The sequence below is a fragment of the Campylobacter gracilis genome (genome assembly GCF_018374135.1).
GTDB lineage: Bacteria > Campylobacterota > Campylobacteria > Campylobacterales > Campylobacteraceae > Campylobacter_B > Campylobacter_B gracilis_A.
Window position 1 is genome coordinate 1 of record NZ_JAHAFS010000017.1, and the last position, 54360, is coordinate 54360.

The window sequence follows — 54360 nt, forward strand, 5'->3', positions numbered from 1 at the left end:
TTTCGGCGTCATAGAATTTATCATCGCTTTGATATGAAGTATCTCTTTGGAGTTTTCCAAATCGATATCTTTTATCTTATTCGCCATGCCGGAAAGCCCCGGGATCATGCCGATTAAATTTTTCATATTGCCGAGCTTTTTCACGCTTTCGAGTTGATTTACGAAATCGTTGAAATTAAACTCGCCCTTTTTGATCTTTTTGTTTAAGGCCTTAGCTTCTCTTTCGTCGAAAACGGCGCTTGTTTTCTCGGCTAACGTCGCTAAATCGCCCTCGCCCATAATGCGACCGGTGATTCTATCGGGTATGAAGCCTTCCAGATCGGCCACCTTCTCGCCGGTTCCGATAAAGCGAAGCGGGATGCCCAGCTGCTGCGCGATACCAAGAGCTACGCCGCCTTTGGTATCTGCGTCAAATTTGCTTAAAATCACGCCCGTTAGGCCTAAAATTTCATCAAATTTAGCGGCCGTTTTAATGCCGTCTTGACCGCTCATAGCGTCCGCTACGTAAAAAATTTCATGCGGATTTAGAGCTTTTTTCATCTCCGCAAGCTGTGCCATAAGAGCCTCGTCTATCGCAAGACGTCCCGCCGTATCTACGAGCAGCGCGTCATAAAGCCCGCTTTTGGCCTTGCTTAGCGCCTTCTGCGCAACCTTTAGCGGATCGCTCTCACCCTCGATGAAAAATAGCTCGATCTCGTTTGCTTCGCAAAGCTGGCGGAGCTGCTCGACCGCGGCTAGGCGCTGCAAGTCGCACGCTGCGACCAAGACCTTTTTTTTACGAAGTTTCAGATAGTTCGCGAGTTTTATCGTGCTTGTGGATTTTCCGCTTCCTTGAAGTCCCGTCATCAAAGCTACCGTAGGAGGCGTGCTAGCGAATACAAACCCCTGACTGCTGCCTCTAGGCGCCGTTAAAATTTTAGTCAAATTTGCCTTGATGGACTGTAAAAACGGCTTCTGTCCTATCGTACCGATGCGAAGATCGGCTTCGACAAGCGCCAAAAAATCCTTTACGACTTTGTGGTGCACGTCGGCCTTTAAAAGCGCCTTTTTTAGCGTTTCCAAGGCGTTTTTTAAAGCTTTTTCGTCATCGATTGTTTTTAATTTATTGACCGCGTTTTTAAACGACTCGCTTATGATCTCAAACACTTTGATCCCTTATAAAATTTTTAAACTTGCGATGTTACCTAAAATTAACTTAAAAGCCATTGAATATCAGAGTTCTTTAGGAATTTCAAAGCCGAATTCGTTGAAGCTTTTATCTAGCGGAGCTTTAAATTTAAGCCCTAAAATTTCGGTCTCGTACGAGTGCAGAAACATCCGCTTCGCGCGGCTTTTAGCGTATTTTTCATCGCCTATTACGCCAAATCCCGCATTCGCCAGATGCACGCGGATCTGATGCGTCCTGCCCGTCTCGATCCGTACTTTCACGAGCGATTTTTTGCCGCTTACCATCAACGGATAAACCTCGCTAAATGCGCTCTTGCCGTTTGGCGAAATTTTAGAAAACGCGCCGCTTTTGGTTTTTATCGTCAAAATCGGCTCGTCAAATTTCATCTCTTCGCTCACGATCCCTTTTACGATCGCGATATAGCTTTTTTTCACGCGCAAATTTTTAAATTCCGTAATCGCCGCTTCGCGGAATTCTTCGTTTTTGTACAGCAGCACGACGCCGCTAGTCTCCTTATCTAAGCGGTTTAGAAGCCCGAATTTATAGATTTTTTCCAAATTTTCGCTGCTCATAAAGGGCGGCTTATTGACCGCCAAAACGTTCTCATCCTCGTAAATGATCGCGGGTTTTGCGGGCTTCATCACGCTAAATTTAGTATTTTCGCCGAGCATCTCGCGCGCTAGAGCGATCTTTGCGCCGCGCGCGCTCACAAGCCCCGCGTCGATGAGGGCTTTGGCTTCGTTGTGCGAGATGTTTTCCTGCGCCGCCAGCAGTTTGTAGGCTTTTTCTTGCATCAAATTCTTTCCTTGATTAAATTTTCTATCTCTTGCAAATCGCAAATTTTATCTATCCGCGTGCCCTTTAGCGGCTCTTTTAAAGCGTTTGAAATTTCGTTCGCCTCGCACAGAGCGATGTTTTGTACGAGCGCGTACAGCGCCTTTTGATTATGAAAAAATCGCCCGCTGATGATCGGCACGCCGAAGCTCGCCGCCTCGATCGGGCTATGTCCGCCGATATTGCGCAAAAAGCTGCCGCCCAAGATCACGACGTTTGAAATTTTATAAAAGTTCGCTAGCTCCCCAAAGGCATCGAGCAAGATAAAATCGCTCCCAAGTCCCGCGCCGTCGCTAAACCGCTCAAAGCTAAGCCCATGCTCGCGTGCCCAAATCTCACAAATTTCACGTACCTTTTCAAAGCGCTCCGGATGTCTCGGCGCCAGGATGATTTTTAGCTTTTGCGGCGCGGCAGTCGAAGACGCCGTATTCGGTGCAGTAGAATTTAAAGACGCGCCGTTTAAAGGCGCCGTATTCGGCATGGCGGACGAAGCATCGCTTGAGCTCGCCGCATCCAAAGAAGCAGCGTTTAAATTTACCGGCTCAAGCGAGCCCGTCTCGCTGCGAAGCTCAGCCGCAGGCAAGCTCCTATCGCTGCGGGCACCCGCTGCGTATGGGTCTTTTTCGGGCGCACTCTTCGAGCTGCGAAATTTTATAAAATCATTTAAATTTGATAAAATGAGCTCCTCTTCGCCCTCGTGAGTGTTTGAGATCGTAAGCACAAAGCTATTTGCGGACGCGGCGGAATAGTCCTTCGTCGCAACGGCGATATTCGCGCTTTTTATGTTGCCCGCGACCCTTATATTTTTTGCGCCGAGCTCCCGCAGCCGCGCCGCATCAAGCTCGCTTTGCGCAAGCACCAGATCGATATTTTTAAACGCTTTGCGATAATAAAGCTTAAAACGCAGATAACTCGCGTACGAGCGGTCGCTTATGCGCGCATTTAGCAGGATCACGTAGCTTCCGCGCGATTTAGCGGAACGGATCAAATTTAGCCACAGCTCCGCTTCAAAAATCACCAGCACGCGGCTGCCCGTAAGCCAAAACGGTAGCCAGTTTTCAAACGGTAGGTAGCGAGAGTTCGGCGTAAGCGCGCGCGCAGCACCAAAGCCCGTCTGCGTGGTCGTGCTAAGCGCGACGCTGTCAAATTTAGAAATTAGCGGCGAAAGAGCGTTTACCTCGCCCAGGCTGCAGGCGTGAAAATGTACCGCAGCGGGGCTAAATTTAGGGTTTTTGTATAGAAAAAACCGCGCCTTCAGGCTAGTGCGGTATTTTTTTTTAAAGCTTAGGATAAAAATAAAAGGCGCAGCTACAAGCCACGCCAAAAACGCCAAGGCGGTGTAGATCACTCGGCTTCTTTATATAAAATTCTGCCGCAATACGGGCAGGTTACGATGTCGTCGCTTTTGATGACCGCAGAATAGGTCTTGTCGCTTATGCGCATAAAGCAGCCGTAGCAGGCCTGCTTGCGCACCGGCGAGACCGCCGTATTGCCCGCCCACTTGCGGATCTTTTCGTAGAATGAGACGGTTTTTGGGTTCATCGTCTGCATTAGCTTATCGCGCTTGGCGTAGATCGCGCCGCGTGCGACCTCGACCTCGCCCATCTCGGCACTTACCTGCTCCTGCAAGCTTTTTAGCTCGGCTTCAAACGCCTCTTGCTTCTCGCTCTGCTCTTTTACGAGCGCTTCCTTTGCGGCTACGATCTTTTCTAGCCTTTCGATCTCCTCGTTTGTGGCCTCGAGCTGCTCTTTTGCGATGTCCTCTTCGACGCTAAGGGCTTTTATCTCTTTTTCGGTTTTTGCCGCGCCGCTTTTTTTGCCCGTGCTTTTTAGCTTAGACGAAAAGGCGCTAAGCTGCGCGTTTGCTTGTAAAATTTGAGATTTTAGCTCAGCGATCTCCGCATTTAGAGTTTCGATCTGCTCTTTTGCGCCTGAAATTTCGCCGCTTTTTTTGCTTAGTTTCTCCTGCGCGGCTTCGATTTTAGGCTTAAATCCGTCCAGCTGCTTATCGAATTCGCAAAGCTGCACCAATTGGCTTAAATATTTGTTCATCTTTTTCCTTTAATAATACGTAAATGGATTTTTTTGCTCGCTTATTATAACTTCAATTTCGCTTTTTTGCAAGAAAGGTGCGAGCGCGCGCCCAAAATAGCGCTCACTTTCAAAATGATTTATGTCGATCAAACTCACGCCGTTTTCTAAATTTTGAAGCGCCGTGTGATATTTTATATCGCCCGTGATGAAACAATCCACGCCCAAGTTTTGATTTAGTTCGCTTCCGCTTCCGGTGCAAAGCGCGATATTTTGGATGAAATTTTTCGTCTTTACGGCGCGCAGATGCTCGATGCCAAGCTTGCGTTTTATATCCGCGCACAGAGCCTCAAAGCTCAAATCCGCGCGCATGAAAACCAAAAATTCCCGCTCATCCGTAATTTCAAATTTTAAAATTTCACGCGCTACGAACCCATTTAAAACATGCTTGTCAAAGTTCGTATGCATCGCGATGAGAGAGATGTTTTTGCGGATCATCTCATAGATCAAATTTGCAGGATAGAGCCGCGGATCAAGCGATTTTAGCGGACTGAAAATCAGAGGGTGATGCACCACCAAAAGCGAGCCCGCCTCCGCCTCGCGCACCAGCTCGCTAGTAACGTCGAGGCTTAGATAGATTTTTGAAATTTCATCATCCAAGTTTCCAAGCATTAGCCTGCTATTATCCCACGCCTCCGCGTCGCAAAAGGGCGCGGCGGCGTTTAAAATTTCATAAATCTCGCTCGTTTTCATAAATCCTACTTTGCGCTTTTATCCGCTTTATCTGCGGCGTTTTACTTGCCGCAAGCGTTTTTTAAATTTACGCTTGCGGAATTTGCGTCCGCCGCATCGCCGTCTTTGTCGCCTTTTTTATTGCCGCACGTCGCGGCGTCCAGTTCGGCGACATATTTTTGTGGATCTGCATAGCAAAGCGCGCAGTTTTTGGCAAGATCGCGGATCTTTAAAATATAATCCTGCCTCTGCGTGACCGAGATCGCTCCGCGCGCATCAAGGACGTTGAACGTGTGCGCCGCGAGCATGCAGTAATCATACGCGGGAAGCGCCAGGCCGTGCTTTAGGATGCTTTTGCACTCGCCGAAGCAGTTTTCAAACTGATTAAAAAGCATCGCGGTGTCCGCAAGCTCGAAGTTGTATTTGCTAAACTCAAACTCGCCCCTTTTATGCACATCGCCGTAGGTTACTAGCTCCGCCTTGTCGTCCCAGACGATATCGTAAACGTCGTCTTTGTTTTGCAAATACATCGCGAGCCGCTCAAGTCCGTAGGTGATCTCGCCGCTTATTAGCTCGCACGTGATGCCGCCCACCTGCTGAAAATATGTAAACTGCGTCACCTCCATGCCGTCTAGCCAAACCTCCCAGCCAAGCCCCCATGCCCCGAGCGTCGGACTCTCCCAGTTGTCTTCTACGAAGCGGATATCGTGGCTTTTAAGATCTAGCCCCAGCTTTTCTAAGCTTTTTAGATAGAGCTCTTGGATATTATCAGGGCTCGGTTTTAAGATCACCTGAAACTGATAATACGCGCCCAAGCGGTTTGGGTTTTCGCCGTAGCGTCCGTCTGTAGGGCGACGCGAGGGTGCTACGTATGCCGCGCGCCAAGGTTTGCTTCCTAGGCTGCGCAAAAAGGTGGCCTGATGATAGGTGCCCGCGCCCGCTGGCATATCGTAAGGCTGAACGAGCAAGCAGCCCTGCTCGTGCCAGTAGTTTTGAAGCGTCAAAATAATCTGTGAAAACGTCATTTTTATCCTTTTATCGATATGTAAATTTAAATTTTATCTTCCAAAGAGCCTTTCAAGGCCTGTCTCAAAGGCTCTTTGCAGCTTCGAGCTTTCAAAAAATTTCCAAATTCCGGTCCAGTATTCGCCCACTCTAGTAGCCTCGTTCGCAAAATCAAAAACCGCGTAATCGCCCGCTTCGATACGTAATTTATCGCCGGTTTCATCGCGCTCATTTTTGCAGCACTGATTTGCGGATTTGCAAGCTTCGTCGTGGCTTTCTTTATGGTGTCCCTCCTTCGAGCAAGTGCCTATTAGCACGGAGTATTCGCCCTGTGCGCCGTTTTCATAGTCGTAATATACGGCGTAAATTTCATTTTTCTCGGCGCTGCTTCTGCTAGCGTTAAATTTTAAAAACTCGCCCCACAAATTTGCGATCACCCCTCGCCCGCTCATCTCATCCGCGTTATTCGTGCGAGTCTTTAGGCCGCAAATTTCAAAGCTCTCGCGCAATTTTAAAATTTTCAAAGCCTAGCCCTCAAGCAGCACTTCGATCTGCTCGGAGTCCTTTTTCAGAGCCTCCGCTTTTGCGGCACGATCCGCCTTTAGCTTCGAACTTAGCACCTCGTCGCTTAGAGCTAAAATTTGCACCGCCAGATACGCCGCGTTTTTCGCGCCCGCCTTTCCGATCGCAAGCGTCGCGACGGGGATGCCCGCAGGCATCTGCACGGTCGAATACAGCGCATCTACGCCGCTAAGCGCGCTGCCGCCGAGCGGGACGCCGAGCACCGGCTTGGTCGTATTCGCAGCGACCGCCCCAGCAAGATGCGCCGCCATGCCCGCCGCGCAGATGAAAACCTGCGCGCCCTTTTTCTCGGCATCCGCGACGTATTTAGCCGTACGGGCGGGACTTCGGTGCGCCGAAGATACGATCATCTCGTACGCTACGCCGAATTCGTTTAAAATTTTAGCCGCCTCGTAAACGACCTCGTAATCGCTCTTTGAGCCCATTATTATAGAAACAAATTTCATTCTATCTCCTTTCTTAAAAAGCAAAACTTCGCGAGCTTCGCGGGCAGCTTAATCTCATTTAGATTGCCGCTGTGAATCTCGCTAAATTCCTTACCGCTGCGGCTTTGCAGTTTCTTAAATTTTAAATATGGCTTGCCGTCAAGCTCAAAAATTTCGCCGATTTCATTATCGCAAGGGCAAATTTCAAAGCCGCGCGGAGCAAAAATTTCATACGAAACGCCGGGTAAAATTTTATCCTTGACGCTTATAAACTCGCCGTCCTGCGAGATCGCGCAAACCTGATGCGTACCAAGCTCGATGCTGCGGTCTAAATTTTGCGTATCCTCTCGCTCGTACGGACGCTTTATCAAATATCCGTCGCTAAAGCCGCGGTTTTTGAGCGTCGCAATTTCGCGCTCGTAAACACGGGCCTCAAATTTATCGCTCGCGGCATCGTCTATCGCCGCGCGGTAGGCATTCGTGGCGCATGCGACGTAGTATTCGCTCTTGGTGCGCCCTTCGATTTTGAAGCTGTCGATCGCGCCCGTTTGCATGATCTTTTGCACGTGCGAAATGAGGCTAAGATCCTTCGCGTTCATTACGAAAGTGCCCTCCCCTTCACGCTCTTGCAAGCGAAAAAGCGCGCTGGTTTCGGGATTTTTAGCGTAAAGCTCGTAGTTAAATCTACAGTCGTTCGCGCAGCTTCCGCGGTTGCTGAAGCGCCCACTTTGCACCGCGCTTATGAGACAGCGCCCGCTGTATGCGAAACACATCGAGCCGTGCACGAAAATTTCAATCTCTAAGTTTGGAATTTTATTTTTGATTTCTACGGCGTCTTTGAGCGTCATCTCCCGCGCTGCGACGATGCGGACGGCGCCCAGCTCCGCCCAAACCTGAGCATCGAGATAATTTAGCACGTTAGCTTGAGTAGATACGTGAATCGGAATCTCAGGCGCTACTGCTCGCGCGAGGCTTGCGACGCCTAAAGTGGCGATTAAAATTCCATCCACGCGCAGATCGCGAAGAAATTCCAAATGCCTTTTGATGTTTCCTAGCTGGCCGTTGGTCGCAAAGCCGTTTACGGTCGCGTAGAGCTTCTTACCGCGCTCGTGCGCGTATGCGACGCCCTGCGCGAAGCTTTCCTTGCTAAATTCCTTCGCGCTTCGCTGGCGCAGCGAAAATGAGCCCGTGCTTGCATACACGGCGTCCGCGCCGTAAGCCAGGGCGATTTTTAGTTTCGTTAAATTTCCGGCAGGAGCTAAGAGTTCGGGTTTTTTCAAATACATTCCTAGTGATTTTTTAAGCGCGATTTTACTACAATTTAGCCAAAATTTTATTTAAGGAGCAGTTGATGCGAGCCGATCTACACAACCACACCTATCTTTGCAACCACGCTAACGGAGAGCCGCGACAGTATTTGGAAGCGGCAATCGCACGAGGCATAGAAATTTTCGGCTTTGCAGATCACGCGCCGATGAACTTCGATCAAAAATACCGAATGAGCTTCGAGCAGATGGAGCTTTACGAGGGGATGATTAGGGATTTGCGAGATGAGTTTAGCGGGCGGATCGACGTGCGGCTGGGATATGAGGTCGATTTTATGACGAAAAAAGAGCTAATGGATGAGCGGATTTTTGCGCGCAAGCTCGATTATCTCATCGGTTCGGTGCATTTTTTAAACAACTGGGGCTTTGATAACGAGGAATTTTTAGATCAGTGGAGCGGACGCGAAATAGACGACGTTTATCGCGAATACTTTGCGCTGATCTGCGCGCTATGTAAAAGCGGCAAATTTGACATTTTAGGGCATATGGATCTGATTAAAATTTTTAAATTTACTCCGAAAAAAGATATCAGAGTTTTGGCAGGCGGCGCGATAAACGCGATCAAAAAAAGCGGCATCGTCGTGGAGCTAAACTCTGCTGGGCTTTGCAAGCCCGCAAATGAAATTTATCCAAGCGACGCGCTTTTAGAGGTGCTTGCGGATGCGGACGTGCCGATAACGCTTGGCTCGGATGCGCACTCGGTAGCTCAAGTAGCGCTAAACTACGATAAAATTTACGCCAAAGCGCGCGAGTTCGGCTACGATAAGATCGCCATTTTCAAAAATCGCGAGCGTGAATTTGTAAAGCTGGCGTAAATTTTAACGGCAGCCGCTCTCTGCTAAATTTAAAAGGCACGGACGGCGAGAAATTTTAAAATTTCAAAAGCTTCGGCGACGCAAAATTTTAAAAATAGCGGCGCGCAAAACGGCGCAGATAAAGTCGAATTTCAACTAAATAATGTTAAAATCTGTCGTTAAATTTAGCCCGAATACGGGCGGAAAAAGGAAAAAATATGGGAAAATTTGTTAATGACGTGAAGGAATTTTTTAAATTTTGCGATGAAAACGAGGTCGAGTTTGTGGATTTTAGATTTACCGATCTAAAAGGCACCTGGCACCACGTCGCTTACAACTACAAGCGCCTGCCGAAGGACTTCGCCGATGGAATTCCGTTCGACGCGAGCTCGGTAGCGGCGTGGCAGCCGATCGATAAATCCGATATGATGCTAAAGCCCGATGTGCAAACGGCGTTTTTGGATCCGTTCACCGCGGACGTTACGATCATCGTCATCTGCGACGTTTACGACATATACAAAAACGAGCTTTACGAAAAATGCCCGCGCTCTATCGCTAAAAAAGCCGAGCAGTTTCTGCAAACCACAGGTCTTGGAGATACCTGCTATTTCGGGCCGGAGAATGAGTTTTTCGTTTTCGACGACGTAAAGATCATCGACGATATGAACTGCGCGATGTTTAAGGTGGATACCGAAGAGGGGCATTGGAACAGCGGCAAAAACTACAAAGACGGCTTTAATAGCGGTCACCGCCCGGGCGTAAAGGGCGGCTACTTCCCCGTCCAGCCGGTCGATTCGATGGTCGATCTACGCGCCGAAATGCTAAAAGTACTCGAGCAGATCGGGCTTGAGACCTTCATCTGCCACCACGAAGTAGCGCAAGGACAGGGCGAGATCGGCGTTAAATACGGCACTCTCGTAGAGGCCGCCGACAACGTGCAAAAATATAAATACGTAGTAAAGATGGTCGCGCACCTAAATGGCAAGACCGCAACCTTTATGCCAAAGCCGCTCTACGGCGATAACGGCAGCGGAATGCACGTGCACCAATCGATCTGGAAAAAGGGCAAAAACACCTTTTACAAAAAGGGCAACTACGCAAATTTAAGCGACGCGGCGAGGTGGTATATCGGCGGCGTACTAAAGCATGCGCGCAGCGTCGCGGCGTTTACGAACCCGAGCACCAACAGCTACAAGCGTCTGATTCCCGGCTTTGAGGCACCGTCCATTCTAACTTATTCGAGCCAAAACCGCTCCGCTTCGATCCGCATCCCTTACGGCAGCGGCGAGCACTCGGTGCGCGCGGAGATGCGCTTCCCCGATAGCACCGCGTGCCCGTATTTGGCATTTGCGGCGATGCTTATGGCGGGCATCGACGGTATCAAAAACAAAACCGAGCCGGTCGGGCCGATGGATGAGAATTTATTCAAGCTGCACCTGGATGAGATCCGCGAGCGCGGCATCGAGCAGCTTCCGCACACGCTTCGCGGCAGCCTAGAGGCGGTGATCCGCGATAATGAGTATCTGCGCCCGATAATGAGCGAGCTTTTTATCGAGACCTATCAGCATTTTAAATTTGAAACTCAGGTTTGGCCTTACGAGGCGCGCCCTACGCCGTTTGAGTTTGCGACGAATTATTCGTGCTAAGGCTAAATTTTATGCCGCGCCGCCCGGTTTTTACGAGACGGTGCGGCATAGAGCCTTGGGATTTTAAAATTTCGCCGCACGCGAACTTTTAAAATTCTACCGCATGCGCGAACTTAAACACAGCCCGTGAAGCTTCAACTCTTTTACCGCAAACGTGAAATTTTATACTTTCTGCTCATTTTGCTTGGAATTTTATCGATAAACTTAGGCGTGAAATTTTATGAATTCAAAGAATTTCGCGCGAAAAACTACGCTTTTTACGACGCGCAAATTTTAAACGCCTACGCCAAAACGAACGAGCGCGGCCGCACCTACACGGTGCTAAAGCTCAAAACGGCGGATTTCACCCTCTACACGACTGCCGGGCTCGGGCGGGAATTTCACCGCTTCGCGCGCGTAAATATCGGCATCGTAACCAAAAACGTAAAATTTTTAGATTTTTTAAAGCAGCGCTTTTACGCGCCAAATTTTAAAATCGGAGACGAGCTTGCGCCCTCCGGAGCAAAATGGCGCGCGATAGAATTCGTTCGCGCCCAACACGAAGATGAGATGACGGCGGATCTTTACTCCGCGCTGTATTTTGCGACCGAAATTTCAAAACCGCTGCGCGTCAGCGTGACGAACTGGGGCATAGCGCACATCATCTCGATCAGCGGCTTTCATCTGGGCATTATCTTTAGCACTGTCTTTCTACTCGCAATGCCGATATATCGATATTTTCAGGATCGCTACTTTCCGTACCGCAGCGCTAAGCGCGATCTTAGCGTCTTTGTGATCGTGCTGATGAGCGGATATCTCTTTGTACTTGATTTTACGCCGAGCTTTCTGCGCTCGCTTGCGATGTGCTGCGTGGGCTTTTACCTCGCGATGCGAAATTTCTATGTCGTGAAATTTACAAACCTCTTCCTAACGATCGCGCTTCTGCTTGCGTTTTTCCCGCACTTAGCCTTTTCGATCGGATTTTATTTCTCCTGTCTGGGCGTACTGTATATTTTCCTCTACCTGCACCACTTCGCGCCTAAATTTAAGCTCTGGCAAAACGTCATACTTTTCAATCTCTACGTTTGGCTCAGCATGAACGCGGCGGTCTATTATTTCTTCCCGACCGCTTCGCTGCAGCAGCTTAGCGTAATGCCGCTGGGATACGTTTTCGTGATCTTTTATCCGCTAAGCATATTTTTGCATCTATTCGGGCTCGGCGGCGCGCTCGATACGCCGCTGCTTGCGTTTTTAAATTTCGCACTTCCGAGCTTTCAGGCGCAAATTCCGCCGCTTCTTTTCGCGCTCGCAAACATCTGCGCGCTCGCTGCGATAAAGCTTCGCTACGCAGCGCTTGGCTGCGCGATAATCGGAATTTCGCCGATATTTTTTATAACGTAGCGCGCGAAAATTCCAATGGGAATTTTATCCGTTGGAATTTTATGCTAAAATCGCGCTTCAAATCTCACAAAGGATCAAAATGTTTATTGCAAACCTCACTTACGTTAAAGAAATTAGCGAAATCGATCGCTTCATCAACGAACACAACGCATTTTTGGATAAATTTTTCGCGGCAGATAAATTTATCTGCTCGGGGCGCAAAGTCCCTCGCACCGGCGGCATCATCTTAATCAACGCCAAAGACCGCGCGGAGCTTGATGAGATCATCGCGCAAGATCCGTTCTTTCAAAACGGCGTCGCAAAATACGAGATCATAGAATTTGCGCCGACGAAATTTGCGCCCGAATTTTGGCGACTTTTCGGCGAATAGACGGCGCGGGTTAAATTTTAAAATTTACGCGCTCAAATACGCCTCTGAAATTTAGCCGTTTTGCGTGCGAGATGAAATTTTAACCCGAATTAAAAACCGAAACGCGGCGGTAAATTTAGATAAGCTTAAAAAAACCTAAATTATGCAAAAACGGCTAAATTTAAAGGAGATCGGGTGCTGATAAAACTGCGGCTCGCAACGCCGCAAGATGCGGATGCGCTGCTTAAAATTTACGCGCCTTACGCAAAGCAAACGGCGATCAGCTTTGAATACGACGTGCCCAGCGCTGCGGAATTTGCGGGGCGCATCGAGCAAACGCTACACAGATCCACCTATCTGCTCGCTTACGTAAGCAATGAGGCGGCATGCGCGAACGACGAACGGAATGAAAATTTTAAAATTTCTGCGAGCGCGGCGGGCGCAGGGAGTGAAATTTTGCCCGCAAACGAGGCGCAAAATTGCGCAAGCAGTGCGGCGAAGCAAAAGCCTCGGCAAAACAAAGCGGCGTAAATTTAAAACTCGGACAAATCCTCGGCTACGCTTACGCTTCGGCTTTCAAAGAGCGCGCGGCATACGATTGGTCGGCGGAGAGCTCGGTTTATGTATCGCAAAACACGCGCGCTTTTGGTATCGGCAGGCTACTCTACGAAGCGCTACAGCGCGCGCTCAAGGCTCAAAATATCGCAAACATGAACGCTTGCATCGCTTGCGGAGATGACGAATATCTAAACGACGCGAGCGCGCGGTTTCACGAGCGCATGGGCTTTCGCTTCGTCGGTAAATTCGAGCGCTGCGCCTATAAATTCGGCCGCTGGTACGATATGGCGTGGATGCAAAAGCCGATCGGCGAGCATCTGCAAAATCAGCCTGCGATGAGGCCTTTCGCGCGCTTTAGAGATGAAATTTGCGCGAGCGCGGGCATTGAAATTTAATTTAAAGGAAAAACTTTGACCCATTTTATCATTGACGACGAAAATATCGACGTAGATAATATCTTCGACGTCGTAAATCTCAAAGAGGGCGACGAGCTAAATATCGTCTCCAACACCGCCAAAAAGATCGGCGCCTTGACCCTTGCGCGCCTATCGAAGATGGGCGTTAGCATAGGCGAGGTCTTTACAATCGGCAAGCAAAGAAAGGACTTCGCCGATAAGATCATCGTGTTTTTGATGGGCAAGCTCTGCGGGCAGGAGGGCAAGATCGGCATCGTCAGCAACGACAAATTTTACGACGACGTGATAGAATTCTTTAACAATCTAAACTACCGCAAAAATCCGAAATTTGAAAAGATCAGTCTAACCTCGCATGCCGCAGGAGCGGGCACAAAACAAAGCAAAACAAGCGGCGCGGCGGAGAAAAAAGCCCAAAAAGCGGAGCCGAAAGCTACAAAGCAGGAGTCAAAACCTCAAAAGCAATGGGTAAAACCCGCAAAACAAGAATCTAAAACCGCGAAGCAGGAGCCGAAGGCTGCACAACAGGAACAAAAGGCTGCAAATTCTAAAATCGCCAAAGCGGACATTGCCGCGGCGAAGGCGCTGATCCCGCAGTGCGTGAGCCTGCAAGCCCTCTATGCCGCGTGCGTCGCAAAGCTCGGCAGAGCCAAGGGCTGCGAGGTCTACCGCGAGATCAAGGATGGCGCGCGGACGCGATACGCGAGCATCGCCTACGATAGCGACCTAAAAGACGGCGCCGTAAGGCGAAACGCGATCAAGCTCTACCGTGAAAGCGGCGGCGATATGGCGGAATTTCACAATAAGCTGACGAGCGAATACAAACACGCGGGGCCTGAAATTTATAAAGAATTTAAAGAAAAACTCGTCGGAAAGATGATCTAAACGCTTTGGACGAGTGGCTGGATACGATAGACAGTCGCTATGCAATAGCCGGCACAATCGTATGTCGCGTTATGATAAATATGAGGCGTGTCACATGTAGCATAAAATAGCGAATTAAGCGGTAGTTTTATATAGAAAACGGCAGATTTGACATAAAAATTGTTTATTCGAAGCGCAGCAGGTTAGCCTAGTAGCTAAAGTCCCTACCCGATGCGTGCAGTGAGCTGAAAACGAGTAACGCGAGTGTGACGAAAAATCAACAATCAAAAAAGTACTCGGATAGTTTATGGCTACGCGGCAATATACTAGCGAAATGTAATGTTTGTAAACGAAGCGCAAATTTAGAGGCATACTATTTATATAGTACTCGCTGTTTGCGAAACACACGAGATACAGCGCGCACGTGCTATCGATAGAATACGCCTTGAGCTTGCCGCTGCCCTCAAATTTTTAATTTCTTAACCTGCGTCGCGGTTAAAATTTTAGCTATTTTATACCCTTATTATACAAAAAGTTATACATTTTTTACGTAAATTATTATAAATCAGAATGAATTAATATAAATTGAAAATAGCTTCAAAGCGCCTTAGTATCGGTAGCTAGTAAATGATTTTATATTGATATAAAAATAAGTGGTGGTGTCCTGCGTTGGATTCGAACCAACGACCCCCTCATTAAAAGTGAGATGCTCTACCTACTGAGCTAGCAAGACATCGTAAGAAGTGGCGCGACGAATGGGGCTCGAACCCACGACCTCCGCCGTGACAGGGCGGCATTCTAACCAGCTGAACTACCGTCGCACCAAAAATTACACTCGCAACGCAAGTGCCAAAGAAGTATGAAATCCAAGGATTTCAAAATGGTGGTCGCTGTAGGGATCGAACCTGCGACATCCACCTTGTAAGGGTGGCGCTCTACCAGCTGAGCTAAGCGACCGTTTGGGCTCAAAAAAGAAATGTGATTATATATACAATATGATTAATTTTCACTTAAACAATGGCTAAAAAACCCAAATTGTGCTATACTTGCGACATAAAATTTTATCAAAGGCTCGGTAAATTTAGATGAAAAAGTTGGTTTTCGCCCTGTTTTTAGCGCTTCAAGCCCCCGCTTACTCGCCGAACGAGATCGTAAACGCCATCACAGCAGTAGCGCAAAACGAAGGAGTAAAGCCCGAAATTTTATACACCATCGTCAAAATCGAAAGCGACTTCGAGCCCTACACGATCTCCTTTTTGACGAACAAAGCAAATGCCGATTATTTCGCCGGCCTGCGCAATCAAAATATCCGTATCAAAACGAGCAACTACAGCCTAAATTCCAGCAAATGGGTCGTTACGATAATACCGGCAAACGAAATTTACGCCGTGCAGATCGCCAAGTACTTGTATGAGGACGGCTTTAGCATCGACGTAGGACTCGGGCAGCTAAACGCTGTAAATTTCAGCCAAAATGAGATCGATTATATATTCAACCCGATGTATAATCTCACCAAATGCGCCAAGATCCTGCGCAAATGCTGGAACGCCAAAAATAAAAATATAAAAGACACGATCGAGTGCTACAACTACGGCATGCGAAAACGCTACTCAAACCCTTACTACAAACGCTTTTACGAGCATTACGAGAAATTTTTCGGCAAGCCCTATTAAGAGTTAGTAAAATTTCGCTAAAATCGCGCAAATTTTAAAAAAGGATATTTCATGATACTGATCGCAGGACCCTGCGTGATCGAAAGTCGCGAGCTAATAATGAAAGTCGCGGAAAGTTTGCGCAAATTTAACGAAATGAGCGGGGTGGAATTTTACTTCAAAAGCAGCTTCGATAAAGCCAACCGCACCAGCATCTCAAGCTTCCGCGGCCCGGGGCTTGAGCGCGGCTGCGAAATTTTAGCCGAGGTAAAGGAAAAATTCGGCTATAAAATTTTAACCGACATCCACGAAAGCTACCAGGCAGAGCCCGCCGCGCGCGTCGCCGATGTGCTACAAATACCCGCGTTTTTGTGCCGCCAAACCGACCTGCTCGTCGCCGCAGCCAATACACAGGCGGTAATAAATATCAAAAAAGGTCAGTTTCTATCACCGCAGGCGATGAAACATAGCGTCGAAAAGGTACTGCAAACCCGCAGTGCACGGGCTTATACCCCGCAAAGCGGCGCGGCATCTAGCGATACAAAGGCCGCTCAAAACAGCGCCTGCTCCGACGATGCCGAAATTCGCTGCGTGCAAAGCGGCGCTCAAAGTAATACAGATAGCGGATATTCGGTGCTAGGTGCGCAAAATTCTTGCGGCGCACAGTCGGGCGCACAAAATTTTATTTATACTTGCGGCGCTAAAAGCGGTGCCGAAAATGCTGCTAAAGGTACGGCGACGCCTTGTGCTGCACAAAGCGATAACAAAAGCGAAGCGCAAGGCGCCTTGCAGCCAAACTTCTCTCATACTCGCAACGCGCAAGACAGCTCGATAAGTGCCTCGCAGCCAAGCAGCGAAGGTATGCACGATCTGGCGCGCCGTTACGGCGTTTGGCTCACCGAGCGCGGCAGTACCTTCGGCTACGGAAATTTGATCGTCGATATGCGCTCGCTGCCGATTATGCGCGAGTTTGCGCCGGTCATTTTCGACGCGACGCACAGCGTGCAGATGCCTAGTATCGGCGCTACGAGCGGCGGCGACTCGCGCTTCGTGCCGTACCTCGCGCGAGCGGCGGCGGCCGTGGGCGTGGACGGCTTTTTTTACGAAACGCATCCCGATCCAGCCCATGCGCTTTCGGATGGGCCGAATATGCTAAATTTGCAGCAGCTAGAGCGCGTCGTAGCCCAGACGCTTGCAATTCAAAAAGCGCTCGGATTTTAGCTCGCGATACCTCGGATTAATTTTATACTCATGATTGATGCTCACGAATTTTGCGCTTAAAATTCGTGAGCATGGCTCTATCTCGCAAAATTTCCCTATCTTTAATTTCATATTTTTAGACTAAATTTAAGTAAAAATTCAGGGGACGTATAATGTACTTCTATTTTATTCCAAAAGGTACGAAACGGATTGTCAAATCAATCTCGCAAAGGGCAGAAAGACAGTCGCTAAGACTATTAAAACGCTAGATCACTTCTATCATTCATTTTATATGATCAAAAGGCGCAGAAATTTTAGGCAGGGTGCTGAAATAGAGCTCGCGGCGAGCCTTTACGTAAATATTTTAGAATTTTGTAATTAGCCATTTTGCAACTACAAAAGCACGCAAAATTCTAAAATCACTAGATAAAATTTATAAATTTTGTCACCGTAAATGCAGCTGAATGCTTTATCGGCTATCTAATTTTTTATAGTAACATCCGCGTCTATGCCTCCTCTTATATAATTATCATCTATTTTTCTTATGTAATCGATCTTGTCAATGCTTATTGTTGCCGGAACATCTGTATCTAAATAAAATCTAACTTTTTTGTCGGAGCTGTAAGGATATTCTACGTAATGCACACAGACCCCAAACAATATAATAGCTATCATTAATAACGATATCGCGGTTATGCCACTAAAGGCTAGTTTTAATAATCTTTCGATATCTCCTCCGTTAAAAGAAACTTTCTCTTTTATTGCAACTTTCTTTTCAGGGATAAATTCTTTGCTATTTTCAGATTTACTTTTGGGTACAAGTAGCGTAAGGACTATGAATAGTAATATCAATGCGGTTATACTGCTAAAAATCGCCGTTGATTTCTCCATATTTTCTCCTTTAAAATAGACTTTCTCTTTTAAAATTTTTACAGTAAAAATCAAAAAATGTATCCTTATCTGCAAAAATTTCTTTAAAAATTCCGTTTCGGCTTAATCCTACAAAGAGCGCGGCAGCACGAGATTGAGCGGAAAATGACTTTTTAGGATTAAATTCTATATCGCTGAAATAATCATATTTTAAAACTTCATCCGCTAAATTTGGGTTTTCTTTTAGAGCGCTTAGATATAAAAAATCATAAAAATACGTTTTTGGCTCGGTATTAAAACGCTCGCTGAAAAGCTCAAATCCACAAAAATTTCCGCTATTTTTTAACGGCGGATATTTTTTAGGATGAACTTTAGCACTAAAAATAATCTCTTCAAACGGACCGCCTCGCTCAAAAAATTTTGAGCCTTGAAAAAAGCGCTCGACGCTAGCTTCTATTAAATTTTGATCTTCATCTTTTAAACGAAGCTTTAAATTAAAAGCGCTTAATGCTCTGCCTAAAGGGCTTGGTGAAGCCTTACTAATTTCTAAAATTTTTTCGCTTTTAAGCTCTCTTTTAGCACTATTTAAAAGACTATCTATTGATTTTATCTTTTGAGATAACGCAAAGCCGCTAAAAAATTCAAATTTTATATCTACACTTTTTACAAAAGGACTCTTATCTACTGCATAAAAAATCGGTCTAATAGCCTGCATCTTTTAATTCCTAACTAGCGGTATTATTTCGCTTACAAATTTTAGTGGAATCTTTTCGTAAATCATAACTTCAGCTTGCGAAATTTTGTATAAACTATTTTGAGCCTCACTGTGCGGTGGAAATTCTTGTATAGAATAAAGCCTATCGAAATCTAAATAGTTTTTGATGACACTATATTTTTCGATATGTGCCGCATTAGCCGTTGCATTTTGATCACTCATAATAAAAGCATGATAGAATAGTACGAGCGGAGAGATCAAAATTATTGCGAAATCATCGCTTGGATGTTTTTCGATAAAAGTACGAAGCATGTAATTGTTGCTTATAATAGATAGGTGCACGTAATCTCCTAAATTCCGCCTATTATCTAGTTCTTTAGATAGATTATTAGTTAACAAATTCGGTTTTATATCGCCACTTTCTAAATGGCTTATGCTGAAAACTCCACCCATTTTTATAATGGAGCCTAAATTTGAAAGTTTTGTTAAATGGATAAAATCGTAATATTTGCTCTTGCCTGTAAAATTATCATTAATGAAAGCTAGGGCTTCTTGATAGTTTTCGTCTTTGGTTAAATTAAACTTCGGCTCCGGTTTGAAATCCGCAATATCACCGACTTGAGGAATATTTGGGTAATGAAAATTCTTGCAGCGAGAAAATTTCTTTATATTCGCAATAGCGGCGTCTAGACTGGAATACGTAACAAATCCTTAAAATTAAATTTAAGGTAAATGATACTCTCTCTCTCTCTTAAATTTTGACTTAAAATTATGATGGTTTTTTAATAGAAATTTATAAGTAATTTACTTAATATATAAAATTTTTGCTGCATAGGCTTAGTGATTTTTTACTCATCACAGATATCTAAATTTAATCGTAAGGATATCAAACCGCTATTCTGCGCTTTATTTTGTATCTTTATCTAAAATTTTGTTTTTATCGCTATAATGCGGCTTCTTGACCTTTTCGTCTAGTGGCTCAGGACGTTGCATTCTCAGTGCGAAAACGCGTGGTTCAAATCCCGCAAGGGTCGCCATTATGGACTTCTATACAAGCATCATGATTTTAAACGATAAATTTATCTATGATTTTATCATGGACTTTCATACAGCCCATCTGATTTCAAATAATAGATTTTATCCGCGATTTTATCGATGAAACTTTTATCGTGCGAGACAATGATCTCACTTACGTCAAGCTCCGCCAAAATCCCCGCCACGCGCTCCTGCATCGCCTCATCAAGCGCCGTCGTAGGCTCGTCCAGTAGCAGTATCCTAGGCTCGCATACCAGCGCGCCCGCAAGCGCCACTAGCTTTTTCTCGCCGCCGCTTAGATGAAAGGGCACCCGCTCGCGCAGATGTTCGATTCCCAAGCGTCGCAGCGTCTCCAGCGCCTTGCGCTCGATCTGCTCTTCACCTAAAATTTCAAGCTTTTTTAGATGGTCGTTTTCGCTGCCCTGCCTTAAAATTTCCGCCTTACGACCAAAAAATTTATAAAAAATTCCACGCCTTTGCTCCACATTTCGTGCTCGTTTTAACCGCTCATTTTGCGCACGCAGGCTAAATGCGACGTCCTCAAACACGCTCGCGCACAAAAATTGATCGTCGCTGTTTTGAAACAAAAACCCGATCTCGTGGCGAAATTTTACAAAATCCTCCGCACACTCAAGCTTCTCACCGAAAAGCTCGATTTCGCCCTCACCCCATTGCCTTAGGCCGCCTAAAATTTGAAGCAGGCTCGTCTTGCCCTGCCCATTTGCGCCCAAGATCGCCACTTTTTCCTTATGCCCTACGCTCAAATTTACGCCGCGAAAAATTTCTCGCTCGCCGTTTTTAGCGCTTAAATCCAGCGCCTTAAGCGAACAGCTCATAAGATAGCTCCGATTTTAACAGATACGCACGCCAACACGAACGCCAAAAACGAGGCCTCCGAGACGCTCAAGCCCTCGCGACATTCGTAAAATAGCCTACCGCAAAACCCTCGCGCGCTCATTACCATGCTTAAATTCCTTGCCTGCTCAAGTGCCGAAATCGCTAAAATCCCGACTAAATTCGCATAAATTTTATAAGTGAAAATTCCGCTCGTCCCTACAAATCCGCGCATGCGCAAAAGTGCTTGCAGCCTCGCTAGATCCGAGCGTAAAAAATTTACGAATCGCCCGCAGCAATACACCAAAGAGCTTAGCTTTTCGCCGAGTCCCAGCCCATAAAATCCGCGCGCGAAAAAATATTCATCCTTGCCGTAAAATAGCAAAATTGCAAACGCCATTATCAAATTCGCGCGCAAAAATATCACGCCCGCAAGCTCGTAGTTGCCGACTATGGCGGGGCTTAACGCGCTTAAAATAGCAAAGATATTTAATACCGCAAGCCTTGTGCAGACCGCACGCGCAATCGAAATTTTAAGCGCAAAAAGAAGTAGCGGCGGGGCAAAAAACGCTGCGTAAAGCTGTCCGCTAAGTCCGACGCCGAAGCTGAAGATGAAAAACGCGAGCAGTGATACGGCGGGGCTCATTTGCGCGCTCTTTTCGCTAGCCACATTAAGCCAAAAAAGCCGAAAATCAAGGCCAAACAAAGCGCGATTTTAGGCGCCTCGGCGGACTGGCTTTGAAACGCCAGGTTCCTAATATCACTCTTAGGGCTTTCTTTCGGCAAAATGCTTTGCGAGGCGGAATTTTCCAAAGGCTTGGAAGCATTTGAAATTTTATCTTTAGATACACTGCCTTTCGGCGCGATATTTTCGGGCGCGCTGTCTTTGGACGCGAAATTTTTAGCGGCGTTCGAATTTTGTGGCATAGGATTTTCAGAAACGTCAGAATTTTGCGGCGTGGAATTTTCAGGATCACCGGAATCCTGCGGCGTAAAGTCTTCGGCGCTAAATTCCATCTGCGCGCCGTGCCCTGCACCTCCGTAAATTTGAATAGTAAAATTTTTAGCCGGGATCTTTATACTCGCAAGTCCCTCTTTATCAGTCCTAGTGCGCACAATTTCGCGCCCGTCCGCACTGATTAAAACTTCGCACTCCATGCAGGGAGAATTTTTATAAAAATAGCTATAAATTGCCACTCTATCACCCTCTTGCGTCGCAAAAAGATGAAGCGCATGCGAAAATGCGAAGGAGCTCAAAACCGCTAAGAAAAATAGCGCTCTCATCGCCTCTGTCCGCCGTAAAATTTCGCAATAAAGCTAAGCGCAAAAAGAGTGATGATCCCTTCCAAAACAGCCAGGATCGCACCTTCGAGCGAGATAAGCGTCGCGATAGCAAAAAACTCCCGTCCGCTGATGAAAAGCACGAGATCAAGAAGCAGCATCGAGCAGACGATCGGCACGAAACCCGCCAAAAATAGATAAATTTTTTGCGTGCGCGCTTTTAGCTCTTGCGCTTTTGCGGCGGCGGCAAAGAGTCCGCCTAAAACCGCTGGAAAACCGATGACTGCGGTATTTACGCCGAGCACGCTAAGCCCTCCAAAGCCGAAAAATACCCCTTGCAAAAATAGCGCGACGAAAATCGCCAAGATCGCGCGCGAGCCCAAAAACGCGCCCACGAGCCCGCTTAGCATCAAATGCATGGAGCTGACGCCCACGGGCAGGTGCACAAAAGATGCAACGAAAAACAGCGCGCTAAAACATGCGATCCTAGGGATTTCAGACTGCCTTACGCGCCATAAAATCGCCGCCACCGCAGGCGCTGTAACCGCCCAGCCTGCGAGCAGCACGGGCGCGCTCAAAACTCCTTCGCTAATGTGCACGGCTCGCCTCCTTTAAATCGCCCCTGTTTTTTAGACGCGCAAAAACGCACGAAGTAGCTAAACTTAAGGCATTTGCGACCTTTGCGATAATTGCCTTGATTGCTACAGATCTTGCTTTTACGACTTTAGTCGCGGCAAAATTTACGGCTGTAAAACTCAAGACTTGCGTCCTATCCGCGGCGGCTGTCAGCGCAAGACTCGGAGCGGTCTCAAAACCGTTTGCGGAACCGGTAAATTTGATAAATTTTACAGCTCGCATGGCGCAAGAATTTTCGCTTGCTACATTTGCAGAAACGGCGAGCGGATTTTGCAACGTAAAATTTAAAGCTCCGAGCGATCTCGGCGCGGTGTTCGCGCGGTAAAACAGAGCCTTCAAAATTTCAAAAAACGAAATTTTGCGCGCGGGTATTTTACGCTCATAAATCCACGGATATGAAATTTTACGGCTCGAAGCTCCTAAGAGCGGATTTCTACCGAGCAAAATTCCACGCAGCAGAGCTTCGTTACTTAAAATTCTACTCAGCGAAATTTTGCTCCGTAAAGTTTTAACCAAACCCCGAGACGCAGACTGCGTGGAGGTGCGAAACAGCGAAATTTTGTCATTTAGAATTTTAGCCGCAGAATTCGCTGGAAATTCTACGCTCAAAATCAAAACGTGCGAAAATAAAATTTCAAAGCTCCGCTCAAACGCAAATTTAAATTTATCCGCAGCCGCGCAAATTTCACCAGAAAAAAGAGATCTCACCGAGCCGCTCCCCTATTTTTTCAGCTCGCCTGCCTTGATCCAAAGCACGGCGCCCAGCTCATTTACGGGCTGCTCGCTTCCTTTGGCGGCCTCCTCCTCGCTAAGAGCCGCAAAGCCCCACCAGCCGGCAACCGGCATCACGAAGCTAAACTCGCCCGCGCCGTTGGTTTTAACGACCTGTGTGACATGCGCCTCACTAGGGGCTTTGTAGCCCTTATCGTTATATAGCTCGATCTCCACGTCCGCGCCCGAGACGGGCTTTCCGTGCAGTAAAAAAACTCCGCTAAATATCTCGCCCGCATACAGCGCATAAGGCCGCACTAGCGGCACGATCTCCGCCTCTAGCCCGAGCGGCTTATCCCAGCCTTCGCCCGCGCCGTAAGCATCGACGTAGGTTTTGGTAATATGGCGGATCATCTTACGCTCGGCCGGCTCGGCATAGGGTTTCGGATCAAAATAAAACGCCAAAAGCGATGGCTTGTCAGCTTTAAATTCCGCCGTGAAATAGGAATTTTCGCCCTTTTTCTGCTCTTTTAGGCTGCCTAGGAGCGATTTTTTCTCACCATCAATAAAAACACCAAATTCTGCGGGCTTTTGTAGATTCATAGACTCCTGTAAAAACGGATGGGAGAATTCCAAATTTAGCTTTAAAGTAGCATCTTTTTGATCCTCTACGACATTTTTATCCGTCGTAAGAACGCCGAAATGTGCGAACACAAGGCTCGCCGCGAAAATTCCTAAAAAAGCAAATTTTGCCTTCATGTAATACCTTTCATAATAAAATATTACGGAATTGTATCACTTTTTTTCATCCGTATTGCTTAAATGTGGGTTTATTTTGAGTATTTAAAGCAAACTTTAGTTAAAATGTCGCAATTTAAATTACCAAAAAGAGGCAGAAAATGATAAATTTAAAACTTATCGAGACGAATTTCGACGAATTTAATAAAAAACTTATCGCCAAAAAAGTCCCGCCGCAAACCCTGCAATCGCTACTAGATGCCTACAACGAGCTAAAATCTAAAAAGAGCGATCTTGAAAACCTTCAGGCCGTGCAAAACGCAAAGAGCAAGGAGTTAGGTCTCGCCGCGCGCGAAGGCTGGGGCGTAGGCGCGCTAAAATCACAGCTTGAGGAAAATAAGCAAAAGATCCAAAGCCTTGGCGAGCTCGTAAATGAGCGCGAGCAGAGCCTAGAGGCGATCGCCGCGTGCGTGCCGAATATCATCGACGACGACGTGCCGATCGGCACGGACGAGAGCGAAAACGTCTGTATCAAAAAGGTGCTGCAGCCGCGCACGTTTGACTTCGCGCCCAAGCAGCACTTCGAGCTCGGCGAGGCGCTGGGATGGCTTGATTTCGAGCGCGGCGTCAAGCTCAGCGGCAGCCGCTTCACCGCGATCCGCGGGCTGGGCGCAAAACTGAATATGGCTCTCATCAACTATATGATCGAATTTAATAACTCGCGCGGCTTCGAGCTCGTAAATATGCCGTTTTTGGTGCGCGATCAGATCCTCTACGGCACGGGCCAGCTGCCTAAATTTAAAGACGATCTCTACCGCGTTGACGACGAGGAGCAAAACCTCTACCTAATCCCTACGAGCGAGGTTACGGCGACAAATCTCTTTAACGATGAAATTTTACGTAGCGAGGAGCTGCCGATCAAGCTCACCAGCTACAGCCACTGCTTTCGCAAGGAAGCGGGCTCGGCGGGGCGCGATACGCGCGGCATGATCCGCCAGCACCAGTTTGAAAAGGTCGAACTCGTCGCCATCACGCGCCCTGAAGATAGCGCAAAGATGCTTGAGGAGATGATTTCGTGCGCGAGCGATCTGTTAGCTAGCCTAGGCCTTCCGCACAGACACATGCTACTTTGCAGCGGCGATCTTGGCTTTAGCGCCGCAAAAACCGTGGATTTGGAGGTTTGGCTGCCGGGGCAGAACCAATACAGAGAGATCAGCTCGATCAGCAACTGTCGCGATTTTCAGGCGCGTAGAGCCAAGATCCGCTTCAAAGACGGCAAGAAAAACAGCCTCGTTCACACGCTAAACGGCTCCTCGCTCGCGGTCGGCCGCACGCTGATCGCGGTGATGGAAAACTACCAGCGCAAGGACGGCAGCATCGAAATCCCGTGCGTTTTAGAAAAATATATGTAGGCGGCCCGTGCGAAAGCCTTATAAAAACCCAAATTCTAACGCCCACTTTGCAGCCGCTGGATTTTACGCGGAAAAATTTAAGAAACGCGGCGTTAAATTTTTTGCGCTGCAAAATGCGGGATTTTTTGCAACAAAATTTGACAAAACGGAATTTTGCGGCGTAAAATTTCATAAAGTAAGATTGCGCCGCGCAAAATTTTATACCGCGGAATTTGCGGCGAAGGGCGAGAAATTTTGCGGCATGAAACGGCGCGGAGCGGGCGCGTGAAGATCGCGCTTTTCGGCGGCAGTTTCGATCCGCCGCACGCAGGACACGATGCCGCGGTAAAGGCGATCTTATCAAGCTTGAAGCCCGATTTGCTGGTCATAATGCCGTCATTTCTAAACCCGTTTAAAAAGAGCTTTTCGGCGCCTCCGCAACTGCGGCTTAGATGGTGCCGCGCGCTGTGGAGCGACGCCCCGCGCATAGAGGTGAGCGATTATGAAATTTCGCAAAACCGCTCGGTACCCACGATACAAAGCGTGAAATTTCTGCTCGAAAAATATCGCGCGAACGGCAAAATCACGTCCGAGACGACAGCCTCGGCGAGCGAAACCCCGACAGCCGTAACGGATAGGGCTCTAACTAACGGCGCAAATATTGCGAATAAAATTTCTGCCGGTGCTTATACTCCTGGCAGTGCAGACGAAATTTTACCCGAGAGGACGGACGGGGCTTTGTCGTGCGATATAAGTAAAATTCTAAGCAGCGACGTCTGCTCCGCCGATATTACGGGCGGGACGAGCATCCCCGCTAACGCAAAAAACGAAGCTCTACAAGGCGGAATGGCGGATCAAATTTCGGTTGGTAGCAAAAGCGAAATGGACGGAATTTCGCAAAGCAAGGCGGGTGAGATTTCGGCCGACGGCAGAAATAAGGCGGGTAATGCAAACGATGCGAGCAAAATTTTAAACGCAGACAAAATTCCAAGCGGCAATACAAATTGCATGACCGACATGAGCGACACAAATTGCATGAATGTCGCAAATGATGTGCATTACGCGAGCGATGTGAGCAGTGCAGATGAAGTAAGCAAAGCAAACAGCGCGAACCATATAGACACAGCACCAAAGCTCTATATCGTCGTGGGTGCTGACAACCTAGCCGAGCTTCACAAATGGCGCGATTTTAGCGAGCTGCAAAGATTAGCGGAGTTTGTAGTGCTTACGAGGCCCGGCTACGAGATCCCGCGGCAGTGGGCGGCTCTAAGGCGCATCGAGATTGTCGTAGATACGAGCTCAAGCGGTTTTAGGCGAGATTTCAAAGGCGAAATCCCGCCCAAGATCGCAGCAGAGGTCATAAAATTTTATAAAAGGAAAGATATGCAAGATCCAAAGCAAAGGGCGGAGCGGATCGCCGAAATTTTAAACAAAAAGAAAGCCGAAGATGTCCAGATTATCGATATGAGTGAGCGCGAATACATCGCAAAACTCGTAGTCATCGCAACTACGCTAACCTCCCGCCACGCAGCCTCGCTTATCGAGGAGCTAAAAAGCGTGCTTAAGCCGCTCGGCGAGGAGTTTTTGGCTATCGAAAGCGGTGATGAGTGGAGCGTCGTCGATCTCGGCGACATCATAGTCCATCTCATCAGCGAGGCCTACCGCGCCAAATACAATATCGAGGACTTCCTCGACAAGCTCAAAAAAGAGCAATTTTAAGGAGGGAGCGTGCCGAGACAGACCTGGAGCAGCAAGCTCACATATATTTTAACCGTCGCGGGCGCCACGATCGGCTTTGGTTGTACGTGGCGGTTTCCGTATTTAGTCGGCGAAAACGGCGGCGGCGCCTACGTGCTCGTGTTTTGCATCGCGATGATCGTGCTTGGAATCCCGATGATCTTAGTAGAAAACGTCATCGGACGTCGCGCGCTAAGAAACTGCGTCGATGCCTTCACAGCGCCTAAAAAGGACGGTTCGCGCATAAAGCCCGCATGGAAGATCGTAGGCATCATGGGCGTAATCGGCGCGTTTGGAATTTTAGCCTACTATATGGTCCTTGGCGGCTGGGTGCTAACCTACATCGTAAACATCGTAAGCGGCAACTTCGACCTCTCCGCGCGGATCACAGATCCCGCATTTACGCAGAAATTCTACGCAGATCACATCGAAAATAGCCCGCTCGGCGTCGGAGCTTACACGCTCGTTTTCATAGCGATCAACTGGTACATTTTGAAAAACGGCATCATCGAGGGGATCGAAAAATTCGTAAAATTTCTAATGCCCGCGCTATTTTTGTGCTTCATCGCGGTAATCCTTACAAATTTAACGCTTGAAGGCGCAAAGGAGGGCGTGAAATTTTATCTCGGCGTCGATTTTGCCAAGATCACGCCCAAGCTTTTGATCGACGTTTTGGGTCAGGTCTTTTTCGCGCTCTCGCTCGGATTCGGCGTGATGATCACGCTGTCTAGCTTCCTCAACAAAGACGAGAAGCTGATGCAAACAGCCACCATCACCGCAGTCGTAAACACCCTTATCGCCGTGCTTGCGGGCTTTATGATCTTCCCGTCACTCTTTAGCGCAGGGCTTGAGCCGAGCAGCGGCTCGTCGCTGGTTTTTAAAAGCCTTCCGATCGCGTTTTCGCATATGCCGTTCGGCAACGCCGTCGCGGTGGTCTTTCTCTCGATTTTGCTCATCGCCGCGCTTACGACGTCGATCACGATCTATCAGGTCATCATAAATTTCGTCGAGGAGCGCTTCTCATTTTCGACGCTAAAGGCGGTAAATTTAACGCTCGGCGGCGTCTTTGTGCTCGGCAACCTGCCCTGCATACTCTCAAGCAGCGTGCTTGCGGACGTTAAAATTCTGGGGCGCTCGGTTTTCGACGCCTTCGACTTCGTAAGCGCGAACGTATTTTTCGTACTAACGGCGCTTCTGTGCTGCATCTACGTGGGCTGGGTGCTGAAAAAGGACGCGATCTACGAGGTAACCAACGAAGGCGATCTCGGCGCAAGGCTCGCGGGAGTTTGGTTTTTGTACGTCAAATTTATCCTGCCGCTCATCATCGCGGTGATCTTCGGGTACGGGATTTTCGGCTAAATTTAAAGCCGTAAGAGTTTTAAAATTTAAATTTGTCCACGGCGGTGCGATAGAATTTTAAAATTTCATCTGCTCCGCTACGTATGCTGCGGCGTGAGTTTTTACGCGGTGTAATGCACTGCAGCTATAATATATAAATTTAGCGCAACCGCGTCCTGCCCTTTGTAAGGCGTCGTCGAGGGTTAGGCGGGGTTTGAGGCGAACAGGGCGATACGGTGCTGCGGAAGCAGTGCCGTCTCTGCGAGAAGTGCGACTTCGCAACCGAGGCCCCTTCCCGCCCTAAGAAAAGTTTGGGTGCGGCGCGGCGGAATTTTAAAATTTTATTCGCCTCAGCGCAGCGCGTTAAATTTTAGAATTTTAAAATCTATCGCAGCGGCGCCGTATCGCGAGAGATAAAATTTAAAATTTAGCCGCAATTTAGGGGTTTTCAATGCTTCTGTTTTTCTTTACGATCTTTCCGATATCGCTGATGCCGGGCATCAACATGACCTACGCGCTAAATCTCGGCATCTCGCGCGGCTATCTTAGGGCGCTGCCTGCGTTGCTCGCGCAGGTGCTAGGCGTCGCGGCCGTGGCGCTTGCGTGCATATTCGGCGTCGCGGGTATTCTGCTTGCGCACCCTGCGGCGCTTAGCGCGATTAAAATTTTAGGCGGCGCGTATATTTTTTATCTGGGCGTCGCGACCTTTTTAGCGCGCGGAAATTTCAAGCTGCAAAAACAGAAGCGCAGCGAAAATATCTTCTTCCAAGGCCTCGTAGTCGCGGTCTCAAACCCCAAGGCGTGGATATTTTTTACTGCGCTCTTTCCGCCGTTTTTGGACGCGGATAATCTTTTCGGTGCGCGCACCTTCGCTCTCGTGGCGATCTTGTGCGTGAGCGAAAGCATCTGCCTTAGCATCTACGCGCTGGGCGGAGCGGTGCTAAAAAATCTGCTAAAAACTCATCTGAAATACCTCGAAATTTTCTGCTCGGTGCTGATGTGCGCGATCGGGCTGTGGATGATTTTGGGCTAAATTTTGATTGGGCTTGGCGCCCGAGTTTTGATGAAATTTTAAATTTAAAAGATAGGTTTCAAAGCGGTATTGCTGCGACTAAATCTCAAGAAAAGCTCTTAAAATTTAGCCGCTAGCTTTGAATTAAAATTTTAAGCGATCGGTGGCATGCACCAAGCGCCGCAGCGACTACCTCTGCAGCGGACCTGCGTCTATAGCAAATCCACGGTGCGTCTAAGCGATTTGCGGGCAGCGATTATCGTCCGTAGCAAACCTACGAGCGCTTAAGAGATTTCAGCTTTGTGTACTGCACGAGCCTTATCCGCTCTACTCGGTTTATGCGTTTAAAACGGATTTTAGCTCTGTGGGTAGCACCGCTTCCGTTTGTGACGTGCCCGCGCAATTTAAAATTTACGCAAGCGAAGCGCGACGGGCCCAGATTTTTATATCGGCGCGTCCGCTTAAATTTTAAAATTTAATCTCTGCCGTGAAGCTCGTCAATATAGAATTTTACCGAGCCGAGACCCTCTTTTTTCGCCCATTCATAGGCGCTTGAGACGAACTCCCAGTTGATGCCCGCGTAGAATTTTTCCAAATATTTCGGGCGCGCATTGTGCTCATCAATGTAATACGCGTGCTCCCAAACGTCCACGACTAGAAGCGGCACGAGCCCTTCTGTTACCGGCGTAGCGGCATTTTGGGTCGCTTTGATGCAAAGCTTGCCTGATTTTGGATCGTAAGCGAGCCACACCCAGCCCGAGCCGAAATGAGCCGTAGCAGCAGCTAAAAACTCGCTTTTAAAATCCGCGAAATTTTCTGCCAGCGCCGATTTTAGCTCCCCAGACTGCTCGCTAGGTTTTGCGATGCAATCCCAGTAAAAATCGTGGTTGTAAACCTGCGCGGCGTTGTTAAAAAGCCCGCCGCTAGCAGCCGTTACGATCTCGTAAAGCCCCTTGCCCGCAAACTCGCCCGATTCGGTAAGTTTATTTAAATTTGCCACGTAGGTCGCGTGGTGCTTGCCGTGATGATAATCACAGGTTTCTTTACTTACGACCGCGTTGTGCGCCGCATCGAACGGCAACTCTCTAAGTTTAAACATCTTTCTCTCCTTGAAATAATTTGAGGAAATTATATCCTAAAATTTCTAAATAATTAATAAAATTTATTATTTAGGATTAATTTTAAGATGAATTTCAATCTAAGCTCGCTCCCAATATAATCGCGCCTTAAATTTAAAATTTAGGCGGTTTGTGAAGACCAAAGGCTTTGCTTCTGCCATCATCGTATCGCTTTTTGAGTGCGGCTGGGCGTACGGGTTTAAGCACGCTGCTAGTACGCACGATTGGCTACTGACCGCCACCTGCGTAATTGCGAGCTTTTTTATATTTATGCTTGCTTTAAAATACGTCGGCGCGGTACTCGCATACCTCCTATACACGGGTATCGGCACGATCGGCGCCGTGGTCCTAGGCGTATTCATCCACCGCGAGAAAATTTCTACGCACAAAGCGCCCCTCTTATTTCTCATAATTTCAAGCGCCGTGATGCTGAAATTAATTTAGAATTTTGGCGAATTTAGCTAAGCTTAGCGCTAAATTTAACGCAAAGGAAAATCATGAAAATCATCGAAGGCTCGCTTGCTCTTAAGGGCAGCGAAAAAATTTTAATCATCAACGCCCGCTTCAACCACATCATCACCGATCGCCTAGTCGAAGGGGCGCACGACGCGTTTTTGCGCCACGGTGGCAAGGAGGAAAATTTAAGCCTGATGCTAGTGCCTGGCGCTTTTGAGATCCCGCTCGCGCTTGAAAAGGCGCTAGCTTCCAAGCTTTACGACGCCGTCGTCTGTCTAGGCGCGGTTATCCGCGGCTCTACTCCGCATTTTGACTACGTAAGCGCCGAAGTAAGTAAGGGTATCGCGAATACCATGCTAAAATACGGCGCGCCCGTGGCTTTCGGCGTGCTGACTACCGATAGCATCGAGCAAGCGATCGAGCGTGCGGGCTCAAAGGCAGGCAACAAGGGCTTTGAAGCGATGAGCAGCGCGATCGAGCTTCTAAGCCTTTTTCGTAACATAAAGGCGTAAAATGGCCACCAGACACCAAGCCAGACTCGCTGCGATCTCGCTGCTTTACTCTAAAGATATGAACGGCGGGGACGAGGACTTTGCAGACGAATATCTGGAGGAAAAGCGCATTCGCAACGAGCAGCGCAACTGGACGCTGGCGCTTCTGCGCGGCGCTAGCGAAAATCTTGCCGCGGTCGATGCGCTGATAGATGAAAATTTAAAGGAATTCAAGCTCGCCGAAATTTCGGCTCTGGAGCGCGCGATACTGCGGCTCGGGGCGTATGAATTGCGCTTTACGGACACGGACGCGGGCATCGTCATCAACGAAGCGATCAACTCCGCCAAAGAGCTTGGCATCTCGCCAAGATTTATAAACGGCGTGCTGGACGCGCTAAAAGATAGCCCCGTAAACATCGCGGTGGATAAAATTTCCAAGCCGACTGCGACGGCAAGCGTAAATCTCGAGACAACCACGGAGGCAGTCAAAAATTTTAAGCCTGCTGCGGCGAAAAACTCCGCTGTTTCGGACAGCGACGATACGGCAAAAAATTTCATCCCCGCAGGCGCGGACGGCGAGACGAAAAATTTTACTAAGACAAAGAGGAGCGGCACGCCGAAAAATTCTACGGCGAGCAGAAGCAGACCGTCTAAAAAGCCCGCTAATTTGAAAACTCGCAGCGCGTCCGCAAAAAAATCCGAAGCCGCCGCGAGCAAAAAATTTAAAACGGAGAGAAATTTCAAGACTGGAGATAAATTTAAGACGGAGAAAACGGGCAAAAATTTCAAAACGGGCGAACGAAGTAAAAAATTTAAGGCAGGCGAACGAGGCAAAGACGCCGCGCCGAAAAGAGAGGGTGCGGATAGAAATTTCAGAGTCGGCAAAAACGCGGCATCGAAAAAGAGCGCTGCTGGTAAAAATACTGCGCCAAAAAGTAGCGCGGGGCGCAAAATCTCTACCGCGCCGAAAAAATCTGCTGGCAGCAGAGTCGCCGTCTCGAAAAGACCTGCGGGCGGCAGAGACGTGGTACGCGGCAAGGATAAGCGGTGAAGCTCTGCGTCGCGCTTGATCTGGGCTCAAAGCAGGAGTGTTTGCAGCTAGCAGGTGAGCTTGCGAGCTTGGCTGATAAAATTTGGCTCAAAATTGGCTTGCGAGCTTATTTGCGCGACGGAGCAGGATTTGTGGAGGAGCTAAAAAAGCTCGGAAATTTTAAAATTTTCCTCGATCTAAAGCTTTATGATATCCCAAATACGATGGCAGACGCCGCCGAGGAGATCGCAAAGCTTGGCGTAGATATGATAAACGTGCACGCAAGCAGCGGCAAACGCGCGATGGCGACGGTGATGGAGCGACTGGACAAGCTAGCTTCGCGCCCGTTGGTGCTTGCGGTTTCGGCGCTAACGAGCTTTGATGAGGCCGAGTTTAGCGCGGTTTACGAGCAAAATTTAAGCGATGCCGTACGTAAATTTAGCGTGATGAGCTATGAAGCGGGGCTTGACGGTATGGTCTGCTCGGCGTTCGAGAGTCGCCTAATCAAGGACGCCACGAGCTCAAATTTTATCACGCTTTGCCCGGGCGTAAGGCCGTTTGGCGAGAGCGCGGCAGATCAAAAGCGAGTGGCAAATTTGGGTGTCGCGCGCGAGGCGGGGGCTAATTTTATCGTGGTAGGTCGGCCGATTTATCAGGCGCAAAACCCACGCGAAATTTGCGAACAAATTTTGGATCAAATTTAGCGCCAAAACTTGCGTAAAATTTGATGCAAGCTCGTTTTAAGCGCCGTTTCCGCGCGAAAGAAATTTTAATCAGAACGCGCACAAAGGCGGCTCGGAGGATGTCGAAGCGCTGTCGTCATCTTTTTGCGAAATCCGTTGGGGTTTGAAACGGCGGTCTTCGTTCGTGGCTCTACGGGCTCGCTAGGCGTGTAAATTTACCCCGTTGAGGATAAAAGCGTTCAAACTTTGCCGCGCCCAAGCTCCCTGCTAGCTGGCGGATAAAATTTCCGATGACCAGCGCGGCGGCGGATATCTTAACACTAAAAAGCGGCGCACATAAGGGTGGCGGCCCGGCGGCGAGGTAAAATTTTAAAAATTTTCGCACCGCGTGGATAAAATTTTAAAATTTGCCTCACACGAGTGAGACTTTAGAATTCCGCACTCTCAAGGGGTTTTAAAATTTCATCCAAATGGCGAGCCAAGCGAAATTTAAATAATGATTGGAGTAAAATTTGAGTAAAGGCGCGAGCGATTTTAAGAAAATCCCGTATGTAGGCGAGGCGACAGAGGCCGATCTGCTCGCACTTGGTTACGAGGGTATCGATTCGCTAAAGGGCGCGGATCCGGATGATATGTATGAGCGCACAAAGGCGCTCGGACGCGGCAGCGACAGGTGCATCCTCTACGTTTACCGCATGGTTTGTTACTACGCAAACACTCCACGCCCAGACAAAGCCAAGCTGAAATGGTGGCTTTGGAAGGATTAAATTTACAAATTTGACCCGCGCAAGTCGTTAAAAGCGGATCCGTTTAAATTTGAGCGGATTTACTAGCAACCGACGCGGCTGTATTTGCGGCGCGAAACGGCGCCTCACGAAAGTGCAAGCTAGTAAGCGCATGAACGGTGCAAATTTTATGCGCGAGCTTTACGAGCACAATGCGATGGGATGGCGCAAAGAGCGTAAATTTTACGGGCGCGGCGTAGCGGCTAACGCAAAGTACAAACATAGCCGCAATATGAAATTTTGATTTATTCACAGGCACGCTTTGCGATGAAGCAGCCTGCACGAAATATAAAATCGCTCCGATTTCTGGCAAGCGCGCGCCGAGCCGTATATGCGCCCATAAATATAAAAGCGGCGACAGTCGGTGTTTTTAGGCGCACACGGCGCAGCCTTTCACGACGGCGAGCGGTGGCGGCTGATATTTTAATAATCGCGCTATGGAGAAAATGAAATAGGCGGCGCGAAGAGCGTAAATTTAACGGGTGCCGTATAATAGGGCGCTTCAAAGCGGAAGGACGGTAGGGATGAAATTTTTTGCTACTTTGATTTTGTGCGCGAGCGCGCTTTTTGGCGAGACGATCAGCGCGAAATATGAGATTTCGTTCGGCATCTTCGGCGCGGTCGGCAGCGCAAACACGCGGCTCGTGCGGCAGAGCGATCGCTACGAGATCGTCATGGATGCCGTTGCACAGGGCGTCGCGGGCAGCCTAAGCGGGCAAAGGCGCGAGAGCTTCCGCTCGAAGGGGCGCATCGTGGCGGGGCTTTTGATGCCCGATCTCTACGTCCATGAGGTCTCGCGCAAAAAGGGCAAAACGACGAAAAACGAGCGCAAAACCTACGCCTTCGACTACGCGCGCAAAACGATAAAATTTCAAAAGTTCAAGGGCGCGGGCGGCGAGCTACAGCTCGTAAGCGATGAAATTCTGCCCTATTTTGCGACGAACGACCTGCTGAGTTTGTTTTTCAATTTCTCTAAAATCCCACACTCGGGCGATAAATTTTTCGTCCGAGCCGCGGGCGCAAAAGGCGCTGACGGAAGGATCGACATCGAAAGGCCGCGCGGAAGCGCCGCTGCAAATATCGCAAGCGAGCTTGGCGTCGCGCCGCCTAGCGAGACGGATGCAAACTCCGGCGCAGCGGCAAGCGCAAGCTCTAGCGGAGCAGATACGAAAACCGGCACAAAGGACGTAAATTTTAAAGGGCACGGCGCGGGCGCGGATAAGCAGGCTGCAGCGATCTACGTGGTTTTCATAAACCAGCCGATATTTTCGAGCAGCCGAGGCGAGCTGCACCTGAGCCTAAACGAACGCGGTTACGCCGATCGCGCCGTTTTGAAGGACGTGCTGCTCTTCGGCGACATCCGCGCGCGGCTCGTGGAGTGAGACTTCGTAAATTCGAAAAATGCATGAGTTAAAAATTTTTAACTCTTAAAAGATAATTTGGTCCGTCTAGGTCTTTATTAAATTTTAGTTTCATATATTTTTTAAGCTCGTTATATTCTTTATTAGTGGGTATAAATATAAAAAATTTATTGTAAAGCGCGTCTATAATTAAAGCATCGACAAACCTACATGAAAATAATCCGCCCTTAAACAGATGAAAAATCATTTGCGGTATAAAAAGAAAGATAATCGCTCCCATGCAGCAAAATAACATTATAAAGACTATCATAGAGTCATCAAATATCGCGCCATAAATATAAGCGAGTACGTATATGGCAAGACAGGTTTTTCCTGCGATTCTTTCCGTTTCCGTATATTTATGTGTTTCGCTTTCATAAAAAAATGCGAAAGTCTTTTTGAAATATAAAATCTCATCAAATTTCATTACGAGCTGCTCGCCTGATTTTATACATTTTATGCTTGAGTTTAAAAATATAAATTTTCTTCCGTAATGCTGCGAAAAACCCTTAAGGACTCTGGCAACTAAAGGTACAAATAAGTAAAATATTTGCAACTTTTCTATCGTAGGGGATATTAAATACTAAATTTATAAACATGGCAAAACAAAGCAATACCGCTATAGTTATAATATATACGATCGTTATATAATCTTTGATTACTAGCGGCTCTTTGTCGTAATCTCGAGTTTTAGCGCCCCGCGATGAAACACCGCCCGGGTTTAAATTTTGAAATTTTACCTCATCTTTTGAGTTTAAATTCATGTCGTTTAAATTTCTATCTCGGAAATTTGCGCCGCAAAGATGATCGGGTTGCGATTCGGGGTCTGTTTGATTAAAATTCGCATTTTTAAAGCTTTTGCTACTCAAATTTGCATCGTTTAAATTTAATGATCTGCGATCCATTGCATCGCTTAAATCCGCATCGTCAAAGATGTCAGCGCTAGCGCCTTTTCGAAGCTTTTGCTTGAAAGTCCGACGTCGTTCGTTTAGAGGCTTTTTAGATTCCTCAAGCAGCACTTTATCCAAAAAATATCCTTAAGCTTAAACGCTCGTATTTTATAATTTCAGGCTTAAATCGCAATAAATCGCGCCCATTTCGTGAGCTTTTGATTTTATTTAAAATATGTTTTTACATCGCGCCGCATACAGCGCAATTACGACAGCAAGGGCGCGGCAACGGAAACAAACCGCGTTTTTGGATCGATTTATTTCTTAAATTTTCTTATGAAATCGCTCGCGTCCCGCGCAGCCATTGCAGGGCTCATAACGGCGATCCTGTCGGCTCCCGCGCGTAAGACGGAGGCGAAATTGTGCGGCGTGATGCCGCCTAGCGCGTAGATTTCGCCCGCGAAAAACTCCCGCACGGCGCGGATCAAATTTAGCCCCTTCGGCGCTAGCCCCGCCTTACAATCAGTCGCGAAGATGTGGCTCAGGCAGATCGCGTTCGCGCCCAGCTCCAGCGCCTCGCGCGCTTCCGCCTCGCTGTGGCAGGAAGCGACCAGTTTTTTGAAATTTGCACGCAAAAACTCCGCGCCGTGCGCCGCGCTAAAGCTCCGCAAAACCCCGAGCGGCAGCCATAAATTTCTCTCGCCTGCCCGCAGCGCAAAATCTGCAAAATTATGCACAAAGATCGCAGGCTGGTGGCTAGAACGCTCTGCGCTCTGCGCACCCTCCGCACTCTGCGAGCTCCCCGCATTTTTTGCACTATGCACATCATTTGCATTTTCTGTACTTTGCGCACCCTGCATCCTTTCCGCATTTTCTGCGCCCCGTACGCCTTCTGTCGCGAGTTTCGTTTCGCTTGCAGCGCCACGAAGCGAAATCTCGCCCGGTGCGCTATCATTCGCGCAGTTTGCAGCGCTGGTAAAATTTTCAGACAAAATTTCATCTAAAACGCAAGCGGAATTTTTAGACCGTATCTCATCTGTGGCGGCACCGTGCTTGCGGGCTGTATCCGCGCAAAGCTCGCTCTTGTCGCCGCCCAAATCGAGCTTTTTTCGAGAAACTTCGTCTGCACCGCGCTCGCAGAGCAAAATTTTATCAGCGTAGGCCGCGCTCACGTCTAATTCGCCCTCAAGAGCTTGGATTTTGCCAAATTTAGCAGTACAAGCTTCATTTGCAATAATTCCGTCCGCACGGGCTGTATCCGCGCAAAACCCGCTCTTGCAGGCGAGTAAAATTTTACCAAACAGCGCTGCATAGGCCGCTTCGTCTAAATCCTTTTCGCGCACGACGATCTCGCCTGCGCCCGCCGCGGCAAAATCCGCTATGCGCGCGAGCAGCGCCGCCTCACCGCCGCAGAGCGCGCGGTTCGTAATGATCGTAATGCGCGAAGCAAGCTCTAAATCTAGCATCCGCTCGCTCCCTTAAGCCCAAAATCCCCGCCCGTGGACGGCGTCGCACTCAAATTTAAAATTTTGCCTGCGATGCTAGAAATTAAAATTTTACTTGCTAGGGCGAGCGCCAAAATCCCCGCCGTCACGCCATATTTCAAAATTTCGCTCGCCTTAACAAGGGCTGAAATTTCCATCGCAGCGCTAAAACTCAAAGCGTTCGCCCAGCTCATCGATTTTAGCGACCTTACGTTGCCGCGGCATAAGAACCCGAAGCTCGCGCCGTTTTTAAATTTAAAATTTGCGTCGCCCGCGGGCTTGGAATTTGCGTCACCTTTAAATTTTAAATCCGCGTATGTATTCCGAGATCTTAAATTTACACGCGCATTTTGTATCTCAAAATTTCCCGCGTCAGCTGACACGACATCGAAAATTTTATCATCTGCCATAGCGCCAGAAATTTTATCACGACATGCGGCGCTGCAAAATTCGGCGTCGTATTTTACGCTACAAATTTTACTTCTGCGCCGAGTAGCGCGAAATACGCCCTCGAGCCCGGCGCTGCAAATCTCGCGTCTAACGCCGTAAATTTCATCCACGCACACGGTAAAATTTCGCGCCTCACACATAGATATACTCACTCATCAGCGGCTGCAGCCCGCCACCGCGGATCGCCTCGCAGACCTCGCTTACGCTGCGCGCGTCGCTGATCTCGAACTGCTCGTCGCCCCTCTGCTCGCTGTGTCCGCCGATACCCACGCTCACGCCCGCCGAAATTTTGCTCGCCGCGATCCTAATCGCATTGTCGCGGAAGCCTGCCCTCTCGCGCGTGGAGATCGTGATCTGCGCACTTGGCAGCAGCAGCCGATACGCGCACATGACCTGCAGCAGCTCGCGCTCGCCGACGTCCTTCGGGTTTATTTTGTCGTTGTTGATAATCGGGCGCAGGCGCGGCACTGAAAAGGCAATCTCGGCGCGCGGGTACTTGCGCTGAAGCAGCCACGCGTGCACGCCCGTGGCAAAGGCATCGCGGCGGAAGTCCCCAAGCCCCAAAAGCGCCGCAAAGCCCACGCCGCGCATACCGCCTCTGATCGCGCGCTCTTGAGCTGCGAAGCGATACGCAAAAACGCGCTTGTTGCCCGCAAGATGCAGCTGTGCGTAGCGCGCGGGATCGTATGTTTCTTGAAAAACGGTGACAAAATCGACGCCGCAAGCGTGCAAATAGGCATAATCGGCGGAATTTAGCGGATAAATTTCGACGCCGATTACCTTAAAATACTGCCGCGCGAGCTCGCAGGCGCGCCCGATGTAGCGTACGGGGCTGTTTTTCTCGCTCTCGCCGGTGAGGATCAAAATTTCCTCCAGCCCGCTTGCCGCGATCGCCTCAAACTCCGCCTTTAGCTGCGCCTCATCGAGCCTTGCGCGCGCGATTTTGTTTTTGCAATTAAAGCCGCAGTAAACACACAGATTGTCGCAGTAGTTTGAGATGTAAATCGGCGTGAAAACGGCGATGTTGCTACCAAAATGCGCCGCTTTTTCGCGCGCTGCGACACGGGCGATCTGCTCCAAATGCTCGCCCGCGCGCACGCTTAGTAGAGCGGCAAAATCGCGCAGACCTCTGTTTTTCGCGCCGATCGCCCTTTGCACGTCAGCCTCGCTCGCCTCCTCGCAAAAGCCCTCGCGCAGAGCGAGCGTGCGCTCCATCATCTCGCTTCCGATATCCTCCATGCCTGCTAGATAGCCGGTTTTGTTCATCTTTAATATTTTCCTTTTAAATTTTCATTTCAATTCTATGCAGCACGTTTTTGCGTGTAAATTTAGGCGCCGCAAAGTTTCTTTTCGTTTGGTTTAGAAGCGCATTTTAGCAGGATTTCGGTAAAAAATTTTAAAACGGAGCGCCCCGTTCGCATTTTAAATTTTAGTGATTATTAAGGGGGGGGGTATACTTCTGTGAAATTTTTTAAAAGCAAGGAGACAAATAAAATTTTAACTATCTAAAATGACAATATCTGACGATTAAAAATGAAATAATACGAAAAATTTTAAAGGAGAAAGAATGAAAAAAATCATCTTAGGTTTAGCCCTATTAGGCTATTTGGCTTTCGGCGAAACGCAATTTCAATCGCAAAGAAAACAATTTGAGCAAAAGTGCGAAGCGGGAGACCCTGAATACTGTGGTCATGCCGGTGCTCTTTATCACAGCCCAACCGAGCTAGGAGGAGATGCATCCGATAGGGATTACAAAAAGACGCTTTGTTTTTACAAAAAAGCTTGCGATGGAAATGTTTATGAGGCTTGCTCGGATTTGGGAGCAATGTATTTTAGCGGCAAAGGAGTAAAAAAAGATTATAAAAAGGCTGTCGAGCTATTCGATAAAGCTTGCAATGGCGGACTTGCGAACGGCTGCAACAATTTAGGTCATATGTATGCGCATGGCAAAGGGGTAAAAAGAGATATGACACGGGCTATGGAATATACCGGAAGAGCTTGCGATGCGGGGAGCTGGGTAGCGTGCGGGAATTTTGCTTCAGGTCTTCAAGCCGATGGCGACAAAGCAAGAGCGGTGCAATACTATCAAAAAGCCTGCGAAATGGGCAAAAAGGACCCGGTGCTATTAGACTATGAAAAAGACTATTTACGAAAATACTGCGACAAATACGACATACTAAAATAGCCCGCCGATCAATCGGGTTTCTCTCGATCGGGCTGCTTTCAGCCCGATTAAATTTTAAAATTTGATCGCCGAGCCTGCTGCGCGCTACACCGCTGCCAAATTACTTTTCGCCGCAGCGCTTTAAGACGCCTAGCAAAAGTGCGGAATTTATCTCGTTTGGCATAGGGCTTAACAAAGTGTGCTGAGATTTAACTCACATGGCGCAAAAACCTTGTGCGATATGTATGGCTCAAAAATGCAAATTCCGCACAAAAAAACACGGCTCGCGCAACCAAGCCGCATTTAAAATTTTAACCGCTATCTCAAAAATCCCGTTAGCGGCGAGCTCGCACTGGCTGTCTTAGAAACGGCGCCGAGCCCCGCCAGATAGGCATCGCGCCCCGCCTGCACGCCGAGCGCAAACGCCCGCGCCATCAGCGCCAGATCCCCGCTCGTGGCGATCGCCGTATTTACCATCACCGCAGCGCAGCCCATCTGCATCGCCTCGCAAGCCTCGCTAGGCGCGCCGAGTCCCGCATCTACGATGATCGGCACGTCGATTTCGTCTAGCAAAATTTCGATCATCCCGCGCATCATCAGCCCGCGATTAGAGCCTATTGGCGCAGCCAGAGGCATCACGGCGGCAGCCCCTGCGCTTACTAGATCGCGCGCGACGCACAGATCGGCGTGCATGTAGGCAAGCGGCACGAAATCCTCGCGCGCCAGGGCTTCGCAGGCCTTGATTGTCTCGGCGTTGTCGGGCAGAAGGTATTTGCTGTCGCCTATGATCTCGATCTTTACGAAGTCGCCGCAGCCCAGCTCGCGCGCGAGCCGTGCGATCCGCAGCGCCTCCTTGGCGTTTCGCGCGCCGCTGGTGTTTGGCAGCAGCGTGACGCCGCGGGGAATGAAATCCAAGATATTGCGGCTCTTGCTTTCGTTCACGCGACGCAGCGCAAGCGTGACGATCTCACAGCCCGCGTGCCGCACGCAGGCGTCGATCATCGCGTGATCGAACTTGCCAGAGCCCATTATAAGGCGCGAGCTAAACTCCCTGCCGCCTAAGATCAGTTTATCGTCCATTCTATCCTCTTTAGTTTAAATTTTCGTTTTTATGCGCGGCGCAGATAGCGCAATATCAGTACTCGCGCGGCGCATTATACACAGCGCGAGATTGCGGCACAGATTGTGCGCCTTGCTTCTATCACTATTTTAACGCGCTGCACGACGCCGCGCTCAAGTTTTAAAATTTCTCGTCAAATTTTATGCCACGACACAAAATTTTAAAATTTCACGCGCAGACTGCGGCCCGCTTCGCTGCGCGGAATTTTAAATCCTACGTTCAAAAGCAGCTCGCTCGCGCTGAATAAATTTTAAAATTCTACCTGCCCGCTAGCTAGGCACGGCAAATAGTTTAAATTTCGTCGTTTAAATTTAGATCTCGCGGCTAAATTTACGCGGCGCGCAGTAAATTCACATCGTCTTTAAAACACGCTGTATACCGCCGAAACGCTCGCCTGCTTCTCAAAGATAATCGCGCAAAGCTAAATTTAGCGGCAATGCACAAGGCGCGTAAATTTAGGAATGCAGACGCGCGATTAGCGGCTAGTTAGCTCTCTTCGCCCAAAATTAGCCTAAGCGCCACGTTTGCCTGATGTGCGGCGCAGATCGCTACGCGCGGCGCGAGCAGCCCCACACCCTGAGCTGCGGCACTTTTGCGGTCGCCGCAGACGAAGACGTTTTTGCCGAGGCGCGTCGTGCGGATCTCGTTGGCGTCGCCGCTGCCCGCCATACCGCTAGCGCAGATCAAAAAGCGATCCGTGCCGCCGAATGCGCCAAAAATCATCGCTTTCGCCGCCGCTTCGTCGAAGCACTCGCAAATTATACGCTCGTTTTTTAAAATTTCGGCTACATTTTGCGCGGTAAGTCGCTCGTTTAAGGTTCGCACGCGCACAAACGGGTTTATGCGCGCGATTTTTTCGCGCAGAGCGGCTGTTTTGGGCTTGTAAAGATCGCCGATCTCGTACTGCTGGCGGTTCAGGTTGGTCGGCTCGACGACGTCGAAGTCGATCAAAAAGAGCTCGCCCACGCCCGCGCGCGCAAGCAGGATCGCGACGTTTGAGCCGAGCCCGCCAAGCCCGCAGATCGCCACGCGCGAGCCTTGTAGCGCCTCATTTACGGCGGGGGCATTGCGAGCAAGCATCAGCTCGCGAAGCTCCTGCGGCGATAGCTCCGCACCGCGCGCGAGCAAAAAGAGCTCATCGCCCGCCTTTAGCTCACAGTTTTGCGTGCTCGCATAGCCGTTTATCACGGCAACCTCGCCGCTAAATTTTACTTCGCGCTTAAGCCCCTCAAGATCGCTCGCGGCCGTTTCGTAAACTTTGCCATTTAATTTTATCTGCATTTTGATCCTAAATTTTATCTTTTTGCCGTCTAAATTTATCGCGTAAATTTAAGTGCACGACGCCTCATATCTGCGCGAAAATAGCGCGCATTTGCGGTATTGCGGCGCGATCGCGGTAGAGATCTACGCAGCTAAGACACGCTGCGCAAACGCTTGGCGCGAGTTGCGATGCACGCGGGGCGTACCGAGCGCATCGCACGCGATTTTGATCTAAAAATTTCATCGTGCTTTTACGCCTCATGTTTAGCCTCCTGAGCGCATTGAATTCGGCTAATACGGCGGTGCGTCGTAGAAGCCCGTACGGCGGCGAGACGCAAGCCAAATCCGCCAAATTTAGCGCATTAATCCCCGCCTGTCGGTAAATTTAAAGTCGCAAAGCGCTAAAATGATCCGCCGAATTTAAAGCTGCTAAAATGCCTGAATAAACCCGCACTGCGCTAAATTTAAAATTTCAAGCCCAACTGACGAAAAAACGGGCCACAGCATACGCCTCAGCGTGCATAGCGGCAGAGATCTCGGGATCAATTTTAAAAACCCCGCGCCCAAATCCTACAACTTCGGCGTAAATTTTAATTCCCGTGCTCAAACCTACGGCGCCGACGCAGTTTTAAAGCCCACGTCCTGCCGCGGCGGCTGGCGACGCAAATTAACGTTTCGCCGCAGCAATAAAAATTTAAACTCTATCGCCGCGGAGCGAATTTTAAAACTCCTGCGTCCTGTCGCCGCGGCTCAATTCGCTTACAAAATTTAAAAGCTCGCCGCAGGCGCCAGGCTACCGCGGCTTCCAATTTAAAAACCCAAACGCCGCTATGTCTCCGCTCCGCCGTACCGCTTAAAATTTTAACGACGCGCATGCAAATTTTAAGCTCTAGCCGCCGTGTCGCCATGCCGCTTAAAATTTAGCGGCTTCCTTAGCGACCTCCGCGCAGATTTAAACCTCGGCTGCGTAATTTTTAACATAATTCAAAGCTCCGACCTCAGCCGCCGCCTACGAACTCGACGATTTCATATTTTTTGCCGCTTGAGATCTGCGTGCGCTCCCACGCCTCTTTTTTCAAAATTTCGCCGTCGCGCTCGAGCGCCACTAGGCGCAGATCATGTCCGCGTCGGCGCAAAAACTCGCCCACGCTCATATCCTGCGCCAGCTGCAGCGGCTCGCCGTTTACGCAGATCTCAATCATCGCTTGCTCCCAAGCTCTCGCGATATTCCTCGTAAGTGCCCCTAAAATCGACGATTTCGCCGTCTCCTTTGAGATGCAAAATTCTATTTGCAAACGCGTCGATGAGCTCGCGGTCGTGGCTCACGCAGATCGCGCACCCCGCAAAGTTATACAGCGCTTCGCCAAGCGCGATGATCGCCTCAAGATCGAGGTGGTTGTTGGGCTCATCAAGCACCAGCAGATTCGGGCGTTGCAGCATTAGCTTACTTAGCATCACGCGGTGTTTCTCGCCGCCGCTTAGGCTGCCCACGCTTTTCTCCTGCTCCGCGCCGCTAAAAAGCATGCGCCCAAGGCATTTGCGAATTTCATCCAGATCCCTATTCTGCGGGCTTTGCAAATACTCGTAGAGCTTGAGCTCGCCTGAAATTTTATTATTAGTATCCTGCGCGAAATACCCGGGCTCGATCGTGGCGCCCATATGCACCTTGCCGCTAAGAGGCGCGAGCTCGCCCATGATGATCTTGCAAAGCGTGCTTTTGCCCACTCCGTTTCGCCCGATGATCGCGATCTTATCGCCGTGAGCGAGTTTGAGATTGAAATTTTTTAAAATTTCAATCTCGCCGAAGCTCATATCCACGCCGCTTAGCTCTAAAATTTCATTGCCGATCTCGCGGGCGGGCTTAAATAAAATACTAGGCTCTCTGCGCGAAGAGATCGCAAGCTCGCTAAGATCGAGTTTATCAAGCTGCTTTTGGCGGCTCGTGGCCTGCTTCGCTTTGCTTGCGTTGGCGCTGAAGCGAGCGATAAATTTTTCAAGCTCAGCCTTTTCTTTGAGCTTTTTCTCGCGCTCGAACTGCGCCTGTTTGAGGGTGAGATTGGACGCGATGAACCAGTCGTCGTAATTGCCGCCAAATTCGCGCACCCGCCTAAAATCAACGTCGAGGATGTCCGTGCAGACACGGTTTAAAAAGTGGCGGTCGTGGCTGATGACTACGAGCGTGCCCGTGTGGCGATTTAGCTCAAACTCGAGCCACGAAATGGCGTCGATATCGAGGTTGTTCGTAGGCTCGTCTAAAAAAAGCACGTCGGGGCGCGGGAAGAGCACCTGCGCGAGAAGGACCTTAAATTTATCGCTCGTCTCGATCTCGCTCATCTTTTTATCGAAGTCGTTTAGCCCTAGCGAGCTTAAAATTTTCTCGATCCGCGTTTCGTACTCGTAGGCGGGATCCTCCTCCGCGCAGATCATCTCAAGCTCGCCTAGGCGCTCGTTTATCTCGTCGTTAAACTCGCCCGCTTCGTAAAGCTGCGCCTTTTCGCGCACGGCGTCATAAAGGCGCTTGTTGCCGTAGAGTACGGCGTCTTTGACGCTGAAGCTTTCGAATGCGAATTGATCCTGCCCCAAAACGCTGATTTTAAGCCCGCTTTGTATTAAAATTTCGCCGCTGCTTGCTTCGATCTGCCCGCTTAAAATTTTAAGCAGCGTCGATTTGCCCGCGCCGTTTGCGCCGATGAGACCGTAGCGCCTGCCCTTATCGAGGCTTAAATTTACGTTTTCAAAAAGTAGCTGTTTGCCAAAGCGCATCGTTAGATCTTTGATTTCAACCATATTTTTCCTTTTAAATTTCTCTTTGCATTGCCTTGCGCGCGGACTTCTGCCTGATTTTGCGCGCAAATTTCATCTCGCGGTTTATTGCAGGTTTTACGCCGCGCGGAACCACGATAAATTTCTCCTATTGTAGCTTAAAATTCTGAAATTTCGCCGAAGGGGCGAGAGCAGGCGCGATTAAATTTAAACCGCTAGAGCAATTTAAAATTTTAACCGCTGTAGTCGCTATCGCGAGTGATGATGAGCGTGTAGTTCGGATACGCGGCGCGCACCTGCTTACAGACCGCGCGAAACGTCGCCTCCATATCGGGCGCTGCGAAATCGACGATAACGTCGAAGCTGATCGAGCGCTTTTCCTCGTCGAGATAAAATCCATGTATCTGCGAGACGAACTCATGCGAAAACGCCATCTGCTTGATATGCTCGTAGATCTCGGCGGCGCGCGGATCGTTTTTGTTAAACGCGTAAATTCCTACGGTATCTAGGATGATATTAAATTTCGCAAAAACGGCGTTTTGGATGTGGCGCGTAAGAGCGTCGATCTGCGCCGCGGTCGTGTCGCTTGCAACCTCGATGTGGATGCTGCCGACCATCTTATCGGGCCCGTAGTCATGAAACATCAGATCATACGCGCCGATGACGCCCTCGAAACCGCGCACGACGTCGTAAATTTCATTCGTCAGCTCCAGGCTCGGACGCGAGCCCAAAAGCTTGCTGATCGTATCGCGCAGAATTTCATACGCCGTTTTGATTAGAAGCGCCGAAATTATCGCGCCCAGATACGCTTCCAAGCTCAGCCCGAAAATAAGCGAAACTAAAGCCGCTACGAGAGTGGCTAGCGATACGAGCGCATCGTATTTGGCATCCACGCCGCTAGCGATGAGCGAGTCGGAGTTTACACGCTCGCCCGTCTTTTGCGTATAAAGCCCTAGGCTAAATTTTGCCGCGACGGCTACGGCGATGATGACGAGCGAAACCGCATTATAATTCGCCGCTTGCGGATGAATGATCTTTTTGATCGATTCAACGAGCGAGACGCCGCCGGTGTAGAGGATGATGACGGCGATTACGATCGCGCTTAGATACTCGATCCTGCCGTGTCCGAAGGGGTGCGCGCGATCGGGCTGCTTGCTAGCAAGATGCACGCCCACGATCGTAATGACGGACGAAAGCGCGTCGCTTAGGTTATTGACGGCATCAAGCACGATCGCGATTGAGCCCGAAATCAGCCCCACGACGCCCTTAAATGCCGCTAAAATTACATTTGAAATGATACCGATCGCGCCGGTGCGAATGATGATTTTATCCCTGCTATACGCCGCTTGAGGTACTTCCATTATCTCTCCTTTGAAATTTTACTCTAAGCCGCAATCGCTGCGCGTGTAGGTCAGATCGGCGATTTTTTCGCCGCTTTGCAGAAATTCTCGCACGCCTATGCGCTTTAGACCGCCCGCTTTCATCGTCGCGCAGATGTCCTTTTGCCTATCGGCGCGCAAAACTCTTTCAAAATTTTGCTTGATTTTAGGATCTACTTTTCCCCAAATTACGTTTTTTAGGGTCATGGAAACTATAAATTTATCGCCCTCGCATGTAGCCGCGCCCAAATCTATATTTTTAGTCGCGGGGTGACTGTGCCCATTTACGGCGTCCGCCAAAGCCTTGCAGCGCTCGACATCTCCCGCAAGCGCTGCGCTGCAGCTAAATACGCCGAATGCGGCGAGTATAAATTTTTTCATTTTTATCTCCTTATTTGATTTGAAATTTATTATATTGAAATTTTAAATTCAATCTATTTTTGAAATTTAAAGACTTATTTGCGCGACGCAAATCCGCTAGCAGCCAAAATTCCTTGCGTTAAAATAGCAGCGTAAATTCCGCAAATCACCGCTGGAAATTTTCTAAATCGCGGCAAAAATTCTTTAAATTCCACGCGAAATTCTATGAGCGGAAATTTTTGCGACGGATCACATGCGCTCGCTCAAAGCGGCGTGCGGCGAGATCGTCCGCATCTTTTTTAGCTCGCCGTTTAAGTTATAGATTTAACGCAGTTTAAAAAAGCTCCAGCCAATCCGCGCCCGCCGTTTAAATTTATAAATTTAATGCAGTTCCGCGTTGAGTTTGATCGCGCGCTTGCTAATGCTTGCCGTAATCTGCCCGCTTTGGCTGTTTTGACGGAAGTGCAGACCGCTAAGCCCGGCAAGCTCAAGTCCTTTATAAATTTCGCGATCAAATGCAAAGCCCGCATTTAGCGCTGCTAGCGCCTCGCGATCCTTTTGCGCGATGAAAACCTTCGTACCCTCAAGTACCGCAATACCGGCATCCACGATGCAGCGGTCGCCTAGCGGAATGCCCGTTACTGAGTTTGCGCCCAGCAAGCAATGCTTGCCGATGCTCACGGCATTGCCGTTGGTACCGCTTAGCACACCCAAAATCGACGCGCCGCCGCCTATATCGCTGCCCTCGCCCACGACGACCGAGCTGCTGACGCGCCCCTCGATCATAACGCTGCCGGTCGTGCCTGCGTTGAAATTTACATACGCAGCACCCGGCATCACGGTCGTACCCGCGGCGATATGCGCACCCAAACGCACTTTCGCGTCATCTAAAATCCGCACGTTTTGCGGCGGCACGACGTGGCTTAGGTAGCGCGGAAATTTATCGACGCTAATTATGCGCGGATAGCGACCTTGCATTTTTAAAGAGATTTCATTTTCGAGCAGCCACCAAAGCTCGATCGGACGGGCGTTTTCGTCCCATGCGACGTTCGGAAGCACGCTAAAAGCGCCATCTAGATTGAGCGTGCGCGGCTCGCAGAGATTTAGCGAAATCGCGTAAAGCTTGAGATAGACGCTCTCGACGCTTTTTGGCGCGGCATCCTCGAAGATGAAGCTAGCGCAAAAGCTCGCGTGCTCGTCCGATTTCATCGCCTCTTTAACCGCAAGCAACACCTGTAGATTTTTGTGCGCGCCCTCTTTGGCGTCTGGCTGTAGAAATTTTAAAACCTCGATCGCCTTTTTTAGGGATTTGTGCATTAGCGGAAGGACGCACTCGCTACCGCTAAAATCCACGACCTCGCCGCATTCGGCTAGAGCATGGATTAGCACTGCTGCGCTTACTAGCCCCTCTTTAAAATTTACGTGCGCGTAATTCACGCTTAGACTTTTATGCCCCTCCGCGCGTCCCTTAAATACGCGCCCGACCGCCCACATGATCGGATCGCGATAACCTTTAGCTGCTCGCACGCCCTGTATAAGCTCATTCAATTCCTCTATCGTTTTAAATTCTTTAGACATTCTTACTCCTAAAATTAATTAAAAATATCGTTTATTTTACCGCCTTTTAGGCACTTTTCACGATCGATTTCGATTTGTTTTTTGAGCTCGGCGTCCTTGGCAAACACGCTTTCATCCACCAAAGTACTCGGCAAATTTATCATAATCGCGTCGTGAGAACCGCTAAAACCGCTCAAATTTTGTCCAAAATCTTTTTTGATGAGCTCGTTTTTGCTACTTATATCTCCGCCATCGCAGTGAAAGTCCGATCCGCCGCCAACACAATCGCATCTTATTTTGGTATTATCATCGTATACACGATTCACCAAATAAACGTTTTCTTTCAAATTTATACTGCTTATCGGATTAAAAACGAGTACGGCTATAATTTTATTATTATGCGGATTTGACACCTCCCAGCGTACGGCACGATATGAACTTAGCATCACTACAAGCGGCTTTTTCGATTTTTCTAGCGCGACGACTACTTTATTATCATTCACATCACTTTCGTAAATGGCAGCTAGCCATATATCGAAATTTTGACCTTTTAGCTTAGCAGCTACCTCGCTTTGTTTATAAAAATTTGGCTCATCCTTAAAATCCACCAAAAGGCTAGTGGTATGCCAATTGTTGGCGAACCAAACCTCGATCTTGTGGCGCCCTTTACTAAATTTATGTACGACGGCTTTGTTTCTAGCATTTTCGGAGTCGTATATCTGCTCGCCGTCTATTGCAATACGTAAATTCGCCCAACTAAAATCCGCCAAAATCATCTGTTGCACATCCTGCTTGAAGTCGAAATTCCCGACCCAATAGGCGATAAATTTTTCGGAAGGTATTTTGTGGAACTTGTCGTAAGCGAAATTTAAATTTATATTTTCGACCGTTTCCGAGAAAACGACGGTTTTAGGATCGTCTTTATTTAGGTAAAAAGCCAAAAACTTATCCGCCGGGATCTGCTTGCCCGCCGTGATCTCACTCGCCCATTTTTGTGTGTCGTTAGCGTTTGCACAAGCAAGAAATACGCAAAAAGCCAGTAAAAATACTCTTAAAATTTTCATTTTTTCCTCCAAATTTTAAATTTCATCTCACCTAAACACGTCATCCATCGGTGTGCTTTCGCATTTCTTGCGGTCGGCTTCTACCGAGAGTAGGCGAGCTTTACTGTCGTCTAAAATTTTTGGTGTAATAACAAGCCCCGGCAGGTCTAAGGAATTTACGGCGTGCTTGCCGGCAAACGCCCCCAGGCCTCTGCCAAATATCCCGTTTACGCGCCCGTTCATATCATAAATCTCGCTGCCGTCGCAGTGAAAGACATTGCCCGAAATGCACTCGCATTTAAGCCCATCAGCAGCCTCCGTATATCTGTAGTCCTCAACGTAAAGTGCACCGCTTACGCCACGGACGCTACTTATGGGGTTGTAAATTAACACGGCTAGAATTTCGTTATTTTGCGGATTTGAGATCTCCCACTCCACGGCGCGATATGAGCTAAGCAGCAGCACGATAGGCTTAGTGGATTTGGCTAAATTTAGCTTGACGCGATTATTCATCTGCGAGCTTTCGTAGATTGCGCCCAGCCACAGGTCGTAGTCCTTATCCGCAGGGATCTTGGCTACGGCGTCCTTTTGACGATAAAAGGGCTCTACATCTTTAAAATCCACGAAAAGCTCGCTAGAATGCGCGTCATTTAAAAACCACGCTTCGATCTTGTGCTTGCCCTTGCTAAATTTATACGTAAGCGGGCGCTTTTGATTGCTAGATGTCCCACCTAGCACGTCCGTGCCGTCCACGGCGATTACCAGCGTAGACCAGCCGTAATCTCCTAGCACCATCTTTTCGATATCGGCGTCAAAATTAAACTCACCGACCCAATACGCCATAAGATTTGGAGATGGAATTTCATGGAAGGAATTTCCTTCGTAATTGACGCTGATGCGATCGACATTTTCAGAGAAAATCACCTTCTTAGGCTCATCTTTATTCAGATAAAACGCCAAAAACTTATCCTGCGGGATCTGCGCGTCCGCGGTAATCTCTTTCGCCCATTTTTGCATATTGCTCTCTTGCGCGAACGCCGCAAATGCAAGCACCAAAATAATCAAAAACCTCATTACCGACCTTTCTTATTTCGTATAAAAGTAAAATCCCTAAACCTAAAAACCCTAGGCTTAGGGATTTTGCCGCCTTGGCTCCACAGCCTATACGAATGAAATTCCAGCTGCGCGAGAAATTTCCTTGCCCCATCTTAAAATTTTAAAACAAAGTTTTAGCGATAAAATTTCACATTTTAAAATTCCGCGGCAAAGCTTTATGCTTAAAATTTTACATCTAAAACTCCAAAGCAGAATTCTACGGCAAATTTTACCTCGCTGAATTGCGCGTTTGGAATTTAATTTTCGCCATAAAATTTTACGCTTAGAATTTTATCCAAAACCTCAAGCGACGGAGCTTGGTAAAATTTTAGCTCGAAATTTAATGCTACGAAACTCTGCACAAAATTTTATATACAAAAATTTTATGGCAAAATTTTAACACAGAATTTCGAGCTACAAAATTCGGCTCGAAATTCCAAGCCACAAAACCCGCGTTAAATTTTACCCACTAAATTTACTAGCAAAATTCTACGGCGGATTTGCATACCGAAATTTTACGAGCGCTATAAAATTCTGCTGCGAAACGGGTATGAAATTTCGAGGCAGTATTCTTGCGCAAAATTCCGAACCCTAAAATTCGGCGCAGAATTCCGAGCCGTCAAATCGCTTTGGAATTCCGCATGGAATTCTATCGCAAAATCGCTATCAAATTCCGCGCCGCGATCTGTGCAGGCCGGCCGAAGCCTATGCAGCGCTCGCGCAATTATAAAGCTCGCCCTGCCCGCGCAAGCTTGCAAAGTCCTAATTCGAGCAGGCGCTCTTGCCGTCCATCACCGGCTGGATCGCAGAGTTGTCCGCCAGCTCCTCGCGGTCGATCTTCTCGATCTTCTCCCACAGCTTGCGCGCGGCATCTTCGTAACGCTTCGCGCTAAAAGAATCTGGCGCGTAGAAACTTACCGGCTTGCCGCTGTCGCCGCCCTCGCGGATAGCGATCTCGATCGGGATCTCGCCGATTACTTCGGTGTTGTATCGCTGCGCCAGCTTTTGCGCGCCGCCGCGACCGAAGATATTGTACTCCTTGCCGTTATCTGGGCAGATGAAGCCGCTCATATTCTCGATAAGGCCTGCGATCGGGATGTGGAGCTTTTCGAACATATCAAGCCCGCGCGCGCTGTCGTCCAGCGCGACCGTCTGCGGCGTCGTGACGCACACGCCCGCCGTCACCGGCACGCTCTGAGCGAGCGTAAGCTGCGCATCGCCCGTACCCGGAGGCATATCCAAAAACAGCACGTCCAGATCGCTCCACGCCACGTCTTTTAGCAGTTGCTCGATCGCTTTCATTATCATCGAGCCGCGCCAGATGAGGCTCGCGCCCTCCTCCATCAGCACGCCCATGCTCATCATCTCCACGCCGTGGCTTAAGATCGGCTTTAGCTTCTGCCCCACGACGCTTGCTTGCGTCTTGTCCTCTCCTAACATTCGCGGCAGATTCGGTCCGTAAATATCGGCATCCAAAATCCCCACTCTCTTGCCGAGCTTTGCCGTGCTGATGGCTAAATTTAGCGTCGTCGTGCTCTTGCCTACGCCGCCTTTGCCGCTGCTGATCATCACGAAATGTTTGATCTGCGGCGCGATATTTTTGCCGCTGCGAGAGTTGCTCTTTTCCTCGGCGATCTTAGGCTGTTTGATTAAAATTTCCACGTCCGTGCCGAGTACCTTTTGCACCGCCGATCTGAGCTCTGCAGCGATCTCAGGCTTGGCGCTGGGGATTTCGATCCCTACGAAAATTCTATCGCCGATCTCAACCTCTTTTACAAATCCAAAATCCACGATGCTTTTAGAAAAGCCCGGATAGATCACGCTTTTAAGCAAATTTAAGACTTCGTCTTTACTCATTCCTTCTCCTTATTTTCGGTTAAATTTCTACTGATTTTATATGCGCAAAATTTCGGTCCGCACATCGAGCAAAACTCCGCGCCCTTGTAAATTTCATCGCCCAGGCTCTCGTCGTGCAGCTCGCGCGCATGCGCAGGATCGAAGCTAAGCTCAAACTGCCTGTTCCAATCAAAATTATACCTCGCATCGCTCATCTCGTGATCGCGCTCTATTGCGCCCGCTTTGCCTAGCGCGATGTCTGCGGCATGAGCGGCGATCTTATGCGCGATGATGCCCTCTCTGACGTCGCGTGCATTGGGAAGCCCCAGATGCTCCTTCGGCGTTACGTAGCAGAGCATGCTGGCGCCGCAATACGCAGCCATCGTCCCGCCGATAGCGCTGCTGATGTGATCGTAGCCTGCGCCGATGTCGGTCGGAAGCGGCCCCAGCACGTAAAACGGCGCATCGCGGCAGAGCTTGCGCTCTAGCTGCATATTAAGCTCGATCTCATTAAACGGAATGTGCCCCGGCCCCTCGATCATCACCTGCACGTTTTTTTCATTCGCGCGTAGGGCCAGCTCGCCTAAAATTTCAAGCTCGCTAAGCTGCGCTCTATCGGTCGCGTCGTATAGGCAACCCGGGCGCAAGCCGTCGCCTAGAGATAGCGATACGTCGTAGGCGGCGCAGATATCGCAAATTTCATCAAACGCTTCGTAGAAGGGGTTTTGCTTGTGAAATTTCATCATCCACGACGCTATCAGCGAGCCGCCCCTGCTTACGATACCCATCTTACGACGGGAGAGCAGCGGCATAAACTCGAGCTTAAAGCCCGCGTGGATCGTAAAATAATCCACTCCCTGCCGCGCCTGCTTCTCGATCGTGCTAAGAATAGCGCTCGTTTTTAAATTTTTAATATCGCCCAGCTCATGGATCATCTGATAGATCGGCACCGTGCCTATGGGTACGGGCGAGCGCTCGATTATCGCGGCGCGGATCTCGTCCAAATCGCCGCCCGTGCTTAGATCCATCACCGTATCGGCGCCGTACTTTAAGCAGACCTCGAGCTTTTCCAGCTCGCCCTCAATATCGCTCGTCGTGCCCGAGGAGCCGATGTTTGCATTGATCTTGCACCGCAGCGCGCGTCCGATACCGATGGGTTTTAGACTTTTGTGATTAACGTTTGCGGGGATGATCGCTCTTCCTTGCGCGATGAGATCGCACAAGGCTCGCACGTCCATGCGCTCGCTTTGCGCGACCTCTCTCATCTGCGGCGTCAGCTCGCCTCTTTTTGCAAAATAGATCTGTGATACGCAGCTTTCGGTCATTTTCGCCTCGCTTCTTAAAAATGCGCGTATAATATAACAAATTTCATTAATCCTTACTTTTCTTTTGCCGTTTATTTTCGTAACGCAGGCTGAAATTTTACCGCCTCACCGCGTAAATTTACGCCTAAACTTAAGATATTTCAGCCCGCAAGCCGCGATTAATTTTGCTTTCATTTTTAATACGTATAATTTCGTAACAAAATTTCAAGGATAAAAGTTTGAAAGATATATCGCTGATTTTGCTCGCCGCGGGCGATTCGAGCAGGTTTGAGCTCCCCGTCAAAAAGCAGTGGTTGCGCGTGGGCGAGCTGCCGCTTTGGCAATACGTCGCGCAGAGTGTTGCGCGGGCGCATCCATTTAAAAAAATCATAATCGCAACTATATGCACCTCTCGTCTTTGTTTCAATCAAGTCAC

At 48.8% G+C, this 54360-nt stretch carries 56 protein-coding genes, 4 tRNA genes and 3 pseudogenes; 25 read left to right on the forward strand and 38 right to left on the reverse strand.

The annotated features are described in order from the left end of the window. The 9 genes from KH703_RS08300 to KH703_RS08340 all read right to left on the reverse strand — a co-directional run. Positions 1-1146, reverse strand: a 1146-nt coding sequence (locus KH703_RS08300) for a signal recognition particle protein (RefSeq protein WP_304295400.1), incomplete at its 3' end; no start/stop codon positions are given. Positions 1147-1212: 66 nt separating this feature from the next. Then, positions 1213-1962 carry an RNA pseudouridine synthase gene (locus KH703_RS08305; protein WP_304295401.1) on the reverse strand — a complete coding sequence of 250 codons (750 nt, stop codon included), beginning with the start codon at positions 1960-1962 and terminating at the stop codon, positions 1213-1215. Continuing rightward, on the reverse strand, positions 1962-3350 hold the full coding sequence (locus KH703_RS08310) for a 3-deoxy-D-manno-octulosonic acid transferase (RefSeq protein ID WP_304295402.1): 1389 nt from the start codon (positions 3348-3350) through the stop codon (positions 1962-1964). The genes KH703_RS08305 and KH703_RS08310 overlap by 1 nt, the downstream gene beginning before the upstream one ends. Continuing rightward, positions 3347-4054 (reverse strand): zinc ribbon domain-containing protein, encoded by a 708-nt coding sequence (locus KH703_RS08315; RefSeq protein ID WP_304295403.1) that lies wholly within the window; start codon positions 4052-4054, stop codon positions 3347-3349. Before KH703_RS08315 ends, KH703_RS08310 begins: the two co-directional genes overlap by 4 nt. Positions 4055-4063: 9 nt before the next feature. Next, entirely contained in the window at positions 4064-4786 is a 723-nt protein-coding gene (locus KH703_RS08320; protein ID WP_304295404.1) for a Nif3-like dinuclear metal center hexameric protein, read from the reverse strand. 41 nt (positions 4787-4827) lie between these two features. Next, positions 4828-5790 (reverse strand): glycine--tRNA ligase subunit alpha, encoded by a 963-nt coding sequence (glyQ, locus tag KH703_RS08325; RefSeq protein WP_304295405.1) that lies wholly within the window; start codon positions 5788-5790, stop codon positions 4828-4830. A 33-nt stretch (positions 5791-5823) separates the two neighbouring features. After that, a complete protein-coding gene (locus tag KH703_RS08330; RefSeq protein ID WP_304295406.1) occupies positions 5824-6294 on the reverse strand; it encodes a GyrI-like domain-containing protein in 471 nt (156 codons plus the stop codon). Between the two features lie 3 nt (positions 6295-6297). Continuing rightward, complete coding sequence (gene purE, locus KH703_RS08335) at positions 6298-6798, reverse strand: 5-(carboxyamino)imidazole ribonucleotide mutase (RefSeq protein ID WP_297880096.1); 501 nt, start codon at positions 6796-6798, stop codon at positions 6298-6300. Continuing rightward, entirely contained in the window at positions 6795-8057 is a 1263-nt protein-coding gene (locus tag KH703_RS08340) for a peptidase U32 family protein (RefSeq protein ID WP_304295407.1), read from the reverse strand. The genes purE and KH703_RS08340 overlap by 4 nt, the downstream gene beginning before the upstream one ends. A gap of 71 nt (positions 8058-8128) precedes the next feature. Between KH703_RS08340 and KH703_RS08345 the strand changes: the two genes are divergently transcribed. The 7 genes from KH703_RS08345 (at position 8129) to KH703_RS08375 (ending at position 14127) form a co-directional block, all read left to right on the forward strand. Further along, a complete protein-coding gene (locus tag KH703_RS08345) occupies positions 8129-8917 on the forward strand; it encodes a histidinol-phosphatase (RefSeq protein ID WP_304295408.1) in 789 nt (262 codons plus the stop codon). A 197-nt stretch (positions 8918-9114) separates the two neighbouring features. Beyond that, entirely contained in the window at positions 9115-10542 is a 1428-nt protein-coding gene (gene glnA, locus KH703_RS08350; RefSeq protein ID WP_297881244.1) for a type I glutamate--ammonia ligase, read from the forward strand. A 126-nt stretch (positions 10543-10668) separates the two neighbouring features. Beyond that, positions 10669-11922, forward strand: a complete 1254-nt coding sequence (locus tag KH703_RS08355; protein ID WP_304295409.1) for a ComEC/Rec2 family competence protein — start codon at positions 10669-10671, stop codon at positions 11920-11922. A gap of 79 nt (positions 11923-12001) precedes the next feature. After that, complete coding sequence (locus KH703_RS08360; protein WP_304295410.1) at positions 12002-12292, forward strand: YciI family protein; 291 nt, start codon at positions 12002-12004, stop codon at positions 12290-12292. Between the two features lie 174 nt (positions 12293-12466). Further along, complete coding sequence (locus tag KH703_RS08365; protein WP_304295411.1) at positions 12467-12802, forward strand: GNAT family N-acetyltransferase; 336 nt, start codon at positions 12467-12469, stop codon at positions 12800-12802. Next, positions 12751-13224 (forward strand): GNAT family N-acetyltransferase, encoded by a 474-nt coding sequence (locus KH703_RS08370; RefSeq protein ID WP_304295412.1) that lies wholly within the window; start codon positions 12751-12753, stop codon positions 13222-13224. Before KH703_RS08365 ends, KH703_RS08370 begins: the two co-directional genes overlap by 52 nt. A 15-nt stretch (positions 13225-13239) precedes the next feature. After that, positions 13240-14127, forward strand: a complete 888-nt coding sequence (locus KH703_RS08375; protein WP_304295413.1) for a hypothetical protein — start codon at positions 13240-13242, stop codon at positions 14125-14127. A gap of 636 nt (positions 14128-14763) precedes the next feature. On the opposite strand, the gene KH703_RS08380 is transcribed toward KH703_RS08375, so the two are convergent. The 3 genes from KH703_RS08380 to KH703_RS08390 all read right to left on the reverse strand — a co-directional run bounded on the left by KH703_RS08380 (position 14764) and on the right by KH703_RS08390 (position 15063). Further along, positions 14764-14839 (reverse strand) — tRNA-Lys (locus KH703_RS08380). An 11-nt stretch (positions 14840-14850) separates the two neighbouring features. Then, positions 14851-14927 (reverse strand) — tRNA-Asp (locus KH703_RS08385). Between the two features lie 60 nt (positions 14928-14987). Then, positions 14988-15063: transfer RNA gene (locus KH703_RS08390), tRNA-Val, on the reverse strand. Positions 15064-15191: 128 nt separating this feature from the next. On the opposite strand from KH703_RS08390, the gene KH703_RS08395 reads away from it, so the two are divergent. From KH703_RS08395 to KH703_RS08405, 3 genes and pseudogenes are all read left to right on the forward strand, one after another. Continuing rightward, positions 15192-15779 carry a transglycosylase SLT domain-containing protein gene (locus tag KH703_RS08395; protein ID WP_304295414.1) on the forward strand — a complete coding sequence of 196 codons (588 nt, stop codon included), beginning with the start codon at positions 15192-15194 and terminating at the stop codon, positions 15777-15779. Positions 15780-15830: 51 nt separating this feature from the next. Further along, positions 15831-16253: pseudogene (locus KH703_RS08400) on the forward strand (3-deoxy-8-phosphooctulonate synthase); the annotation flags it as partial. 138 nt (positions 16254-16391) lie between these two features. Further along, positions 16392-16979: a hypothetical protein gene (locus KH703_RS08405; protein ID WP_304295451.1), complete on the forward strand. Its 588-nt coding sequence runs from the start codon at positions 16392-16394 to the stop codon at positions 16977-16979. Positions 16980-17438: 459 nt separating this feature from the next. On the opposite strand, the gene KH703_RS08410 is transcribed toward KH703_RS08405, so the two are convergent. The 3 genes from KH703_RS08410 to KH703_RS08420 are packed head-to-tail and all read right to left on the reverse strand — an operon-like array spanning position 17439 to position 19221. Beyond that, a complete protein-coding gene (locus KH703_RS08410) occupies positions 17439-17849 on the reverse strand; it encodes a hypothetical protein (protein ID WP_304295415.1) in 411 nt (136 codons plus the stop codon). 10 nt (positions 17850-17859) lie between these two features. Then, positions 17860-18543 carry a hypothetical protein gene (locus KH703_RS08415; RefSeq protein WP_304295416.1) on the reverse strand — a complete coding sequence of 228 codons (684 nt, stop codon included), beginning with the start codon at positions 18541-18543 and terminating at the stop codon, positions 17860-17862. 3 nt (positions 18544-18546) lie between these two features. Next, positions 18547-19221 (reverse strand): DarT ssDNA thymidine ADP-ribosyltransferase family protein, encoded by a 675-nt coding sequence (locus KH703_RS08420; protein WP_369692730.1) that lies wholly within the window; start codon positions 19219-19221, stop codon positions 18547-18549. Between the two features lie 282 nt (positions 19222-19503). Here KH703_RS08420 and KH703_RS08425 point away from each other — a divergent pair. After that, positions 19504-19580: transfer RNA gene (locus tag KH703_RS08425), tRNA-Glu, on the forward strand. Between the two features lie 57 nt (positions 19581-19637). Here the strand turns inward: KH703_RS08425 and KH703_RS08430 are convergent. Genes KH703_RS08430 through KH703_RS08455 form a run of 6 tightly spaced genes read right to left on the reverse strand, consistent with a single transcriptional unit; the run spans position 19638 to position 23799 of the window. Continuing rightward, entirely contained in the window at positions 19638-20414 is a 777-nt protein-coding gene (locus tag KH703_RS08430) for an energy-coupling factor ABC transporter ATP-binding protein (RefSeq protein WP_304295417.1), read from the reverse strand. Beyond that, positions 20411-21058, reverse strand: a complete 648-nt coding sequence (locus tag KH703_RS08435) for an energy-coupling factor transporter transmembrane component T (RefSeq protein ID WP_304295418.1) — start codon at positions 21056-21058, stop codon at positions 20411-20413. Before KH703_RS08435 ends, KH703_RS08430 begins: the two co-directional genes overlap by 4 nt. Next, complete coding sequence (locus tag KH703_RS08440) at positions 21055-21696, reverse strand: hypothetical protein (RefSeq protein WP_304295419.1); 642 nt, start codon at positions 21694-21696, stop codon at positions 21055-21057. The genes KH703_RS08435 and KH703_RS08440 overlap by 4 nt, the downstream gene beginning before the upstream one ends. Beyond that, positions 21693-22292, reverse strand: coding sequence for a cobalt transporter CbiM (gene cbiM / locus KH703_RS08445; protein ID WP_304295420.1), 600 nt, complete (start codon positions 22290-22292; stop codon positions 21693-21695). The genes KH703_RS08440 and cbiM overlap by 4 nt, the downstream gene beginning before the upstream one ends. Continuing rightward, complete coding sequence (locus tag KH703_RS08450; protein ID WP_304295421.1) at positions 22282-23037, reverse strand: hypothetical protein; 756 nt, start codon at positions 23035-23037, stop codon at positions 22282-22284. The genes cbiM and KH703_RS08450 overlap by 11 nt, the downstream gene beginning before the upstream one ends. A 12-nt stretch (positions 23038-23049) precedes the next feature. Further along, positions 23050-23799 carry a DUF4198 domain-containing protein gene (locus tag KH703_RS08455; RefSeq protein ID WP_304295422.1) on the reverse strand — a complete coding sequence of 250 codons (750 nt, stop codon included), beginning with the start codon at positions 23797-23799 and terminating at the stop codon, positions 23050-23052. A gap of 140 nt (positions 23800-23939) precedes the next feature. Between KH703_RS08455 and serS the strand changes: the two genes are divergently transcribed. From serS to KH703_RS08480, 5 genes are all read left to right on the forward strand, one after another. Continuing rightward, positions 23940-25190 carry a serine--tRNA ligase gene (serS, locus tag KH703_RS08460; RefSeq protein WP_304295423.1) on the forward strand — a complete coding sequence of 417 codons (1251 nt, stop codon included), beginning with the start codon at positions 23940-23942 and terminating at the stop codon, positions 25188-25190. Between the two features lie 7 nt (positions 25191-25197). Continuing rightward, positions 25198-25458, forward strand: coding sequence for a hypothetical protein (locus tag KH703_RS08465; protein WP_304295424.1), 261 nt, complete (start codon positions 25198-25200; stop codon positions 25456-25458). Further along, positions 25455-26888, forward strand: a complete 1434-nt coding sequence (gene rsfS, locus KH703_RS08470; RefSeq protein ID WP_304295425.1) for a ribosome silencing factor — start codon at positions 25455-25457, stop codon at positions 26886-26888. The genes KH703_RS08465 and rsfS overlap by 4 nt, the downstream gene beginning before the upstream one ends. Before the next feature lie 9 nt (positions 26889-26897). Continuing rightward, positions 26898-28265 carry a sodium-dependent transporter gene (locus KH703_RS08475; protein ID WP_304295426.1) on the forward strand — a complete coding sequence of 456 codons (1368 nt, stop codon included), beginning with the start codon at positions 26898-26900 and terminating at the stop codon, positions 28263-28265. 430 nt (positions 28266-28695) lie between these two features. After that, complete coding sequence (locus tag KH703_RS08480) at positions 28696-29277, forward strand: LysE family translocator (RefSeq protein ID WP_304295427.1); 582 nt, start codon at positions 28696-28698, stop codon at positions 29275-29277. 454 nt (positions 29278-29731) lie between these two features. Here the strand turns inward: KH703_RS08480 and sodB are convergent, their stop codons facing one another. Further along, positions 29732-30355 (reverse strand): superoxide dismutase [Fe], encoded by a 624-nt coding sequence (gene sodB, locus KH703_RS08485; protein ID WP_304295428.1) that lies wholly within the window; start codon positions 30353-30355, stop codon positions 29732-29734. Positions 30356-30506: 151 nt separating this feature from the next. Between sodB and KH703_RS08490 the strand changes: the two genes are divergently transcribed. The 7 genes and pseudogenes from KH703_RS08490 (at position 30507) to KH703_RS08520 (ending at position 35201) form a co-directional block, all read left to right on the forward strand. Beyond that, complete coding sequence (locus tag KH703_RS08490; protein WP_304295429.1) at positions 30507-30818, forward strand: multidrug efflux SMR transporter; 312 nt, start codon at positions 30507-30509, stop codon at positions 30816-30818. Between the two features lie 53 nt (positions 30819-30871). Then, positions 30872-31342, forward strand: coding sequence for a 6,7-dimethyl-8-ribityllumazine synthase (ribH, locus tag KH703_RS08495; protein ID WP_304295430.1), 471 nt, complete (start codon positions 30872-30874; stop codon positions 31340-31342). 1 nt (position 31343) lies between these two features. Further along, a pseudogene (gene nusB / locus KH703_RS08500) lies at positions 31344-31718 on the forward strand (transcription antitermination factor NusB); the annotation flags it as partial. 650 nt (positions 31719-32368) lie between these two features. Beyond that, positions 32369-33055, forward strand: coding sequence for an orotidine-5'-phosphate decarboxylase (gene pyrF, locus KH703_RS08505; protein WP_369692729.1), 687 nt, complete (start codon positions 32369-32371; stop codon positions 33053-33055). A gap of 491 nt (positions 33056-33546) precedes the next feature. Beyond that, positions 33547-33801: a helix-hairpin-helix domain-containing protein gene (locus KH703_RS08510; protein ID WP_304295431.1), complete on the forward strand. Its 255-nt coding sequence runs from the start codon at positions 33547-33549 to the stop codon at positions 33799-33801. A 112-nt stretch (positions 33802-33913) separates the two neighbouring features. Continuing rightward, the gene (locus KH703_RS08515) at positions 33914-34063 is read left to right on the forward strand and encodes a hypothetical protein (RefSeq protein ID WP_304295432.1); all 150 of its coding nucleotides are present in this window, start codon (positions 33914-33916) and stop codon (positions 34061-34063) included. A 280-nt stretch (positions 34064-34343) separates the two neighbouring features. After that, entirely contained in the window at positions 34344-35201 is an 858-nt protein-coding gene (locus tag KH703_RS08520; protein ID WP_304295433.1) for a DUF3108 domain-containing protein, read from the forward strand. Positions 35202-35229: 28 nt separating this feature from the next. Here the strand turns inward: KH703_RS08520 and KH703_RS08525 are convergent, their stop codons facing one another. The 5 genes from KH703_RS08525 to thiH all read right to left on the reverse strand — a co-directional run bounded on the left by KH703_RS08525 (position 35230) and on the right by thiH (position 39309). Next, positions 35230-35646, reverse strand: a complete 417-nt coding sequence (locus KH703_RS08525) for a hypothetical protein (protein ID WP_304295434.1) — start codon at positions 35644-35646, stop codon at positions 35230-35232. An 82-nt stretch (positions 35647-35728) separates the two neighbouring features. After that, on the reverse strand, positions 35729-36247 hold the full coding sequence (locus KH703_RS08530; protein ID WP_304295435.1) for a hypothetical protein: 519 nt from the start codon (positions 36245-36247) through the stop codon (positions 35729-35731). 179 nt (positions 36248-36426) lie between these two features. Beyond that, positions 36427-37575, reverse strand: a complete 1149-nt coding sequence (locus KH703_RS08535; protein WP_304295436.1) for a thiamine phosphate synthase — start codon at positions 37573-37575, stop codon at positions 36427-36429. Beyond that, the gene (locus KH703_RS08540) at positions 37569-38183 is read right to left on the reverse strand and encodes a hypothetical protein (RefSeq protein ID WP_304295437.1); all 615 of its coding nucleotides are present in this window, start codon (positions 38181-38183) and stop codon (positions 37569-37571) included. The genes KH703_RS08535 and KH703_RS08540 overlap by 7 nt, the downstream gene beginning before the upstream one ends. Continuing rightward, entirely contained in the window at positions 38176-39309 is a 1134-nt protein-coding gene (gene thiH / locus KH703_RS08545) for a 2-iminoacetate synthase ThiH (RefSeq protein WP_304295438.1), read from the reverse strand. The genes KH703_RS08540 and thiH overlap by 8 nt, the downstream gene beginning before the upstream one ends. 301 nt (positions 39310-39610) lie before the next feature. Between thiH and KH703_RS08550 the strand changes: the two genes are divergently transcribed. Further along, a complete protein-coding gene (locus KH703_RS08550; protein ID WP_304295439.1) occupies positions 39611-40228 on the forward strand; it encodes a tetratricopeptide repeat protein in 618 nt (205 codons plus the stop codon). Positions 40229-40525: 297 nt separating this feature from the next. On the opposite strand, the gene KH703_RS08555 is transcribed toward KH703_RS08550, so the two are convergent. From KH703_RS08555 to thiC, 11 genes are all read right to left on the reverse strand, one after another. Beyond that, positions 40526-41287 (reverse strand): thiazole synthase, encoded by a 762-nt coding sequence (locus KH703_RS08555; protein ID WP_304295440.1) that lies wholly within the window; start codon positions 41285-41287, stop codon positions 40526-40528. A gap of 526 nt (positions 41288-41813) precedes the next feature. After that, positions 41814-42608 carry a sulfur carrier protein ThiS adenylyltransferase ThiF gene (gene thiF, locus KH703_RS08560; RefSeq protein ID WP_304295441.1) on the reverse strand — a complete coding sequence of 265 codons (795 nt, stop codon included), beginning with the start codon at positions 42606-42608 and terminating at the stop codon, positions 41814-41816. Between the two features lie 977 nt (positions 42609-43585). Continuing rightward, a complete protein-coding gene (gene thiS / locus KH703_RS08565; RefSeq protein WP_304295442.1) occupies positions 43586-43789 on the reverse strand; it encodes a sulfur carrier protein ThiS in 204 nt (67 codons plus the stop codon). Further along, positions 43782-45374 (reverse strand): ABC-F family ATP-binding cassette domain-containing protein, encoded by a 1593-nt coding sequence (locus KH703_RS08570; RefSeq protein ID WP_304295443.1) that lies wholly within the window; start codon positions 45372-45374, stop codon positions 43782-43784. Before KH703_RS08570 ends, thiS begins: the two co-directional genes overlap by 8 nt. Before the next feature lie 209 nt (positions 45375-45583). After that, on the reverse strand, positions 45584-46711 hold the full coding sequence (locus KH703_RS08575) for a cation diffusion facilitator family transporter (protein ID WP_304295444.1): 1128 nt from the start codon (positions 46709-46711) through the stop codon (positions 45584-45586). An 18-nt stretch (positions 46712-46729) separates the two neighbouring features. After that, positions 46730-47110, reverse strand: coding sequence for a hypothetical protein (locus KH703_RS08580; protein WP_304295445.1), 381 nt, complete (start codon positions 47108-47110; stop codon positions 46730-46732). A gap of 360 nt (positions 47111-47470) precedes the next feature. Continuing rightward, the gene (locus tag KH703_RS08585; protein WP_304295446.1) at positions 47471-48667 is read right to left on the reverse strand and encodes a tetrahydrodipicolinate N-succinyltransferase N-terminal domain-containing protein; all 1197 of its coding nucleotides are present in this window, start codon (positions 48665-48667) and stop codon (positions 47471-47473) included. A gap of 14 nt (positions 48668-48681) precedes the next feature. Further along, positions 48682-49710 carry a hypothetical protein gene (locus KH703_RS08590; protein WP_297901185.1) on the reverse strand — a complete coding sequence of 343 codons (1029 nt, stop codon included), beginning with the start codon at positions 49708-49710 and terminating at the stop codon, positions 48682-48684. Positions 49711-49737: 27 nt separating this feature from the next. Next, positions 49738-50763: a hypothetical protein gene (locus KH703_RS08595; protein ID WP_304295447.1), complete on the reverse strand. Its 1026-nt coding sequence runs from the start codon at positions 50761-50763 to the stop codon at positions 49738-49740. A 783-nt stretch (positions 50764-51546) separates the two neighbouring features. After that, entirely contained in the window at positions 51547-52641 is a 1095-nt protein-coding gene (locus KH703_RS08600; RefSeq protein WP_304295448.1) for an Mrp/NBP35 family ATP-binding protein, read from the reverse strand. Then, the gene (gene thiC, locus KH703_RS08605) at positions 52638-53945 is read right to left on the reverse strand and encodes a phosphomethylpyrimidine synthase ThiC (protein WP_304295449.1); all 1308 of its coding nucleotides are present in this window, start codon (positions 53943-53945) and stop codon (positions 52638-52640) included. The genes KH703_RS08600 and thiC overlap by 4 nt, the downstream gene beginning before the upstream one ends. A 218-nt stretch (positions 53946-54163) precedes the next feature. Here thiC and KH703_RS08610 point away from each other — a divergent pair. Further along, positions 54164-54360, forward strand: a pseudogene (locus KH703_RS08610) (NTP transferase domain-containing protein); the annotation flags it as partial.

Coding starts and splice junctions, on each gene's coding strand:
- KH703_RS08305 (WP_304295401.1), bottom strand. CDS start 1,962: ATGCAAGAAAAAGCCTACAAACTGCTGGCGGCGCAGGAAAACATCTCG.
- KH703_RS08315 (WP_304295403.1), bottom strand. CDS start 4,054: ATGAACAAATATTTAAGCCAATTGGTGCAGCTTTGCGAATTCGATAAG.
- KH703_RS08320 (WP_304295404.1), bottom strand. CDS start 4,786: ATGAAAACGAGCGAGATTTATGAAATTTTAAACGCCGCCGCGCCCTTT.
- glyQ (WP_304295405.1), bottom strand. CDS start 5,790: ATGACGTTTTCACAGATTATTTTGACGCTTCAAAACTACTGGCACGAG.
- purE (WP_297880096.1), bottom strand. CDS start 6,798: ATGAAATTTGTTTCTATAATAATGGGCTCAAAGAGCGATTACGAGGTC.
- KH703_RS08345 (WP_304295408.1), top strand. CDS start 8,129: ATGCGAGCCGATCTACACAACCACACCTATCTTTGCAACCACGCTAAC.
- glnA (WP_297881244.1), top strand. CDS start 9,115: ATGGGAAAATTTGTTAATGACGTGAAGGAATTTTTTAAATTTTGCGAT.
- KH703_RS08360 (WP_304295410.1), top strand. CDS start 12,002: ATGTTTATTGCAAACCTCACTTACGTTAAAGAAATTAGCGAAATCGAT.
- KH703_RS08395 (WP_304295414.1), top strand. CDS start 15,192: ATGAAAAAGTTGGTTTTCGCCCTGTTTTTAGCGCTTCAAGCCCCCGCT.
- KH703_RS08410 (WP_304295415.1), bottom strand. CDS start 17,849: ATGGAGAAATCAACGGCGATTTTTAGCAGTATAACCGCATTGATATTA.
- KH703_RS08415 (WP_304295416.1), bottom strand. CDS start 18,543: ATGCAGGCTATTAGACCGATTTTTTATGCAGTAGATAAGAGTCCTTTT.
- KH703_RS08430 (WP_304295417.1), bottom strand. CDS start 20,414: ATGAGCTGTTCGCTTAAGGCGCTGGATTTAAGCGCTAAAAACGGCGAG.
- KH703_RS08435 (WP_304295418.1), bottom strand. CDS start 21,058: ATGAGCCCCGCCGTATCACTGCTCGCGTTTTTCATCTTCAGCTTCGGC.
- KH703_RS08440 (WP_304295419.1), bottom strand. CDS start 21,696: ATGAGAGCGCTATTTTTCTTAGCGGTTTTGAGCTCCTTCGCATTTTCG.
- KH703_RS08455 (WP_304295422.1), bottom strand. CDS start 23,799: ATGAAGGCAAAATTTGCTTTTTTAGGAATTTTCGCGGCGAGCCTTGTG.
- serS (WP_304295423.1), top strand. CDS start 23,940: ATGATAAATTTAAAACTTATCGAGACGAATTTCGACGAATTTAATAAA.
- KH703_RS08480 (WP_304295427.1), top strand. CDS start 28,696: ATGCTTCTGTTTTTCTTTACGATCTTTCCGATATCGCTGATGCCGGGC.
- sodB (WP_304295428.1), bottom strand. CDS start 30,355: ATGTTTAAACTTAGAGAGTTGCCGTTCGATGCGGCGCACAACGCGGTC.
- ribH (WP_304295430.1), top strand. CDS start 30,872: ATGAAAATCATCGAAGGCTCGCTTGCTCTTAAGGGCAGCGAAAAAATT.
- KH703_RS08520 (WP_304295433.1), top strand. CDS start 34,344: ATGAAATTTTTTGCTACTTTGATTTTGTGCGCGAGCGCGCTTTTTGGC.
- KH703_RS08525 (WP_304295434.1), bottom strand. CDS start 35,646: ATGAAATTTGATGAGATTTTATATTTCAAAAAGACTTTCGCATTTTTT.
- KH703_RS08535 (WP_304295436.1), bottom strand. CDS start 37,575: ATGCTAGATTTAGAGCTTGCTTCGCGCATTACGATCATTACGAACCGC.
- KH703_RS08540 (WP_304295437.1), bottom strand. CDS start 38,183: ATGTGTGAGGCGCGAAATTTTACCGTGTGCGTGGATGAAATTTACGGC.
- thiH (WP_304295438.1), bottom strand. CDS start 39,309: ATGAACAAAACCGGCTATCTAGCAGGCATGGAGGATATCGGAAGCGAG.
- KH703_RS08550 (WP_304295439.1), top strand. CDS start 39,611: ATGAAAAAAATCATCTTAGGTTTAGCCCTATTAGGCTATTTGGCTTTC.
- KH703_RS08555 (WP_304295440.1), bottom strand. CDS start 41,287: ATGGACGATAAACTGATCTTAGGCGGCAGGGAGTTTAGCTCGCGCCTT.
- thiF (WP_304295441.1), bottom strand. CDS start 42,608: ATGCAGATAAAATTAAATGGCAAAGTTTACGAAACGGCCGCGAGCGAT.
- thiS (WP_304295442.1), bottom strand. CDS start 43,789: ATGATTGAGATCTGCGTAAACGGCGAGCCGCTGCAGCTGGCGCAGGAT.
- KH703_RS08570 (WP_304295443.1), bottom strand. CDS start 45,374: ATGGTTGAAATCAAAGATCTAACGATGCGCTTTGGCAAACAGCTACTT.
- KH703_RS08575 (WP_304295444.1), bottom strand. CDS start 46,711: ATGGAAGTACCTCAAGCGGCGTATAGCAGGGATAAAATCATCATTCGC.
- KH703_RS08580 (WP_304295445.1), bottom strand. CDS start 47,110: ATGAAAAAATTTATACTCGCCGCATTCGGCGTATTTAGCTGCAGCGCA.
- KH703_RS08585 (WP_304295446.1), bottom strand. CDS start 48,667: ATGTCTAAAGAATTTAAAACGATAGAGGAATTGAATGAGCTTATACAG.
- KH703_RS08590 (WP_297901185.1), bottom strand. CDS start 49,710: ATGAAAATTTTAAGAGTATTTTTACTGGCTTTTTGCGTATTTCTTGCT.
- KH703_RS08595 (WP_304295447.1), bottom strand. CDS start 50,763: ATGAGGTTTTTGATTATTTTGGTGCTTGCATTTGCGGCGTTCGCGCAA.
- KH703_RS08600 (WP_304295448.1), bottom strand. CDS start 52,641: ATGAGTAAAGACGAAGTCTTAAATTTGCTTAAAAGCGTGATCTATCCG.
- thiC (WP_304295449.1), bottom strand. CDS start 53,945: ATGACCGAAAGCTGCGTATCACAGATCTATTTTGCAAAAAGAGGCGAG.